Here is a 57,671-nt window from a genome sequence, read left to right as displayed (position 1 = left end):
GACTTTGAAGCCGCTTCGAGGGCAGTACTCATGGAGAGGACTGTCCACGGCATTCGGCTGACGCCTGCTGGTCACGTTGCGCTTCAGCACGCGATGCGCCTTTTCCAGGGGTTCGAGCTTTTTAGCAATGAGCTCAGCGAGTACTCGAATGGCTCTCGGGGACATGTTCGGCTGTGGGCGAACATGTCCGCCTTGGTTGAATTTCTGCCTTCTGCACTTGAGAGCTTCTTGCACCTTTACCCCGATACACGTGTCGAGGTCGAGGAGCAACTCAGCGGTGACATAGTCCGCGCGGTGGTGGAAGGGATGGCCGACGTAGGCATATTCGTCGAAGGCGCGCCGACGCACGGCCTGAATGTGCTTCCCTATCAGACCGACCGCCTAGTCGTACTTTGCTCAAAGACTCACCCTTTGGGCGAAGTAGACGAAATCGAATTCCGAAGCTGTCTTTCTTATGACTTCGTGGGCCTGAATCGCGGAAGCTCACTGCTCAACACCATCTCGACTGCGGCGCATGACATAGGCTTCCCTTTGCGGCTGCGCGTTCAAGTTCGAAGCTTTGATGCCATGTCCGAAATGATTGCTTCGAATCTGGGGATTGGCGTACTCCCCCTCGGAGCATGCTTTCGAAAGCTCGAGCCCCTGGGCTTGAAAGCTATCCGGCTCGTGGATAGCTGGGCAGAGCGAAGACTGCTGATTGCCACGAGCGCCTCCCGCGCCCTGTCGGGCTCAGCGGCCCTTCTCGTCGAGCATCTGGTTAAGACGCCTGGTTGAACGGCTAACTGGCGGTAAAGCCGCTGCTTCCCGACCGCCGCTTAATGCCCGCGCGACCTGCACGCTGCGCGAGGAGGATCTTCCGGGAGCCAGGAGGTAGCCCTCGCAAGCGCTCGGTGCGTTGAGCACTACAAAAAATAAAGTTATTCGCTGGATTGAGCGCAATAAAGACAAATAACCTGCCCAGCGAAAAACTTAAGCTGACACCTCGACCACCACCTCCTCGCCTTCCCCAACCGCGGCGATCCGCTCAGGTCACCGGCGCCGGATTGAACAGCACCAGGGCGTTCTTGATCTTCCAGTGCTCCGCCCACGACTTCTTGCCGCTCGCCACCGCAAGGATGGTGTGGAACAGCTCCCAGCCGATATCCTCGATGGTCGCCTCGCCGGTCGCGATGCGCCCAGCGTTGACATCCATCAGGTCGTGCCAGCGGCGGGCCAGGTCGTTGCGGGTGGACACCTTGATTACCGGCACTTCGGCCAGGCCGTAAGGCGTGCCGCGGCCCGTCGTGAACACGTGCATGTTGATGCCGGCGGCCAGCTGCAGCGTGCCGCAGACGAAATCGCCCGCGGGCGTCGCGGCATAGATCAGGCCCTTCTGCGTCACCTTCTCGCCGGGGCCACTGACGCCATGGATGGGGCCGGTACCGGACTTCACGATCGAACCCATCGCCTTCTCCACGATGTTCGACAGGCCGCCCTTCTTGTTGCCCGGCGTGGTATTGGCGCTGCGGTCCACCTCGCCCTTTTCGAGGTACTGGTCATACCAGGCCATCTGCTTTACCAGCGCCTCGGCCACCTCGGGCGTTGCCGCCCGTGCCGTGAGCTGGTCGATGCCGTCGCGCACTTCGGTCACTTCCGAGAACATCACGGTGGCGCCCGCGCGAACCAGCAGGTCGGTGGCAAAACCCACGGCCGGGTTCGCCGTCACGCCGGAGAAGGCATCGCTGCCGCCGCACTGCATGCCGACCACCAGGTCGGCGGCCGGGCAGGTTTCCCGCTTGCGGGCGTTCAGGCGCTCGAGGTGCCTTTCCGCCGTGGTCATGATCGAATCGATCATCGAGGCAAAACCGACGTGCTGTTCATCCTGCAGGCAGACCACGTCCGGCTCGCCTTCCTTCTGGATCGGAATGGTTCCCGCACCGATCAGCCGCGTGGGCTGCAGCTTTTCGCAGCCGAGGCTGACGATCATCACTTCGCCGCCGAAGTTGGGATTCAGCGCGATATTACGGATGGTGCGGATCGGGATGTTGGCATCCGGCGCGTCGATCGCCACGCCACAGCCATAGGTGTGCTCAAGGCCCACGACGTCGTCGACGTTCGGATACCTGGGCAGCAGTTCGTCCTTGATGCGCCGCACGGCGAATTCGACCACGCCCTCCACGCACTGCACCGTGGTGGTGATGGCGAGGATGTTGCGCGTGCCGACCGAGCCGTCCGCATTGCGGTAGCCCTCGAAGGTGTAGCCATCCAGCGGTGGCAGCTGCGCAGGCACCCGGGTGCAGACCGGCAGGCTGTCCAGCTCCGGCGCCGCGGGCATCCGGATGACGCGCTCGTTGACCCAGCTCCCCCGGGGCAGGTCCTTGAGCGCATAGCCGATGACCACGTTGTAGCGGATCACCGGATCGCCCTCGCGCAGGTCGGCCAGCGCGACCTTGTGGCCCTGGGGCACCGCCTCGACCAGCGTCAGGCCGCTGGAGAACGTCGCCCCGGCGGGCAGGCCGCCGTCGTTGGCCACGATGGCGACGTTGTCGTTCTCATGCATCGTGATGTACAGCGGACGCGCCGGCGCCTGTTGCGCTTGCGGCTGTGCGTGTTTCACTTCATTCATCTTTCCTTGCTCCGAAGCTCACGGGACCTGCAGCGTGCACGGCGCTTACGCCGGCTGCAGCTCGACCCGCTTGATGTCTTTCACGATAACCAGATAGCAGAACACTGTCACCAGCGCATTCACGCCGACGAACACCAGCGCGCCATTGAAGGAACCGGTCACGCTGAGGATGTAGCCGATCACCAGCGGCGTCACGATCCCCGCGATGTTGCCGAACATATTGAAGATACTGCCGGCCAGGCCGATAGCTTCCTTCGGCGCCGTATCCGCGATCACCGCCCATCCGAGCGCGCCGATGCCCTTGCCGAAGAAGGCCAGCGCCATCAGGCCGACCACCACCCATTCGTTGTCGACGTAGTTGCACGCAACCATTGTGATCGACATCAGCATGCCCAGCACGATCGGCGTCTTGCGCGCCAACGTGAGCGAATATCCGCGCTTGATCAGGACATCCGACAGTCGGCCACCGAGGATCCCGCCCAGGAAGCCGCAGATCGCGGGCAGCGAAACCACGAACCCCGCCTTCAGGATAGACATGCCGCGTGCCTGCACCAGGTAGACCGGGAACCACGTCAGGAAGAAATACGTCAGGACGTTGATGCAGTACTGGCCGAGATACACCCCGATCAGCATGCGGCTGCGTAGCAGTTGCCTGACCTGGCTCCAGTTGATGCCGGCATCCTTGCGCTGCGCCTGCGCTTCTTCGCCTTCGCCCATGTGGATAAGGCCGCCGCCCTGCTCGATGTATTCCAGCTCGGCACGGCTCACGCCGCGGTGCCTGGCAGGACTTTGCACGACCTTCAGCCACATGAAGGCGAGCAGCATGCCAAGCATGCCCATCCAGATATACACGTGATGCCATCCCATCGCGTGCGTCACCCAGGCCATCAGCGGCGTGAAGGCCACCGCGGCGAAGTACTGGGCCGAGTTGAAGATTGCCGACGCAGTGCCGCGCTCGGTGGTCGGGAACCAGCTGGCCACGACCTTGGCATTTGCCGGGAACGCCGGTGATTCGGCCAGGCCGACGGCAAAGCGCAAGGCGAACAAGGCCACCATCGCGGCGCCCACCGAGGAGAACGTGCCCAGGCTGCCCTGCAGCAAGGTAAACAGCGACCACAGGAAGATGCTGGCCGCATTGACGCGGCGCGCGCCAAAGCGGTCAAGCAGCCAGCCGCCCGGCACCTGGGCCATCACATAGGCCCAACTGAATGCGGAGAAGATGATGCCCATCTGGATGGCATCGAAGCCGAATGCTTCGCGCATGGCCGGGCCGGTGATGGAAAGCGTTGCCCGGTCCGCGTAGTTGATCGTCGTGACGATGAATATCAGGAGCAGGATTGCATATCGGGTCTTGCCTGTTTTGGAGGCGGCCACATCCTGGCGCGCTGTCGCGGTAACTGCCATGTCATCTCCAGAACCTGACAGTGGCGCGGCCCCATCAGTGTTACGTTGTCTGATGACATTCTATACCTTCGGCTTTTTACGGAGGCTCGGGATTTCCCTAGATAAGCTAGATAAATCCGGCGAATTTCGCCTAGTAAAGCGCCTTATATATCGCTTACTACCCGCTTTCCGCCCCATAAGTCGCCCTAGTTCCCTTCGCTCCCGTTGTAGGATGACCCATAACAAAATCAGGCAGATACGCTACGGCACCCCTAAGGCGCGGCAGGCCCGGTCTGGTCGGTGGATGGGGTGGCCACTGCGGGCGCGGCCTGCCCGGGATCAACTGCCCCCTTGGCACTGTCGGCGGACGGGTTGCCGGCTTGCTGTTGCCTGCCCCGCCCCCGGCCGCCGTGGCGCCCCGCGGACGCCGACTGGCTCTTCACTTCGCCCTGCCGCAGTTCCTGGTTGATGGAGTCGACCGAGCGAGGCGGCGGCGTCATGCGGGCGAAATTGCTCTGGATATTGCGCAACGCCTCGGCACTCTCGTCGGTGGCGGGTGCGCCCTGTCCAAAAGCGGCAGGGGCAATCATCAGGGCGGCGGCAGGTGCCAGCAGGCCCCGGAGGAGGATTCGAGGGTTCATGGTGCATCGATCTTTTTGCGATGCCCTGATTGTGGAGGCGCTATCGGATTTCGAAGTATTAATTGTGTTGCGGCAGATTACGTCCATGGTGAGGCAGCCGCCGCAGCATGATGCGGCCGGGGCTACGGAGGCGCTACGTCGCCGCGGCGCTATAGATGAAAGCCTCGCCCGATGTAGACGCCGGCAATACGGCCAGTGCCGCGCGATCCACACGCGCCTCCGCCCCGCCGCGCAGGAAGTCCTCGAATACCGCGCCGGCCAGTGGTCTTGCCAGCAGGAAGCCCTGCACCTCATCGCAACCCAGCGCCGCCAGCTTGCTCATCTGGGTGTCCGTCTCCACGCCCTCGGCAATCACATTCATATGCAACGCGTGGGACAGCGTGACGATGGCCGACAGCAGCGCTTCGCCCTCGGCCTCGTGCAGGTCCAGTTCCTGGGTGAAGTACCGGTCCACCTTGATCTGCCGGACCTGGAAGCGTTGCAGGTAGGCCAGGCTGGAATATCCCGTGCCGAAGTCATCGATCGCCATCTCGTACCCGCTGGCGTGGAACCTGCGGATGGTCTCGGCCGACTTCTCGGCATTCTGCATGGCAACGGACTCGGTGATCTCGAACATCATGTGTGCCGGCTCCACGCCGGCCGCGCGCACGATGGCGTCGATGCGCTCTACCAGGTCAGGCACGTTGAACTGCACCGGCGACAGGTTGATGGAAATCTGCACACGGGGCAGCCCCTGCGACTCCCATTGCGCAATCCAGCGGCAGACTTCGCGGATGACCCATTCGCCGATCTGGATGATCTGCCCGGAACGCTCGGCAATGGGAATGAACTCCAGCGGCGGGATATCGCCGATCTCCGGGTGATGCCAGCGGATCAGCGCCTCGGCCCCGGTCAGCGCCTGCCGGCCCATGCAGAACTTGGGCTGGAACACGATGCTCAGATGCCCCTCCTCCAGCGCCCGCTGCAGGTCGCGCTGCAGCGTCAGGGTGCGGATGGCATTGGCGTGCATGCCGGGTTCGAAGAAGCGGTAAGTGTTGCGGCCACCCTGCTTGGCGTCGTACATGGCGGCGTCCGCGCTATGCAGCAGCGCCTCGGTATCGGTGCCGTCGCGCGGGTACAAGGCAATGCCGATACTCGCGCTCACCCTGAGCCGCACGCCATGCAGGATCGCCTCCTGGCAAAGCATCCGCAACAGGCTGGCGGCAACGGTCGCCGCGTTGGCGGCCTCAGAAAGATCGCGCAGCAGGATCACGAACTCGTCACCGCCCACACGCGCCACCACATCGTTCCTGCGTACGCTGGCGTTGAGCCGTTCCGCACACGTCTTGAGCAGTTCATCGCCAACTGCATGCCCGAGCGAGTCGTTGATGGTCTTGAATCCGTCCAGGTCGACGAACAGCACGGCGAACACGCCCTCGCCGCGCCTGAAGGTACGGATTGCCTCGCCGACCTGCCCGGCCAGCAGCAGGCGGTTGGGCAGGTTGGTCAGCGCATCGTGCGTGCCCAGGTGCTGCAGCCGGTGATTGGCGCGGCGCAGGGAGTTCGCCAGGCTGCTGGCATGCCAGCCAAGGAACAACAGCGTACCCGTCAGCAGGACCAGCGAGGCTGCCGAGACGATCATGGCCAGCCAGTTGGGATCGAGCTTGTTGACCGACAGGCAGACGCTGCCGGGGGCGAAATCCGCCGCGCTCATGCCGGTGTAGTGCATGCCGGTGATCGCCAGCCCCATGACCAGCGCCGAGCCGAGCCGCTTGGGCACGATATGCTGCTCGTCCGAGGCGCCGCGCAGCGTGAATGCAATCCAAAGCGCTGCGCTGGAAGCCGCAATCGCAATGCCGACCGATGTTGCCACGATCCAGGCGCTGTAGCGCACCGGCGGCGACATCTCCATGGCCGCCATGCCAACGTAGTGCATCGCCGCGATGCCCAGACCCATGAGCGTGCCGCCCACGGCGATCCGCATCGCGGAAAGATGACCGCGCGTGACCAGCGCGAGGGCCAGGAAGGACACCACGCTGGCAATCAGCATCGATATCGCCGTCGTGGCCAGATCGTAGCCGAGCGGCACAGGCAGCGAAAAGGCCATCATGCCGATAAAGTGCATCGACCAGATGCCGATGCCCATCACCACCGCGCCGCCGACCAGCCAGGGCATCTGCTGCCAGCGCGACGACAACTGGAATATCCGGCTCGCCAGCTCCAGCGCGGTATACGAAGCCAGCGACGCCACGATCAGCGACAGAAATACCAGCAGCGGGTTGTACGTGCCATTCATGACGTGAACTCTCCCGAAAACCTTCTCGCGGCGCTCTTGCCAGGCGCTCAGGACGTGATGGTCCAACCGACATGATCGGCATGTCCTCGTCATTCTTTGAGAGGGGTTTTTCATTACCCCCAATGGGGGTGGGGAGCGCGTGGCACCACTGCAACCCCGCACAGGACCTCGCCTGAGGCCGGTAAGTGCCCGTATTTCCGCGCGCAACTGCCGGTCCTGATCGTCGCACCGCAACAACATCATCAAAACTGATGATGCGCAGGCGTTGGGCTCAAAGTGATGATTGCGGCGGGCGAACCTGCGACTCGCCCGCTCTTACTGCCCTTGCCCACCCGGCCAAGGGCATTTTTTTATGACTGAAAGACTCGCCTGCCCGCGAATACTGGCATTCCGTGGGAGCGCCGCGATTCTTCCATTGCCTGTACATATCGTGCAAAATGCGCTGGCCGAGGCCCGATGCGCAGAACGAATCCCGGAGGGCATGGGCCTTTTTTCCGACATCCGTACGCAGCGCTGAAGAAAGGGAGGCGCCATGAGGGCGATCGGAGTTGCTGCAATCGTTGGCACCTCGGTCGGGGGATGCGCAAGATCGCCATCCCTGAGCGTGCTCGGTGCCTATTTTCCCGACTGGATGTTTTGCATCATCGCAGGCGTTGCGCTTGCCATCGTCTGCTACGTGACCCTGGAGCGCGCCGGGTCCGGATACTGGCTGGGCCCTCCGGCAGTGGCTTATCCGGCACTCACTGCACTATTCTCCCTTGTTGTCTGGTTGATCCTGTTCCGGCACTGACCCTTTTCGGGGAAATCATGACGACAACGGACAGCAAGAAAAAGAAGACATGGCCGGCCATCGTACTGGTCGCTGTCACGCTGGCGCTGCTGATCCTGGTCATCTGGTTGCTGGACCGGTCGCCGCGCACCGACGATGCCTATGTCTATGCCGATGCCATCGACGTGGTGCCGGAAGTCAACGGCCGCATTGTCCAGCTCGCTGTGCGCGACAACCAAGCGGTAAAGCAGGGCGACCTGCTGTTCCAGATCGACCCGCGCCCGTACCAGGACGCCCTGACGCGGGCCAAGGCATCCCTGGTCGCACTGGACCAGCAGATCATGCTGCATCAGCGCACGGTGAATGCGCAGCAGTACAACGCCCAGTCCGTCCGGGCAGCCGTCGAGCGCGCGCGGGCTGCCGCCACCCAGGCGACGGACACACTGCGCCGCACCGAGCCGCTGCTGCCGCAAGGCTATGTGTCTGCGGAAGACGTCGACCGCGCACGTACCGCGCAGCGCGCCAGCCAGGCCGAACTCAATGCGACACAGCTGCAGGCGCAGCAGGCAGCGGCAGCGGTAACCGGGGTCGAGGCACTGGTTGCACAGCGCGCCGTGGTCCTGGCAGAAATCTCCCTGGCCGAACTGCACCTGGAGTTCGCCACCGTGCGCGCGCCCTTCGACGGACGGGTGGCGTCGCTGAAGACTTCGACCGGCCAGTTCGCTTCCGCGCTCAAACCGGTATTCACGCTGATCGATACCCGCAACTGGTATGTCGTGGCGAACTTCCGGGAAACGGAGCTGAAAGGCATCCGGGCCGGCACGCCGGCCACCGTCTACCTGATGAGCGACACCGGCCAGCGCTTTCGCGGCACGGTCGATTCGATCAGCTATGGCGTCGCGCCCGAAGAAGGCGGCCTGGCGCTGCCCGGCGGCCTGCCACGAATTCAGCGCACGCTTAACTGGGTGCACGTTTCGCAGCGCTTCCCGGTCAAGATCCGCATTGAAAATCCCAATCCGGAACTGTTCCGGGTCGGCACTTCCGCGGTCGCCATCCTGCATCCCGAGGATGGCAGAGCCAGCGCGCAGCGCTGAGGTCGCGGCATGAATCCGAGCACCTACCTGCCGGACAGCGTGCTGCGGGCGCAAGCATACCTGCGCAGCCAGCTTTCCCCGTATCCGGGACGCGTCAACATCATGCTGCGTTGCATGCTGACCAGCGCCATCGTGCTCGTCGTGTCGATGGCGCTGCAGGTGCCGGAGCTCCCGCTCTCGCTGCTCGTGGTGTTCTACGTCACGCAATCGAACGTCGTGGTCACCCGGCTGGTGGGCGTGATGTTCATGGTGGGATCGACGCTGGCCGTCGGCCTCTCGATCCTGGTCCTCAAACTGACGTTTGACTATCCCCTGCTGCGCATCGTGGCGGCCAGCGCGCTGTTCTTCGGCAGTGTTTATCTGATGCGCGTGCTCAAGATCGGCATCATCTTCTTCATCGTCGCCATTGTCGTCATTTACGTGCAGACCTTCGTCGACCGCACCGATCAGGCCGAACTGCTGATCCGGGCCGTCCTGTGGGTGTGGGTCGCCGTGAACTACCCGATTGCCCTGACGCTGCTGATCAACACGCTGCTGCTGCCGGCCGAACCACAGCAGCAGCTGAAAGCGGAAATCCACCGGCAGCTGGACGCGGTCGATATCCATCTGAGCCGCCTGATCGACGGTACACCGGTGGCCGAGCCGATCACGCCATTGGCAATCCAGCAGGGCGCCCTGACGCTGCAGAAGCTGCTGAAGTTCGCCACCATGCGGGATGCGCGCTACCGGCACGACATGGCGCATCAGCTGGCCTGCGTTGCCATCGTGTCGCGCCTGTATCGGGCAGCAGCCGAGTTGCCGGACGACATGCCGGGCCCCTCCGCGGCGCAGCTTGCCGCGCTGCGGCAACTGCGCACAAATTGCCAGGCGCTGGATGCAGCATTGGCTGCAGACAACCGATATCAGTACACGCCGCCCGCAGCACCCGCTCAGGGCGGCGCTGCGCCCTTGCCGGCAGCCGCAGAAGAAATGCAGCGGGCACTAGTGGCGCTGGCCGATGCCGATTCGGCCGCCGGCGCAGCCGCCAAGGCGCCGCCGGAACCACCGATGATGGCTCCGGATGCCCTGACCAACCCGGCATACGCGAGGTTCGCGCTCAAGACGCTGCTGGCCGTGCTGATCTGCTATGTCTTCTATACGGCCGCCGACTGGCAAGGGGCGCACACGATCATGCTGACCTGCCTGATCGTCGCCCTGCCCAGCCTGGGCGCGTCGATGCAGCGGGCGATGCTGCGTGTCGGCGGCGCACTCACCGGCAGCGCGCTGGCGCTATTCATGGTGGTGTTCGTCGTGCCGCGCCTGGAAAGTATCCAGGGACTGCTGTTGATGACACTGCCGGTCGTCGCGCTCGCCGCGTGGATCGCCGCCGGATCGGAGCGCGTCAGCTACGCGGGCATTCAGATCCTGTTCACGTTTTCCCTCGCCCTGCTCGGAAAATTCGGCCCCACCATCGATCTCACCGAAATCCGTGACCGCGTGGCCGGCATCCTGCTGGGCGTTGCCATTGCCACCCTGATCCAGATGTCGGTATGGCGGGAAGCCGAGGGCGATGTCCTCAGGCAGAAACTGGCCGGCATGCTGCGCGCGGTTGCCCGCCTGCTGCAACCGGCCGCCGCAGGCACCATGCCCGGGCACCTGACCTATGCGCAGCAAGAACTGCAGACCTGGGCCGTGCTGTCCGATTGCGAAGACACGCTGGCCCGCGTGACGCTCGAACCGAACTGGCAGGAAGGCGAGCATGCACTGCTTACGCTGCGCGCGCAGGCGGTGCTTGCGCAAGGACGCGAGATCATGCTGGCTGGCATCGCACTCCACAATGCGCTGGAGTCAGGCGAGATTCGTCCGGGCAGCGCCGATGACGACGCAATGCGCGCGTTTCAGGCGCAGGCCGCTGCGCTGCTCGGCCACTACGCCGATGCGCTGATTGCCAGCCCGCCCTCGGCGCAATCGCCTCGACCCGCCGAGCTCGCGGTGCCCGGTGATCGGCACTTCGCAGGACCTGTGCTGTCGGCCATGCACAACCTGGTTCGCCAGCTGTGTGGCCTGCCCGAGTGGCAAGCGGCGGCGGCACCCTCCTCAATGCTGCTTCGTGAGTCCCATGATGCCGGTTGACTGCAAGCCACCTTGCCGGCCTCATCGGCCCAATCGGACTTGCCGGCTCGCCGCCGGCCTGCTGGCCGCCGGGCTCCTGTGCGCGGCAGGCGGCTGCGCCCTGATTCACGAAAACGGTGTGCCGTCTGCGGAAGTCCCCCCTGAACAGATCCGCCTGGCCGACGATATCCGCCTGGCGCGCGATGGTTGGCCACAAGCGCGCTGGTGGACGCACTACGACGATCCCCAGCTCGCCGCCCTGATCGAGCGCGCGCTGGCGGAAGCACCGGGCATGGAGGTTGCGCGCAGGCGCGTTGCACAGGCGAAAACGGAAGTCGAGCTGGTCAAGTCAGGTACGGGCCTGCAGGCGGTGGCCATTGGCGCGATCGATCGCGAACACGTGTCCGCCCACGGATTCCTTGGGCCATTCGCGTTGAACGAGCCGGCCCTCGGGCTCGACGGCCCCTGGTACACGGAAGGCATTGTCGGCATCGGCGCCAGTCTCGACATTGACCTCTGGGGCCTGCAGCGCGCGCAGGTCGAGGCGTCTATCGGCCTGAGCAACGCGCGCCTAGCAGAAGCATACGCTGTCGAGCTGGAGCTTTCGACCGATGTGGCGCAGCTGTACTACGGCATCCAGACCTACTACCAGTTGATCGGATTGCTGGAGCAAGCGCGGGAGGTGGCCGCCTTCTCGGTACAGACGCACCAGGCTCGCGCAGCCCTCGGGCTGGAATCGCGCACCCTGACCGAGGAAGCGCAGGCGCAACTGCTGACGGTGGAGCGCCAGCTCGTGGCGGCACGCGGCACCGGAAGGCAGTTGCGCGAATCGCTGCGGGCGCTGATCGGGGCCGGGCCTGACGATATGCCGGAGATCCGGCCGGTCGCGCTGCCGCAGATCAGCACCGGCGTTCCCGATTCGCTGTCGTATGAACTGTTGGCGCGTCGTCCGGACCTGCAGGCGTTGCGTTGGGTGGTGCAGGCGTCGTTCAGCCGGATCGACGCGGCAAAGGCCGCCTTCTACCCACGCTTCGACATCCGGGCCTTCTTCGGCTTCAACGCCCTTCACCTGTCGGACCTTTTTATGCGCGCAAGCCAGCAGATCAACCTGATCCCAGGCCTCACACTGCCGATCTTCGATGGCGGGCGGCTGAACGCGAACCTGGGCGGCGCCCGCACGGCGAGCAATACGCTCATCGCGCAGTACAACCAGGCCGTGCTCAACGCGGTGCGCGACGTGGCCATTACCGGAACACGCCTGCAGGCCCTTGACGACGAGGCACAGCTGCAACGACGCAAGGTTCAGGCCGTTTCATTCGTTCGCGACAGTGCCGAAGCACGGTACCAGCGAGGACTCGGCAGCCGGTACCTGGCGATGGAAGCACGCCAGCCCCTCATTGCCGAACAGATTGCGCAGCTGACGGTGGATGGCCAGAAGATCAGCCAGGAGATCGCGCTGGCCAAAGCGCTGGGTGGTGGCTACCGCGCCGATCCGCCGGTTGAGCTGAAGCCGCGCTGAGGGATACCTGATGCTTGCATGATAAGGGGTGAGTCCTTGAACATTTCGGTCGTATCCGCACTGGCTGCGTTGGCCGGCACGTTTATCGGCGGCCTGACATCCGTATTCGGCGCCTGGCTGGCGCATCGCACCCAGGTCAGGGAACAGTGGCTGGCGCAGGACCACTTCCGCCGGGAAGACCTGTACAAGGCATTCATCGAGGAAGCGTCGCACTGCTACATGGACGCATTGCAACATCACGTGCCGGATATGCCGGCGCTCGTCAGCCTCTACGCGAAGATGAGCCAGATGCGCATACTGTCCTCGCCCGAGGTTGTGGCGAAAGCCGAGCAGGTCGGGCAGACCATTGTCGATGCCTACTTGTCCCCGGACAAGAGCTTCGTGGAACTGCGACCCATGATCGCCGATGGCTCGATTGAAATCCTGGGCCCGTTCAGCAAGGCCTGCCGCACGGAATTCGAGATCTCCCGCGTACGTCGGATCTGAGCGGGCAATCTGACAGGGTTACCGCGGCCGGATGCCAGCCCGGTGGGCGGCTGCCTGAACGCCATAGACCGCTGCCGCAGTCACCAGCCCGGTGATCAGCACCCCCAGCAGACCCAGCAGCACCGAAATGATCCGGCCCAGATCAGTGGTCGGGACCACGTCTCCGTACCCGATCGTCAATGCAGTAATGGCACAGAAGTAGGCCACGCGCCCCGCGGACGCCGGCGCTCCCGTGGCTGTCTCTACCGCCCCGCCGGCGTAGTGCATGGCGATCGATAGCACCACGAATACTGAAAACAGAATGAACAACAACCCACGCAGATGCGAGAGCACTCTCGCAAACTCGCCAATCGCATCGCGTGGCTGGATACGTGGTTTGGTGGCGGCACCGCCGGCGGGTTTATCCATGTTGCGCTCCTCCCGTGAATCCTCTTTTGAATTTTGATGATGAGAGCCTAGACTCAGTTTTCCTGACGCGCACGGGCAATCGCATGCCTGTGCTCGGTCAGATACTTCAAGTCTGCCAGCGGGGGCGCCCGTGACGCGGGACAGCATTTTTTCCGACCTGAATGTCGTTGACCTGGCAAGTTGAATCGCCGGCCCCGCCGCAACAACGATCCTCTCCGACTACGGCGTCGACGTGCAGAAGGAAGCCGCGGGACGCTCCGTGGACGCGCTCGCGTCGGAGCGCGACCAGTGCAGCCATTGCGGACGATCTGGCAGGAACGCTCGCAGCCGCCGGCGCCGAACGTATCCGGGGCCTGACCGGAGACAGCCTCAACGGCTTGGCATTCAGCCTGGAGCGCGCCGGCAGCATCCGCTGCATGCCAACGTGACAGCACGTTTGACTCACTGCACCCTGACGACCAAACTGTAAGCGCCACCTCGCACAAAAAGGCAGCCCCCCAGGGAGCCCGACATGCCCAAGGAAAAGGCCCGGCCCGACCTGTCTGATTCGGGCGGGCACAGGAAGTCCATATCCATCCTGGAAAGACGTTCCAGGCCCTCTTTCGAAGCGCATGTCCGGGAGACATGACCATGCAACACGGATGGCAACGCCAGGCCGCCCGCCGTCGCCCACTCGCCGGAGCGTCCCGCAGGGCAACAGGCTCTGTCAGCCCGCCGATGCCCCGGTGGCTGCATGACTACCGCAAGGAATGGGCGGCACCGGATGTGGTAGCCGGGCTGACCGCTGCCGCGGTGGTCATCCCCAAGGCGCTTGCCTATGCCACCATTGCCGGCCTGCCCGTCCAGGTTGGCCTGTATACAGTCTTTGCCCCAATGCTGATCTACGCCCTGCTCGGCAGTTCGCGTACGCTCAGCGTGAGCACAACCACGACGCTCGCGATCCTGGTCGCCGCCGCATTCGCGAGCCTTGGCCCACACCCCGCCCCATCGACGCTGATCGCGGCGTCGGCCACGCTGACGTTCCTGGTAGGCGCCATGCTCCTCGCGGCGCGGCTGCTGCGGCTTGGCTTCGTCGCCGACTTCATCTCCGAGCCCGTGCTGATCGGTTTCAAGGCCGGGATCGGCATTGTCATCGTGGTGGACCAGATCCCGAAGCTACTCGGCATTCATATTCAAAAGGGTTCGTTCTTCCATAACCTGCTGGCCATTGCGCAGGGTATTCCGCATGCGTCATTGGCGACTGCGGCCGTGGGCATCGCGATGGTCGGGATCCTGTTGTCAATGGAGCACTGGCTGCCGCGCGCGCCCGCGCCCCTCATTGCCGTTGCCGCCGGCATTGCCGGCGTTTCGCTGCTGAACCTCCCGGCCCACGGCGTGGCCATCGTCGGCAAGGTCCCGACCGGCCTGCCGCCGCTGACTCTGCCCGACCTGGAACTGATGCAGCAGCTATGGCCGGGAGCACTAGGCATTGCACTGATGAGCTTCACGGAAAGCATCGCCGCCGGCCGGGCGTTCGTACAAAGCGGCGAGCGGTCCCCCGCCGCGAACCGCGAACTGATGGCCACGGGCTTCGCGAACCTGGGAGGCGCATTCCTTGGCGCCATGGCTGCCGGCGGCGGGACCACGCAGACTGCCGTCAACAAGATGTCGGGCGCACGTTCGCAACTGGCCGGCCTTGTGACAGCACTGGCGGCGCTGGGGACAATGCTGGTGCTCGCGCCATTGGTGGGCCTGATGCCGGAAGCCACCCTTGCCGCCGTGGTCATCGTCTATTCCATCACGCTGATCAAGCCTGCCGAATTTCGCCTGATTCTCAGTGTGCGACGGACAGAATTCAGTTGGGCCGTGATTGCCATGGTCGGCGTTGTCGTGTTGGGCACGTTGCAGGGCATCGTGATCGCCATCATCGTGTCACTGCTGGCGCTGGCCTACCAGACCTCCGACCCGCCCCTCTATGTGCTGGTCCGCAAGCCGAACACCAACGTGTTCCGGCCACGGTCGGATGAGCATCCTGAAGATGAAACGATCCCCGGCCTGCTGATGGTGAGGCCGGAAGGACGCGTGTATTTTGCGAATGCGCGGCATATCGGCCATAAGCTCAGGCCGATGGTTGCCCAGGTCAGGCCAAAGGTGCTGGTGCTGGACCTGGCCGGCGTCTCGGACCTGGAGTACACCGCGCTTCATATGCTGATCGATGCGGAAAAGAAGCTGCGCGAGGAAGAAGAGGTCCTGCTCTGGCTCGTCGGCATGAATCCCGATGTGCTTGCCATGGTCCGCCACTCTCCGCTGGGGGAAACGCTGACGCGCGACCGGATGTTCTTCACCCTTGACCTGGCAGTCGCCAGATTTGAAGCGGACCACGTCAACGCCTCCTGATCTCGTGTCCCAAGGCACGTCCTGGAAGCCGGCCACACGGCGCTTTTTCGACTATGTTAAGAGGAGCTTCAGATTCATCTGGCGACCGGCAGGCGGCCGGCATGCCATACGCTACCGGGATGACTGCAGGGAGGTAGGCCAATGGCTGCGTCGGTGCCGATGGAACGTGCCCAGGCCGGAAAGCCGCACTGGCGTATCGAGAACGGCACAGCCATTCTTGAAGGGCTGTGGACGTTTCCTGCGCTGCACGGCCAGATTGCCGCCACCGAACAGGCACTTCACGCCGTGGCCGCATCGCGCTGGGACATCAGCGGCGTGGAGCGCTTCGACACCGTTGGCCTGCGTCTGCTTGTGCGCAGCTGGGATCGCGTGCTGCCGCAGCAGCTCGTCTGCAGCGACGCGCAGCGCGCACTGCTGGAACAGATCCTCGCGGTCGGCGATGCGCCGCCTTTGCCAAGGCGGCATATCCTCGTCGATACGCTGACGGCAATCGGTGAAGCCCTGCTCCATCCGTTCAGCCATGTCGGGGATTTTCTGCGCCTGCTGGGCGGCTATGTGCTCGCCTCGCTCGTCATCGTGCTCAGGCCCCGCCTGATGCCATGGCGCGAACTGTCGGTGGAAAGCTATCGGGCAGGTGTCACCGCATTGGGGATCACCGCGCTGGTCGGCTACCTGATCGGCATGGTGCTGAGCTACCTGTCTGCGCAGCAGTTGCTGCAGTACGGCGCGAACATCTTCATCGTCGACTTCCTCGGTATCGCCGTCCTGCGCGAGCTGGGGCCCCTGTTGTGCGCCATCCTGATCGCGGGCAGGTCGGGGTCGGCACTGACCGCCCGGATCGGCGCCATGAAGCTGAGCCAGGAGCTGGATGCCATGAGCGTGCACGGGATCTCGCATACGCTGCGGCTCTACTGGCCGATGATTTCCTCTCTGGCCCTTGCCGTGCCGCTGCTGACGCTCTGGACCACACTGTTCGCCCTGGCCGGCGGTGCGGTGGCCGCCAGGGGGCAACTGGATATCCCGTTCTCGCTGTTTATCGACCGCTTCCGGGATGTCGTACCGGTTCGGCAGCTCTATATCGGACTGGCCAAAGGCGTCATGTTCGGCTTCGCCATCGGCATGGTCGGTTGCCACTTTGGCGAACGCGTGAAGCCGGACAGCACCAGTGTCGGCACCTCGACCACGGCTTCCGTGGTGGCATCGATCACGCTGGTGATCGTGCTGGACGCGATCGTCGCCGTGGCACTTTCACTGACGGGCAAATGAACATGGCTGAGCCCGCACAACCGGCCTTGCCCGTGCGCATGACGGGAATCTGGACGACCTTCGGCAGCAAGGTCATCCACCAGGATGTCAGCCTGGAAGTCAGGCCGGGCGAGGTGGTAGCGCTGGTTGGCGGCTCCGGCAGTGGCAAGACCACGCTGCTGCGGCACATGATGGGCCTGACCGAGCCGGCCAAAGGCACCGTCGAAGTCTTCGGCGAACACATCCGGTCGTCCTACTTCCTGCGGCAGCGCTGGCTGCGCGAACGCTGGGGCGTGTTGTTCCAGTTCGGCGCCCTGTACAGCGCCCTGACGGTGCTCGAGAACATCATGGTGCCGCTGCATGAACGCGGCAACCTGTCCCGCGCAGAGATGATGGACATCGCCTATCTCAAGCTTGCCCAGTCGGGGTTGAAGCCGTCCGACGCGGACAAGCTGCCGTCTGAGTTGTCCGGCGGCATGATCAAGCGCGCCGCCCTGGCGCGCGCGATCGTGCTGGACCCGGAACTCCTTTTCCTGGACGAACCCACGTCCGGTCTCGATCCGGTGGCGGCCAGCGAGTTCGTCGAACTGATGCTGTCGCTGCGCCACCTGCTTGGGCTGGCGGCCATCGTCGTGACCCATGAGATTTTCCGGCTGGAACCGATGATCGATCGCGTGGCGGTGCTGGCCGACCAGCACGTGGTGGCCAACGGCACCCTGGAAGAGGTCCGCAAGGTCGATCATCCCTTTATCCACCAGTACTTCATGACTGGCGCGTCCTGACTGTCGCCAGGCCAATCCACGGGAGGCATCATGGAAAGCAAGACCTATGCGCTCTTCACCGGCATCTTCTTCGTCGTGCTGGTGGCGGCCGGCGCCGCGCTTGCCGTGTGGATGGCGCGCAGCCGCGACATCTATTCACAGGATCTCACGCTGATTTCCGAAGAATCCGTGAGCGGCCTCAACCGCGAAGCGCCCGTGCTTTACCGCGGCATTCCCGTTGGCAAAGTGGCCGATCTGCGGATCAATCCCAAGAACCAGAAGCAGGTCGTGATCACGGCGCGCCTGTCGCAGCCGTTGCGCCTGAGTACCGCGACCACCGCGAGGCTGGTCAGCCAGGGCATCACGGGCCTGTCGGATATCGAACTGCTGGACAGCGGGCGCGGTTCCCTGCTTGACCAGGACAACGCAACCATCCCGCTGGAGCAATCGTCGTTGCAACGCGTCGGCGCCTCCTTGCCCGAAGCTGTAGACGACTTGCGGCGGCTCACGCAGGCGCTGATCGAAATCGTCAACCCGGCCACGCGCGAAGACCTGCAGAACACCATGCACAATTTCAGCATCGCGTCCGGCGAACTTCCGGACTTGCTCAAGTCCGCCCGCACCAGTCTGGGCGGGGTGGACCGCCTGACGGGCGACCTGCGCGGCCTTACCTCGGACCTGAAGACCGAAGTGGCCGGCTTGCAGCGCGAAGCCACCGGCACGCTGTCCGGCTTCAAGGGCATGGCAAGCAGTTTTGACCGTTCCGCTGCGCGCGTGGACCGCAATATCCTTCCCCAGCTGGAGCAGACACTGCAAGGCGTCGATGAAATGACCAGCTCGCTCAATGAGGTCGCGGTCCAGCAGCGCGACGACCCGCAACGGATCATCTTCGGCAAGCATCCGTCCAGGCCCGGCCCGGGCGAAGTCGGATTCGGAGGCTGATCGTGCCGGCACATCTTCCCCGGACAGCCCTCGCATGCCTGATGCCGGGCGCGCTGGTTGTATGCCTGCTCGCGGCCTGCGCCTCGGCACCCACGCAACCGACCCGGTGGTCCATCGCCGGCGGGGAGCGTGCCGCGACCGCCGCCGGCAAGCTTCCGCCCGGCCTGCAGCTGCGCGTCACGGCCGCGCCCTGGATCAACCAGACCGGCTTCCTGTACTCGCTCGACTACAAGGCCGCCCAAGCAGTCGAAGCCTATGCACACAACCAGTGGATCGACCGACCGCCGGTGCTGATCGAAGACCTGATGATGCGCGCCTACGCCCAGGCGCGGTCCTCGCCACAGCCGGCACGTGGGGCCGGCGAACCGCGTCCGCTCGCGCTCAACCTGCGCGTGGTCGAGTTCGTCCAGCACTATGCCAGCGCCACCGAGAGCGAGGCGCGGGTAGCAGCGGTTGCAACGCTGAGCGAGTCGAACCCGCCGCAGGTACGCAGCGCGATGTTCCGGGCACAGGTACCGACACGCACGCCGGATGCAGCCGGCGGCGCGCAGGCATTCTCGGAGGCCAGCGATCAGCTGATCGAGCAGGTCTTTACCTGGGCGGCGGCGGCACCATAGGGCGCCGCCCGCCTCGCCCCACACTGGTTCCCGCTTACCTGCCCACGATGGTCAGGCAGGCAACCGCCTCTTCCACGCCGTGCAGGCCGCCGCCGTTCTCGGCAATGGCGATGCGGGCACCATCCACCTGGCGCGCACCGGCTTCCGCCCGCAACTGGGTGACCAGCTCGAAGATCTGCCCCAGCCCGGTCGCACCGATCGGGTGCCCTTTCGACTCGAGCCCGCCAGACGGATTGACGGGAATCCTGCCACCGATCGAAGTTTCCCCACGCTCCGCTACCCAGCCGCCCGCACCCGGCTCGCACAAGCCCATGGCCTCCACCTGGATCACCTCGCCAATGGCGCTCGCGTCATGCACTTCCGCGACCGAGACATCGGCCGGGCCAATGCCGGCGATCCGGTAGGCATCCGCCGAGCCCTTGCGCACGAGGTGCGCGCCAAGGTCGGCCGGCGCACGATCGCTGCCGCTCACCACCACCGAAGCCAGTACCCGGATCGCGCGGCTGCGGCTGCCGGTCAGCCGTGCCATGCCAGCCGCATTGCAGACAATGGCTGCCGCCGCACCATCGCTGATGGGCGAGCACATTGGCAGCGTCAGCGGGAAGGTAATGGGTGGCGCGCCAAGAACCTGCTCGATCGAGAAGGCTTCGCGGTACTGCGACAGGGGGTTGTGCACCGAATGGCCGTGGTTCTTGGCGGATACGGCGGCGAACTGCCGCTGTGTCGTGCCGAACTCGCGCATATGCATCCGGCCCATCGCCGCGTAGATGTCCATGAAGACGCTGTATGGCCTGGGCGAGCTGCTGCCCGGCGGCACTTCGACACCGTGCCCCATCGCCAGCAGGGCGGCGGTGCCGGCGGCTTTCTCATGGACATCCCAGGCGCCATCGAACACACTCAGCGTGCGTGCCTTGTCCGCCGAAAACATCTTCTCCGCACCGACAGCCAGGGCAATGTCCGCCGCCCCGGCCTTGACGTACTGGACGGCCAGGTGCAGTGCCGAACTGGCACTGGCGCATGCGTTCTCGATATTGAGCACGGGAATGCCCTGGATTCCCATGCTCCGCAGCGCAATTTCACCGCGGATCATGTCCTGGCCTTCCATATGCCCCTGCGTGCAATTGGCGAAGAATGCCGCCTGCAGCGCTCCTGCCTCGCATCCGGCATCTTTCAAGGCCATCGTGACCGCTTCGCGCGTCAGGTCCTTGATGCTCTTGTCCATCTGCTTGCCGAACGGCGTCATGCCAACGCCCACGATATACACCGTCTCACTCATGGTATGCCCCGTTTCGGGGGCGTCTCGCCGGTAGCCCGGCGCTAACGCCCCCTTGCATTCAAGTCTCAGAGGGAAGCCGCTTCCCAGGCGAGATAGCCCTGTTCCGCCTGGGCGCCGATCAGTTCCCGTGCACCGAACGCGGCGGCCGGAGAGGCAAAGCCCACGGCTTTCAGCTTGCCGGACAGGATGCGGCGAGCCGCTTCGGCATTGAAGACGCCGGTCTGCGCGTACGGCGAATTGCCCCGCAGCACGACGGACACCGACGCGGTATTGCCGCGGCCGTAGCACGACAGCACGCACCGGTTCACATCGGGGTCTTCGCGCGGCGGCTCCACGGTCGTCATGCCCAGCCCCCAGTCATTGGTGACCTGCTCGCGCTGCTCGTGCGGGAGCTTGCGGCACTCGGCTTCGAACTTCTGCAGCAGCCCGAGCACCGCCCCAAAGGCTTCCTGGTTCTTGAACGAAACCAGCGTGCGGACGTTGCGAACGCGGCTGTCGCCCTCATACCAGACCGGCTCGCCCCCGCCGCTCCACGGCAACGCGCTCAGGCTCACGTGCTCGCCCGGTACATGGACGGTGTAAGGCGTGGCATACGGCCACTCGACCAGTTCGCGGTTCTGGATGCGATATTGGGGGTTGGTGCACATGCGCAGGAACGACATGGTAGAGGCCACGCTGACCTGCGAATCCGCAAGGTACACCGACTCCAGCGTATCGATGCCCGGCGTTTCCAGGGCCAGTTCCGTCGCCAGCACACCTTCGGCCCACATATACGAGTTCGCGGGGCACAGCAGCAGGTCGCGCTGACGGAATTTCTCACCGAACTCCCGCTTCAGCTGGAACATCCAGTCCTGCTCGCCAGTGGTGTCCAGGTAGTGCGCGCCCGCCTGCAGCGCCGCCGTGACCACCGGCAGGCCCAGCTGCATGAATGGGCCGACCACGTTGATGACGAGCTTGCGCCCGGAAAACAGCGCGACGAGGTCCGCATGGTCGTGGCGCACGCCAACGCAGTGGTAGTCGTGCCCCTTCAGCTCAGACACCGCTGCCATCTGCGCCTCGACGCGCGCCTGGTCCCGGCCTGCGGCAATGAAGGGAATGCCGGCCACCGCCAGCTTCCAGGCGATCAGCTTTCCGGTGTAGCCACTGGCGCCATAGACGACAACTTGATATTGATCGGTAGCCATGCTTTGTCTCCTGCTGTTTGTGTGAATGCTTGTACGAATACTTGGTTGAGGGCCGGCCGGCGCAGCGCCGCGTCACGCCCGCATTTCGCGATAAAGCTGCTTGCCTTGTGCCTTGAAGGCCTCCAGCAGGAAGCGCTCCTGCGGCTTCTCCGATGCCGTCTTGGGAATCTCGGCCAGGACCTGCAGGTAGGACGGCACCATGCCTGCGTTCAGACGCTGCCTGCACCGCGAGAAGACAGCCTGCGGATCGATCTGCGTGCCGGCGACAGCCACGATGGCGGCCACCACGTCTTTCTCGCCAGGCGCGCCGGACGCGGCAGGCACGCCATAGACATAGACGTCCGCAACGTCGTCGCACTCGGCAATGACCTTCTCGATTTCGCCCGGCTGGATGAAGTCGCCGTTGTGGCGAATGCCGCCGCCGATGCGATAGTCGAAATAGAGCCAGCCTTGCGCGTCGCGATGCCCGATATCCCCCATGCGCAGCCATCCTCCCTGCGTCTTTCTTTCAGAAGCCTCGGGGTTGTGCAGGTAGACCACATCGGCCGGCGAGCCATTGGCCAGCTGGAAGATCAGCTCGCCTGGCTGGCCTGGCGCCACGTCGTGATCGTCCTCGTCGACCAGCCGCACGTTGAGGAACGGCGGTGGCTTGCCGATGCTGCCGGCCGGCCCCTCGCCCGTATTGATGGTCAGCCCGCCCTCCACCGCGCCATAGAACTCCACGATGCGCACGGCGAAGCGCCGCGCGAACGCATCCCAGATGGCGCCAGGCATGCCCGCGCTGATGACGAAGCGGACCGGGTTGTCGGCATCGTCGGCCCTGGGCGGCTCGCTGTAGATCGCCGTGGTCATGCCGCCGAGCAGCGTGAAGGTCGTGCAGCCGCACTTGCGCGCGATATCCCACAGGCGCGACTTGGTGAAGCGCCGGCTGAACACCGCGCGCATGCCAAGCTTGAGGCTCGCTGCAAGGGTCACAATCTGCGCGTTGCCATGCGTCAGGGAGAGGCCCGTATAGGGCCGGTCATCGCGGCTGTACCCGAACAGCGGTGCCCACCCTGCCGCGGCTCCGTAGCGGGCGTGCCGCATCACCACGCCCTTGGGGTCACCGGTGGTGCCAGAGGTGTACATGATCTGCATGGGCGCCATCGGATCCACGCTGCGGATCTCCGCCGCCGGTACCGGCCCGGACAGTACCTCGGAGACACGGCGGCTGCCTGTCCCCGGGGCTGGCACGTCAGGCTCGCCGGACTCCAGCACCCAGACCCATTCCAGCGACGGCACCTGGTCCCGGACCGCCTCCAGCGCCTGCATGGCGTAGTCAGCGCAGATGACTCCCTTGCAGCCCGAGTGGCGCAGCATGTAGGCGAGCTTGTCGCCGCGGGTGCGAGGATCAATCGGCACGAAGACCGTGCCGCTGATGGAGGCACCTACCATGGCTTCGACGAACTCGGGATGGTTTTGCATCAGCAACGCGAAGCGGTCGCCTGGCGCCATGCCCGCCTGGCCGAGTCCGGCCGCGATCCGGCAGCCGTTCTCCCAGAGCTGGCGGTAGGTGCGGACTTCCTCGGTCCCGCCAGCGCTCTCGAAAGTGAGGACGTCGCGGTCCGGTTCCGATTCCACCCGGTTGGCTACCAGGTTTGCCAGGATCAGTTCGTCGCGCGCGGCTTGTGCGGTACTTGACATCACAGCCGCTCCTCATCGATCAGGTAGAACCCGCCCTTGATGGCGAGGACCTCGTTGCAGCCGTCCTCGATGAGCGAAGCACGCGCATCGCGCAGGATCTTCTCGATCGGGTATTCGCGCGTGAGCCCGTTGCCGCCGAAGATCTGCAGGGCGTCGCTGGCAACTTCGAAGGCGTGCTGCGTCGACGTGACCTTCGCCATCATCCCGGCATGCAGCGCGGGAGGATCGTTGGTCAGGTTGTACTGCACCACGCGCTGGGCCAGCGCGCGCGAGCATTCGACCTTCCTCGCCAGGTGGAAGAGGCGGTGCGCGACAGACTGGTGACGGATGATCGGCACGCCCCCCTGCTTGCGCTCATGCGCATAGCCGAGCGCCAGTTCGTAGGCGGACCTGGCAGTGCCGGCAAACACCGTGGCCATGATGGAATTGGCGAAGGTGTGGATGGCATAGACAGCCTGCAGATAGTCATCGGGGCCGGCAAGCAGATAGTCCTTCGACAGGCGCACATCGTCGAAATAGATCTCGCCCTGGTTGAGCGCGCGCTGCCCGATCTTGTCCAGCGGCTTGCCGCGCGTGACGCCCGGTGCGTCCATTGGCACATAGACCACGCAGCCGCGCTGCGTGTCGGGGCCATCGCCGGAATCCGCCGCGCAGTAGAGGATGCAGACCTCCGCGATGGTTCCGTTCGATACCCAGGCGGACTTCTGCCCGTTGATGACCACACTGTCGCCATCCAGCGTCGCCACGCAGTTCGGCCGCCCGTACTTGCCCTGGGCGTGAAAGATCATGCGGTTCGCATCGAGCGAGTCGGACCCGTGATCGGGCTCGGTGATGCCCCAGCAGCCCAGCATCGTGTCCGGGAAGCGTTCCATCAGGAAGCGGTTGCCGAACGCGGCTGCCATGAAGGCGGGCAGCAGGCCCGCGCCGATCGAGATCGCCAGGCCGGCATCGCCCCAGCCCAGTTCCTCGAACAACACGCTCATGACCTGGGCCCGCTCGGCCGGCTCGAGTTCGAACATGGTAGCGATCGTGAAGCCGAGGTCGAGATACTGTTTGCGTGCTGCCCAGAACGGCGATTCGGGCGCGATCGCGGCGTCCGGTGTCATGCGGTCGAGCTGGATCCCGACTGGCCGCAGGACGTCCTCCGCAAAGCGGTGAACCGTCTGCTGGACCATGGCGGCCGTTTCGGACAATGCTGGCTGTGCGCCCAGCGGGCCGAGCTTTGGCTTGGGCGAGGCCGGCATTGCGGGTGCGACGGCGTCTGGTGTTGCCTTGGCATTCATGTCTTGTCTCCTTGGTCTGGCGTGGTGGCCGGTATCCCGTGGCGCCTGCGTGGGCGCTCGATCTCTGTGGCTGAAGATTAGGGCGGCGCCCCCGGGGCGACCATCACGCCGATCCGTGAATTTGCTTCCCCGCTGGTGTCACGGAAATCCGTGAATCGCGGGTGTAGAGCCGCTTGGCGCGCTGGCATCTGCCGCCCGGACGCGCTACGCTGGTGGCGATGTGACGCGTGCAACGGATCAGGCCCACACGGAGCTTCGCAACCCTATGATTCCTGGCGACCTGCCACCCGCCCCGGCGCTCAACGTGCTCAAGCTCGCCCCTCCGGCCGACGCCTCGCGTGGCGTGGAACGGAGTGCCATCGCCGACACCTGGGAGCATGCCCCGGCCACAGTCACGCTGGTCTGCGCACCCGCTGGCTTTGGCAAGACCACGGCAATGCGCCAGCTGCTCGGCGCAGCGCGGCAGCGGGGATTGCCGGTCGCGTGGCTGACTGTCGATGCCGCGGACAACGACCTCGGGCGGCTGGTGCCATACCTGCGGGCCGCCCTGGGCGCGGCGCTGCCGATGCCGCTCGACATGCCTGCGACCGATCCGGGGATCGATGCCTCACGTGGCATGGCGGGCGGATCCGCCCGCCAACTGCTCGACGCACTGTCCCGGGTGGATGCGCCGCTCGCGCTGTTTGTCGATGAGTTCGAACAGATCGCCGACCCGGCCGTGCTCTCGGTCTTCAGCGAACTGGCCTTCAGCCTCGCCCCCGGGCAACGCCTTGTGTTCGGGGCGCGCCACAAGCCCGCCCTCCCCCTCGGGCGCCTGCGCGTGCAGGGGCGGCTGCTGGAGGTCGATGCATCGATGCTGCGCTTCAACGCTGCCGAGATCCGGGACTACATGGTCGGATGCCGGGGCATCGCGATGGCCGATGCCCGACCTCGATGCCTTGCGGGCCAGCACTGAGGGATGGCCCGCCGCGCTGCAACTTGCCGCCACGGCCTTGAGCGGCCGCGCCGACTCCCGGGCCTGGTTGCGTCAGCTCTCCGGCGCCTCCGGCAACCTTGCCGAATACCTGGCCGAGGATGTGCTCTCGCGGCTGTCGGCGGAACATCGCCGCTTCGTGCTGCGCTCGTCGATCTTCGACGCCTTCTGCCCCCAGCTGTGCGATGCCGTGTTCGGCGAAGCGGACAGCGCCGAATGGATTGCCCTGAGCATCCGGGACAACCTCTTCCTGCTGCCGATGGAGGCGGACGGCGACTGGTATCGCTACCACCCGCTGTTCCGCCAGTTCCTGCGCGCGCAACTGGCGCGCACGTGCGGCCCCGGGATTTCCGGCCTGCATGCCAGGGCGGCAAGCTGGCTGGCAGCCACTGCGCGATATGGCCAGGCCGTCGCGCATGCCACCGAGGCGGGCGACACCGTGCTGGCCGCCGACATCCTCGAGCAATGCAGCATGGACTACGTGCGCGGCGGCCAGATGAGCCAGGTCGTGCAGTGGATGGAAGCGCTGCCGGGTGACGAGCTCGCGCGCCGTCCCGTGCTGCTGACCGCGGGCGCATATGCCGCGGTCTTCCTGCACCGGTATGCACGGGCCGAACAATGGCTCGGCGAGCTGGAATCCCACGGTTCGGCGCCCCACCGCGAGGATGTCGCCGTGCTGCGCGTCATGCTCTCGGCCTGGTCCGACTCGCTCGACGATGCCGTCCAGGCCGCACGCGAGGCGCTTGCCGGCCCCGAACAATCGTCTCCGTTCATCACAGGGCTGCTGCACAACGCAGTTGCCTATGGCGACATGCTGCTGGGCGAGTACGTGGCGGCGCGGCACACCCTGCTGCTGGCGCGGCGCGAGCTGGAATCGGTGGGCGCGCTCTACGGGCTGACATACAGCGCCTGCATCGAAGGCATGATCGATATGCTGCAGGGAAACGTGCGCGATGGCGTGGCGCGCTTCAGCGCGATCCTCAACCGTACGATTGCGGCAGGCCAGCGCTATACGAGTTCCGGACCGGTTGCGGGCGCGCTCCTGGCCGAAGCCCTCTATGAAACCGGCGAGATTGCCGCGGCGGAGGCATTGCTGGGCGAGTACTTCGGGCTGATCGGCGACACCTGCCTGCCGGACCACCTGATCGTCGCCTGCCGGATTGCATCGCGTATTGCAGCGCTGGCCGGCGACTCCCACAAGGCGCTTGGCTACCTCAACGGGCTGCAGGAGCTTGGCGATGCACGCGGCATCGCACGGCTGGGTGTGGCGGCCGCGATCGACAGGAGCCGGCTGGCCCTGCTCGCCGGCGACGTGGCCAATGCCCGGCATGCGCTAGCGGTCGCCACGTCCCGGTCAAAGCCATTCCATGTCTCACCATATGCGGAGGATATCGACGACATTGAGATCGCCGGATTCCGCCTCGCGCTGGCAGCCGGCGACAGTCGCGATGCCACGGCCCGCATGGAAGCTGCCGTGCGCCATGCGGAGCGCACCGGGCGCGCGCGGCGCGCGGCACGCTTGTCCTGGCTGCTGGCGCAGGCCGAGCTCGCCGCCGGAAGGCGGCAGGAAGCATCGACGTGGTCGGCGCAGGCCCTGCGGGCAGGACAGGCCTGGCAGGCGATCCGGCTCTTCGCCGACGAGCCATGGCAGCTCCAGCCGTTGCTGGCCCTCGTGAATTCGGAGCAGAGCGGTCTGGACCCCGCGTATCTGGAACGGCTCCTGCACGCTGCGAGCCCCCCGTCCCAGGCGGTCAGCCCGGCACGCAACGAACAGGACGGACTGCTCAGTCCACGTGAACTGCAGATCATCCGGCGGCTGGCCGACGGGCATTCAAACAAGGAGCTGGCCCGCCTGCTGTTCGTCTCCGAGAACACCATCGAGACCCACCTGCGGCGGATCAACGGCAAGCTGGGCACTGGCAACCGCATGCAGGCCGTGGCGCAGGCCAGGGTGCTCGGACTCCTGTAGGGCAGGAACGGCCGGCCGCCACCGCCGCGGCCCGGCGTCGTTCCTGCCTATTGCACCGCAGCACAACGTACCGGGACCGAGGCCCCATTTCCGAGTTTGTTGGGCGTATCATTTGCCGGCGGGGCCCTACGCCGGCAGCCCTACTCATTGCCACCGCGCTTGCCCCCGCCCGCTGTCGTGAGCAGTTCCAATGCCTGACCGGGGAACGGATGGCCATTGAGAAGCTACCCCTCCTGCTTGCCACGAAGCTGATTCCGCCGCGCATGCCGGCCGGACTGATCGATCGGCCGCGCCTGCTCGATCTGATGGACGCGGCCACAGCCCGGCGCCTCACCGTGATCAAGGCGCCCGCCGGGTTCGGCAAGACCTCGCTGGCAACCGCGTGGCTCACGCGATTGCGTTCGGGTGGCGCCCGCACGGCCTGGCTGTCGCTGGATGGCGGCGACGATGAGCCGGCCCGCTTCCTCCATCATCTGGCGAAGGCGCTGCGCCAGGCGTGCAGCAGCGTGGGCGCATCGGCCATCGGTCTCACGGCGGAAACCTCCCTTGTTCCGGCGCAAACCGTCATTGCGCCCCTGATCAATGAGCTCGCCGAGATCGAGGACGAGATTTACCTGTTCCTGGACGACTATCACCTGATCCACCTCCCGGCGATCCATGAGGCCGTGGCGTTCATGCTCGCGCATGCACCGTCGAATCTTCATCTGATCATCGGCACGCGCTCCGACCCGCCCCTGCCGCTAGCGCGCCTCAGGGCACAGAACGAACTGCTGGAGATCGAAGCGCCGATGCTGCGCTTCAGCCTCGACGAGACGCAGCGCTTCCTGGAGCACGAATGCGCCGGCAAACTCCCGGAGCCCGACGTCAGCAAACTGCATGCAACGACAGAGGGCTGGGCCGCCGCGCTGCGTATCTCCGCATCGACGCTGCTGCGGGAAAAGCCCGGTGGCAGTGGCTGGGAAATCGTCGTGCCGTCCGGCACGGCGCGCCCGATTGCTGCCTACATCGAGGACATGCTCTGGCGGCTGCCCGACGAGATGGTGCGGTTCATGCTGAGTACGTCCATTCTCGATGCCCTGACCGCACCGCTGTGCCAGGCGGTAACCGGACTCGACGCCAGCCAGTCCATGCTCGAACGCATTGCGACGCGGCAGTTGTTGCTGGAACCCATGGACGCGCACGGCCACTGGTTCCGCTACCACCACCTGCTGCGGGAGTATCTGCGCCAACGGCTTGAATCCGGCGCGCAGGAAGAGCTTGCGGCACTGCACCTGCGCGCCTGCCAATGGTATGCGGCGCGGCAGCTCTGGACCGACGCGGTGCGCCATGCGATCGCCGCGAACGACAGCGACGAGGCCATCAGGCTGATCGGCAACTGCGCCATGGCACTGGTCAGGAAGGGCGACCTGCTCACCTTGCTGGGCTGGCAACGCCAGTTTCCCGCCGACCTGATGCGAAGCCAGAACGAGGTCCGGCTGGCGATCGCCTGGGGCATGGCCCTGGCCATGCGGTTCGATGAATCTTCGGCCATGCTGACCTCCATCGAGGACGACATGACGGCGGGAACGCTGCCCGAGCGCGAACACATCCGCTGGGAATGCCAGGCGGTACGCGCTGTCGCCGCCGCGCTGCAGGACGATCCCCGGGGTGCGCTGGCCATTGCGCAGGCCTGCCTCGAACGGCCTGCCAGCCATGCCTGGACCACCAACGTAGTTTCGAACGTCGTCCGCTTTGCCCATTGGAAGGCTGGCGATCTCGACAGCTTCTACGCAACACCCTGGATTCCCTATTCGGACGAGGACGACCAGCGCAATGTGTTCTCGTCCGTGTATTACTTCTGCCTGCTTGGACTGGCCGAGCTGCAGCAGATGCATTTCGCGCAGGCCGAGCGGCATTTCATGAAATCCATGCGCCTGGCCGAGCACCATGTCGGACCGCAGTCCACCTCCGCCGCAGTGTGCGCGCCCCTGATGGCGCAGATACGCTACGAACAGGACCGGCTCGACGAGGCGGAAGCGCTGATTGCCGACCGTTTCCCGATCATCAATGCCGCGGTGCTGCTCGACAGCGTGATGGTCGCCTACCTGGTGCTTGTGCGCATCGCCGTCGCACGTTCCGAAACCGACAAGGCCTACGCCTTGCTCGACCAGGCAGAGAGCCTTGGCTACTCGCGCCGGTGGAACCGGCTGATTGCGACCGCCCTGATCGAACGCATCCGGCTCCTGCTTGCGGAAGGCAGCGTCGGCGAAGCCGCGGCGTGCGTCGCGCGGCTCGACGAGCTTGCGCAGCCTTCGGCCGCCCTTCAGTGGTCCAACGCGAGGCAGATCGAAAATTATCGCGCGCTGGGGGGCGCGTACCTGGCGATGGCGCAGGACCGCATGGAGGATGCCGCGGCATTGCTGAACACACTGCTGGAGAACGCCGGGCGCAAGCATCGCGACTACCTGGCGCTGCGCCTGCGCTGCACGCTCGCCATTGCTTACCTGCGTGCCAATGAACGCGAGAAGGCCGTGTGCGTGTTCCGCGAAATTCTGGAAGCCGCTGCCGCCGCTGGCGTGTTCCGGACCATTCTCGACCAGGGCGCGGAGACAGGTGCGCTGCTGCGCGCGGTTCGGGAGGACACGCCCTCCACATCGCAGAGCAAGGCACTGCTCGCTTACATCGAGCGCCTGCTGGAAGGCTGGCGTGCGCGCTATCAGCCCGAGGACAGCGCCGGCGCCGAGGCGGCACGTGAATCGCTGAGCGGCCGCGAACGCAACATTCTCGGCCTGATCGCCGAAGGGCAATCGAACAAGGAAATCGCCCGCACGCTTGGCATCGGGCCGGAAACGGTGAAGTCCCACGTCAAGAGCATCTTCATCAAGCTGTCTGTCGACAAGCGCGCCCACGCGGTTGCACGCGCGCAATCCCTCGGCCTCGTTCGCCCACATTGATGCGGCTCTGACGCCGCACCCGCCCCCGCTCCACCGCTTCGTGGCGCTCGTCTGCGCGTTTTCCCTACCCCCATCGACGCTCCCCTTTTCGGGGGATGGTTGCGTTGCTGCACCGCAGCGACGATAGACCCAAGCACAAAACCCCACAGATTCCGTATCTCAGGAGAACAGAATGCAGGACCAGGTGATGGGAATGACACCCTCGGCATATGCGTATCCGCTGCTGATCAAGCAGTTGCTGAATACGCCGCTTTCCCACGCAGCCGATCAGGAGATCGTCTATCGCGGCAAGCACCGCCAGACCTACGCCACCCTGCGCGAGCGCATCGGGCGGCTGGCCAACGGCCTGAGCCGGCTCGGCACCACACACGGCACCACCGTGGCCGTGATGGACTGGGACAGCCACCGCTACCTCGAATGCTATTTCGCGGTGCCGATGATGGGTGCCGTGCTGCAGACCGTGAACGTGCGCCTTTCGCCGGAGGAGATCCTTTACACGATCAACCATGCCGGCGCGGAAGTGCTGCTCGTGCACTCGGACTTTCTGCCCGTGGTCGAGTCGATCCGGGACAAGCTCGAAACCGTCCGGGTCTTCGTCAGCATCGACGATGAGGGCGGCGAACTCCCGGCGCACTCGATCCCCTTTTCCGCCGAGTACGAGACGCTGCTCACCGCGAGCCCGAGCGAGTACGACTTCCCCGACTTCGACGAAAACACCCGGGCCACCACGTTCTATACGACCGGCACCACCGGGTTGCCGAAGGGCGTCTATTTCTCGCATCGGCAGCTGGTGTTGCACACCATCACGCTGATGGCCGCGCTGGCCAGCCCGGAAGCCGGCCAGCGCTTCCACCGCGGCGACGTCTACATGCCGCTCACGCCGATGTTCCACGTCCACGCGTGGGGCATGCCCTACGTGGCCACGGTGCTCGGCGTGAAGCAGGTCTACCCGGGCCGCTACGCACCGGACCAGATCATGCGGCTGGTGCGCGATGAAGGCGTGACGTTCTCGCATTGCGTCGGCACCATCCTGCACATGCTGCTGGGATGCGCCGAAGGAAAGTCTGTCGACCTGACCCGCTGGAAAATGGTGATCGGTGGCGGCGCCCTGCCCCACGGCCTGGCACGCGCCGCACTCGAGCGCGGCATCGATGTGTTCAGCGGCTACGGCATGTCGGAGACGGGCCCGCTGCTGACCCTGGCGCAGCTCGCTCCCGATGCGAGCCCGCGCGACACCGACGAGGAAGTCCGCCTGCGCTGCAAGACCGGCGTGCCGGTGCCGCTGGTCGACCTGCGCATCGTCGACGCGGACATGGATGACCTGCCGCACGACGGCAAGGCATGCGGCGAGATCGTGGTGCGGGCGCCGTGGCTGACCCAGGGCTACCTGAAGAATCCGCAGGCTTCCGAACAGCTCTGGGAAGGCGGCTACCTGCATACGCAGGACATCGCCAGCATCGACCCGGATGGCTACGTGCAGATCACGGACCGCATCAAGGACGTGATCAAGTCCGGCGGCGAATGGGTGTCGTCGCTCGAGATCGAAAGCCTGATCTCCAGGCACCCCGCCGTCGCCGAGGTCGCGGTCATCGGCATCAAGGACGAGAAATGGGGCGAACGGCCGGCAGCGCTGGTCGTGCTCAAGCCCGACGCGGCCCTGGCCAGCGAGGATGACATCAAGCGGCACGTGCTCACCTACAGCGAGTCGGGCCATATCTCGAAGTATGCCTTGCCGCAGATCGTCAGGATCGTCCCCGCGCTGGAGAAGACCAGCATCGGCAAGCTGAACAAAAAGCTGATGCGCGAGCAGTTCGCCTGAGCTTTCTCCAACGATTTCAAGGAAACACGATCATGAGCATTCCTGGATACAGCATGGCCACGCTCGGCAAATTTGTCGGCCGGGAACTGGGCGTTTCGGACTGGGTACTTGTCGACCAGGCACGCATCGACGCCTTCGCGCAATGCACTGGCGACAAGCAATGGATCCATGTTGACGTGGGGCGCGCAAAACGCGAAAGCCCGTTCGGCGGAACCATCGCGCACGGCTACCTGACGCTCTCGTTGCTGGCGTCGCTGGCCATCGAGATCGGGCTGATTCCGAAGGACGCGTCCTCCGGGCTGAACTACGGACTGGACAAGGTGCGCTTCATGGCGCCGGTGAAAACCGGTTCCCGGGTGCGCAGCCGCGTGACCCTGCTGTCCGTCGAGGACAAGGGCAACGGGCGCTACATGGTGAAGATGGCGAATGAACTGCAGATCGACGGCGAAAGCAAGCCGGCGCTGCTCGCGGAAACACTGGCGCTGCTGGTGGCATGACACATCGGCTGGCACCAGGGCAAGACACGAGGCATGAGGAGACAACAATGACGGCAATAATCGAAACGCGCGACAGCACCGGCACAGCGGACGCAAGCGCGACCCAGGACAAGCCACGCTCGCGCGGGCCCAACCCGTTTATCGGCGTGCGCCCGGGCGACATCATGGCCACCGCGCAACAGATCGGCATGCAGGCCGTGCGGCATCCGGTGCAATGGCTGGAGCAGGAAGCCGCACTGGCACGCGAGCTGATGTCGGTGCTGGCCGGCAAATCGACGACTGCGCCGCAGAAGGGTGACCGGCGGTTCTCGGACCCGGCCTGGCAGGACAATCCGCTGTACCGCATGTCGATGCAAGGCTACCTGGCGTGGTGCAATGCGCTGTCTGGCTTCGTCGAGCGCTCGGCCCTGGATGACAAGAGCAAGGAGCGCGCCCAATTCGTGCTCTCGTTGATGACCGACGCGCTGTCGCCGACCAATACGCTCCTCGGCAACCCAGCCGCGCTGAGGAAGATCATCGAGTCCGGTGGCGCCAGCCTGATCTCCGGCCTGCGCAATATCGTCACCGATGCGCTGACGAACCAGGGCATGCCGTCCCAGGTGGACAAGAGCGCGTTCGAGGTCGGCAGGAATCTCGGCACCTCGCCGGGTTCGGTGGTGTTCCGCAACGAGGTGCTCGAACTGATCCAGTACACGCCGTCCACGCCCAACGTGTATGCGCGCCCGCAGCTGATCGTGCCGCCGCAGATCAACAAGTTCTATATCTTCGACTTGTCCGAAGGCAAGAGCATTGTCGACTACATGCTCCGGAACCAGTTCCAGGTGTTTGTCGTGAGCTGGCGCAATCCGGCGATCGAGCATCGCGACTGGGATCTCGACACTTATGTCAGCGCGCTGATCGAAGCCATCGCCGCGATCCGCGACATCACGGGCAGCGATGATGTGAACCTGCATGGGGCCTGCTCCGGTGCCATGACGATGGCGGCGCTGCTCGGCCACCTGGAGGCCCACAAGGAGAAGCTCGTGAACGCGTCCACGCTGATGGTGGCCGTGCTCGACAGTACCGCCGATTCGCAGATCGGTCTGTTTGCCACGCCGGAAAGCATTTCGGCGGCCAAGCAGGCCAGCATCCTGAAGGGCGTGCTGGAGGGCGAGGACATGGGGCGCGTATTCGCCTGGATGCGGCCCAATGACCTGGTGTGGAACTACTGGGTCAACAACTACCTGCTGGGCAACGCGCCGCCGGTGTTCGACATCCTGTACTGGAACAACGACACCACGCGCCTGCCGGCGAAGTTCCATGGCCAGTTGCTCGACATCTTTGCCGGCAACCTGTTCGCCAAGCCTGGCGCGCTGACCGTGCTCGGCACGCCGATCGACCTGTCCGAGGTGTCGTGCGACAAGTACGTGGTGGCCGGCATTACGGATCACATCACGCCATGGAAGGGTGTCTACAACACCGCCCGCACCTTTGGCGGCAATACCCGCTTCGTGCTGAGCTCGAGCGGCCATATCCAGAGCCTGATCAACCCGCCCGGCAACCCGAAGGCGAAGTACTTCCTCAACCCGGAACTGCCGGAGAGCCCCGACGACTGGCTCCTGAGCGCCAGGCCCGAAGCGGACTCCTGGTGGGACAACTGGCGCCAGTGGCTGGCCGAGCGTTCCGGCGAGCTGCGCCCGGCGCCGGCAAAGGCCGGCAACAAGCGCCATCCGCCGCTTGCCGCCGCGCCAGGAACTTATTTCGCCGAGTGACGCGGCCGGGCTGGCCTGCACGACTCAAGTTTTCACAGCCGCTCTATCCGGAGATCTTCATCATGGAATCCACCACACCGAACAACCTGTTCACCCAGTACACCAGCATGATCAGGCAGTTCAGGCTGCCGGGCCTCGACGCCAGCGCGATCATGGAGTCGCGCCGCAAGGATATCGAAGCGCTGTTGGCTGCCAACGGCACAGCACTTTCCGGCATCCAGTCGCTCGGCCAGAAGCAGGCCGATTTCCTGCGCGCGGCCATGGCAGACGTGCAAACGCTGATCGCACAACGTACGACCCCGGGTGCGAAGGCATCCGAGAGCAGCGGCGAACTGCTTCAGCAGGGCTTGCGCAAGGCCGTGACGAACACGCAGGATCTGGTCGATACTGCCTGGAAGACCCAGGCGGACTGCTTCGCGGTGATCAGCAAGCGCGTGGCCGAGAACGTCGAGGAATTCAAGGCGCGCCTGCAGCCCGGCAAGTGACCCGGCGGCCGGCACGCCGAACGCCGGCCCTTCTGAACGCGGTACCCCACACGGAAAGCCACCCGAATGCGTGAACCAGAAATCAGCCCCGAGGCGGCCAGCGCCTTGCAGATCCAGACCATCGACCTGGATGGCCAGGCGCTGCGTGTGGGCATCCGCCCCGGCAGCGACGCGTCGCCGCCGTTGCTGGTTTTCAATGGCATCGGCGCCAATCTTGAGCTGGTCGAGCCCTTCGCCGAGGCGCTCGGGGACGTCCGCGTCATTATTTTCGATGTGCCCGGCGTCGGCGGCTCGCCGGTGCCGCTGGTGCCCTATCGCTTCTCGAACCTCGCCGTGATGGCTGACAAGCTGCTCACGCGGCTCGGCCATCACGGACCGGTCGATGTCCTGGGCGTATCGTGGGGCGGTGCGCTCGCTCAGCAGTTTGCGCACCTGTATCCGACGCGATGCCGCCGGCTCATCCTGGCCGCGACATCGCCCGGCGTGATCATGGTGCCGGGCAAGCTCTCGGTCCTGTCGAAACTGGTCATGCCGCGCCGCTATACGGACCCGGCCTACCTGGCGAAGATCGGCGCGGAGATCTACGGAGGCGCCTATCGCACCAATGCTCACCTGTTGACCGAGCACGCCCGGCATATCCAGCCACCGCGGGGGCGGGGCTACGTCTACCAGCTGCTGGCCGCATGGGGGTGGAGCAGCCTGCCCTGGCTCGGTACACTACGCCAGTGCACGCTGGTCATGCACGGCAATGACGACCCCATCGTGCCGCTCACCAACGCCAGGATACTGGCCGCGCGCATTCCCAAGGCGAAGCTTCACGTCATCGATGACGGCCACCTGTTTCTGATTGCACGCGCAGGAGATGTTGCACCCGTGATCCGGAAATTCCTTCGACAGGCATCGTGTTGAGCGATCTGACCGGCAACAGGGCCGGCAGGCGCATGGCTGCGGCCAGTGCGCCTGAACTGCTGAAGCAGCAGCGGCTGACCCGCATGCGGGCCACCGCAACGGGCCTGCTCGCCTGCATGATCGGCCTGCTGGTCGTCAGCATCATCTTCCAGCGCGACTATCCGGCGCTGGCATGGCTGCGCGCCTTCGCCGAGGCGGGCACCGTGGGCGCCATCGCCGACTGGTACGCCGTGGTGGCGCTGTTCCGGCATCCGTTCGGCATTCCGGTCCCGCACACGGCAGTCATTCCGCGGAACCAGGCGCGGATTGCCAGTGGCCTGGGCAGCTTCGTTGAACAGAACTTCCTGACGCCCGAGATCGTCGTCGACAGGCTCCGCGGCCAGAACACGGCCGGAGCCGTGGCCGCCTGGCTGGCCCGGCCGGAAAACAGCAGGATCATCGCCAACTCCGTCGCTGACTCGGTTCCCGCCCTGCTGCGCAGCTTCGACGGCAAGGAAGCCGCGCGCTTCTTCGAACGCACGGTGGTGCCGCAACTGCGCACGCTCGACGTGTCCCGCCTGGCCGGCAATGTCCTGACGATCCTGACCGAAGGCGATCGCCATCAGCCGCTGCTGGACCACGGGCTGCGGGCGCTGGAGCGCTGGCTCGTCGCCAACTCGGATATGGTCAAGGCAAAGTTCGGCGAGGCATCGAGGTACACGCCTGCCCTGCTCGATGCCTATATCGTCAACAAGTTCGTGGAAGGCATCATTGCCCTGCTGCATGAAGTCGTCGCGAATCCGGATCACGAGCTGCGCCAGCAGTTCGACGCCGCCGTGCAGGAACTGATCGGCAAGCTGCAGGCCTCCGACGACTATCGGCGTGTCGGCAAGGCATGGATGCGGGACTGCATCCGGTATCTCAGGCGGGAGGACTACTACCGGATCCTCTGGGAACGCGCGCGAACGCGCCTGAGCGCCGATATCGGCAGCGAACGGTCCCTGATCCGCGACACGATGGCCGCCGCGCTGGCTTCCATCGGCAAATCCGTTTCGGAGGATCCGGGCATCCAGCAAAAGCTCAATGCATGGTGGCTGGATCTCGTGCGCACCATGATGCTGCGCTACGGGCGCCAGATTTCCGCGCTGATCACCGAAGTCGTGCAGAGCTGGAACGCCGATGAAGTCAGCCGGAAGATCGAGGCCGAGATCGGGCCCGATCTCCAGTACATACGCATCAACGGCACCTTCGTCGGTGGCGCTGTCGGCGTGCTTCTCCATGCGGGGGCGGTGCTGCTGGCCTAGTCAGGCGCGGCGAGGGCTTCGGCTTTGACCAGCCGGCATGCATGCCTGAAAGCGCTCATTCCACTGATGCGGCCCTTGCCAATTCCCGGATACTGTATATATTTACAGTAACTGTATGGATGAACAGTGGGAGCTGCACATGGAACATCTGATCCGGGTTCAGAACGACTATGACCGCCAGGTTCTGGCGTGGTTGCGCGGGCGTATCGGCGACGCCGCCCTGCAGGCTGCCGCGACGCGGCTGGCCGGGGCGCGCAAGCCATACCTGTCCACCATTTGCCGCAGCCTGGGCATCCGGCCGCCCACTCGCCGGGAATTTGCCGAGGAATCGGCACGCGCGCACCGCGCTGTCGGCGAGCGCTACCTGGCCCGGATCCGCGAGATTCTCGGCCAGGCCTCCCCGGCCCCTCACGCCTGAGCCACCCGGCTGCCGTATCATGAAGCCCCGTCACCGTCACACGGCGACGGGGCTTTCCCTTGATCACTCCCAGTGCCTCACTGACTATCATCATGACAAGCCTTGCAGCCAGCACCCGGCATGCGGGCAGAACAATCAACCGGACACTGACATGAGCAAGATCGGATTCATCGGACTGGGCGTGATGGGCACGCCGATGGCGCAGCACCTGCTGAACGGCGGCCACACCCTCTTCGCGCACACGCGCAGCGGCGTGCCGCAGGCCCTGCAGGATGCCGGCATCCAGGCATGCGCCAGCGCCGCCGAGGTCGCCAGGCAGTCGGAGGTTGTCATCCTGATGCTGCCAGACACGCCCGACGTGGAACGCGTGCTGTTTGGCGAGAACGGTGTCGCGGCCGGGCTGGCCAGGGGCGCGACGGTGATCGACATGAGCTCGATCTCGCCCATCGAGACGCGCGAGTTCGCCCGCCGTATCGAGGCAGCGGGCGGCGAGTACATCGACGCGCCGGTCTCCGGCGGGGAAGTCGGCGCCAAGGCGGGCACGCTGTCGATCATGGCCGGCGGCAAGCAGGCGGTCTTCGATCGTGTGCTGCCGCTGCTGCAGCTGATGGGCAAGAACATCACGCTGGTGGGCGCGGTGGGCGACGGGCAGGTGGCCAAGGTTGCCAACCAGGTGATCGTCGCGCTGACCATCGAGGCCGTCAGCGAGGCGCTGGTGCTGGCCGCCCGCGCCGGCGCCGATCCGGCACGCGTGCGCGAGGCGCTGATGGGCGGCTTTGCCAGTTCGCGCATCCTGGAGGTCCATGGCGAGCGCATGATCAAGCGCACGTTCGACCCGGGCTTCCGCATCGCACTGCACCAGAAGGACCTGGACCTGGCGCTGTCGACCGCGCGCAAGCTGGGCATGAGCCTGCCGAACACGGCGTCGTGCCAGCAGCTGTTCAATGTCTGCGACGGGCTCGGCGGCGCGGGCTGGGATCACTCGGGCCTGGTGAAGGCCATCGAGCATCTGTCGTCCTTTGCCATCGGCGACACGCCGAAGCCGGCCGCCTGAAGACAAAGCGCGGCTGCCCATGTTGCGTGCGCGCATTGCCTTGCTGACGGCGCTGACAATGCTCGCCTTTGCCGGCAATTCGCTCTTGTGCCGGCTGGCGTTAAAGGGCACCGCCATCGACGCGGCAAGCTTCACGCTCGCCAGGGTCGCGTCGGCCGCTGGCGTGCTGTGGGTAATCGGGCTGGCAAGGCGCAGGCTTCGCAGCCCTGGCATGCAGCGCGGCACCGGCGGGAGCTGGTATTCGGCGCTGGCGCTGTTCGCCTATGCGGCCGCGTTCTCCTATGCCTATATCCGCCTGCCGGCCGGCACCGGCGCCCTGCTGCTGTTCGGCGCGGTGCAGGCAACCATGATCGGCTACGGCCTGTACGCGGGCGAACGCCTGCAGGGGCAGCAGTGGCTGGGGCTGATGCTGGCGCTGGCCGGGCTGGTGTGGCTGGTGCTGCCCGGACTTGCGGCGCCGCCGCTGGTCTCTTCGCTGCTCATGATCGCGGCCGGCATCGCCTGGGGCGTGTATTCCCTGCGCGGCAAAGGGGCGTCTGATGCCACCATGACCACCGCCGGCAATTTCCTGCGGGCCGTGCCATTTGCGATTGCGCTCAGTCTGCTGATGCTGTCGCAGCGCTCTCCGGACAGTGCCGGACTCGGCTACGCGCTGCTGTCCGGCGCGCTGACGTCCGGGATTGGCTATGTGATCTGGTATGCCGTGGTGCAGCATCTGAAAGCCGCCACCGCCGCGAGCGTGCAACTGAGCGTGCCGGTCATCACCGCGGCGGGCGGCATCGTGCTGCTGGGCGAATCACTGACCTTGCGGCTGGTGGCCAGCTCCGCCGCGGTGCTTGGCGGCATTGCGCTGGTGATTGCCGGAAAGGCGCGGTAACAGGCCTTTATCCGGCTGAAATGACTGACTGTGCGCAATCCGGCCGATCGCGCGAATTTGCGAAGCGCCCGACTCCTATAATCGGTGCAACGAGAGGTATGGCATCGGGTCCGAGGCGACCGGGCAAGTCGGTCCGACACCGCTCTAGCAAGCTCTACTGGAGGGCTCTGACATGGTGTCCCTGCGAGTACGACACTGCCTCTGCATCGCACTGGCGCTCGGCATCTGGCCGCCGTTGGCCTGGTCCGCGTGCCCGGATTGCCAATATGAGAAGTGCGGCATGTTCGGGGTCGGATGCAAGTGTGTGCCAAGACCCGGTTGCACGATCCCCGCGCCAATTACCGGGATCACACCGAAAAGCAGTTCCCCGGATTCTGCGCCTGCCGACACGCCGGTGCCGCCACCGCCGCAGGTTCAACAGCCGCCTGACCAGCCTGGTCACGAAAACTCCATGCCTCCCGCCAAAGCTGCAGCGAAGGGGGCCTCGCCCGACGGCGGTTCCGTCGCATCATATGTCTGCACCGGAAATGGTCCGCATCGCACGGTGACGGTCTCCTCAACCGGAAGGCGATGTGAAGCTGTCTACAGGACCGGAGGCGGTGCCCCGCAGGTCATCTGGCGCTCCAGCAATGACCCGGGAATTTGCGCTTCCAAGGCGGCTGCATTCGTCGCGCGCCTCAGAAGCTCGAACATCAGGTGCACTGCCCGCTAGCGTGCGCCGGAGCAGCGCATCCGCCCGCCGCCCCGATGGCACGCCTTAGCGCTTGTCGTACTCGTCGTGCCGGCGCCACCACACGCCGCTCTCGTTGCGCCCCCTTGGGGCGCGGTCGAGCCACTGGTACATGCCCCAGAGTCCATCCAGCCCGCGCGCATAGGTGGAATAGGTGTGATAGACCACGCCGTCCTCGAGCACGAACGCACTCATGCCCGGCCGGTCGCGCGTGTATGTGGGCGCGTCGGTGCCGCAGGCAGCCGCGAACTGGGCGACCGGCTCCGGGACCTGTGCCTGTTCCATCGCGTGGCCGCCACGCTGGTAGTTGTATTCGACGCTGCCCTCGCGCTGTTGCGCCTCGGTAATCGAGACATTGAAGTCGAAATTGAAGTCGCTGTCGAGCGAGGACGCCCAGGGGAACGTCCAGCCCATCCGCCGCTTGTATGCCTGCAGCTTCGCGAGCGGCGCGCGCGACACCGCCAGGAGCATGACGTCGTGGTTCGCCAGGTGGATGGCAAAGCCGTCGAAGCCATCGGCGATCGCCGAGCAGGACGGGCACCCCGCCTTGTAATCGGGGCCGAACATGAAGTGGTAGACAAGCAGTTGCGAGCGGCCCCCGAAAAGGTCCGCCAGCGAGGCACTTCCTTCATCGGTCTCGAAGCGGTAGTCCTTGTCGACGCGGACCCACGGCAGCGCCTGGCGTTGCCGTGCCAGCTCGTCGCTGCGCCGCGTCAGTTCTTTTTCCGCCTTGAGCAGATCGAGCCGCGCCGCCAGCCATTCTTCACGTGTTCCGGTGCTATGTGTGGTCATCGTTCGTCCCTCCATTGGGTGGGTAACTCATGTGCTAGATTAGGCCCCGGCTTCGAACGGTGGGAGTGACAAGTGTGGCGGGATTCGGATGGACTCACTCATTACAGCTGCGGCACGCGCACTCGCCGCGGGTGATCCGCTTGGCGCACTGAACCGGGTCGCCTTGCGCGAAGACGCGCCAGCGCTCGCACTTCGCGGCATCGCGATGGCGCAGCTCGGCGATCTTGTCCGGGCGAAGGCACTGGTGCGAAGCGCGGCGCGTGCCTTCGGCCCGAAAGAGGCCGTGGCCCGCGCGCGGTGCGTCGTTGCCGAGGCCGAGATTGCGCTCGTCTCGCGCGAGCTCGGCTGGCCTGCGAAGGCGCTCGACGCAGCACGAGCCACGCTGGAAGCGCATGGCGACCAGGTCAACGCTGCCTATGCCCGCTATCTCGAAATCCGGCGCCTCCTGTTGATCGGCCACCTCGACGAGGCCGAACGTACGCTCGCCACGCTCGATCCCGCGCCCCTCCCGCCCGCATCGAGGGCCGCTCACGAGCTGGTCGTTGCGGGCATCGCGATGCGACGCCTGCAGACAAAGACCGCGCGCGCGGCGCTCGCCCGGGCCGGGCAGGCCGCGCACCACGCAGCGATCCCCGCGCTGACCGCAGAGGTCGCAAGCGCCGCCCTTGCCCTGAATACGCCGGCAGCGCGCCTGATCACGCGTGGCGAGGAGCGAAGCCTCCAGCTTGATGAAGTGGAAGCGTTGCTGGCGTCGAAGTCGCTCGTGGTGGACGCGTGCCGTTATGCCGTGCGTGAAGGACGCACCGTGGTCTCGCTCGCCAGGCGTCCCGTGTTGTTCGCACTTGCCCGTGCGCTGGGCGAGGCGTGGCCCGCGGACGTGGCGAGGGATACGCTCATCGCGTGCGCTTTCCGGGCAAGGCACGCCGACGAATCGCATCGCGCGCGCTTGCGGGTCGAAATCGGGCGGCTTCGCTCGATGCTTGGCACGCTGGCCGACGTCAGTGCGACCGGGCGCGGGTTCACGCTGGTGCCGCGCGGTGCGCGCGACGTGGTGGTGCTGGCGCGCCCGGTCGAAGAGAAGCATGCGGCGGTACTCGCCTTCCTTTCCGATGGCGAGTCGTGGGCGAGCTCGGCCCTGGCGCTGGCACTTGGCGCCAGCCAGCGCACCGTGCAGCGCGCACTCGATTCGCTGGCGTCCGCGGGCAAGGTCCAGTGGGTCGGGCACGGGCGGGCGCGTCGCTGGATGACCCCGCCTGTGCCGGGATTCGCGACAACCTTGTTACTCCCCGCTCCGCTATTGGTTGATTAGGATGCAATCCACCATTGATTGAACAGGATGCCACCATGAAACGATCAGCCGCAGAAATCCTCCGCGAATATGGCCCCTTCCCGGGCGTCGACAACGTGCATGGGCTCACCTATGACGGCCAGCAAGTCTGGTTTGCAACCGGAGACAAACTGAACGCCCTCGACCCGGCAAGCGGGCGGGTTTTGCGCTCGATCGACGTTGCCGCCCACGCCGGCACGGCTTTCGACGGCCAGCACCTGTTCCAGATCGCCGAGGCTCGCATCCAGAAGATCGACCCGAAGACCGGCCGCGTGCTCGCCACGATCCCGGCGCCCGGCGGCGGCGGTGATTCGGGGCTCGCGTGGGCCGAAGGGACGCTCTGGGTAGGCGAGTATCAGGCACGCAAAATTCATCAGATCGACCCCGAAACCGGGGCGATTCTTCGCACCATCGAGTCCAACCGCTTCGTCACCGGCGTGAGCTGGGTCGACGGCGAGCTATGGCACGGCACCTGGGAAGCCGACCAGAGCGAACTGCGGCGGATCGATCCCCGCACGGGAGCCGTCATCGAGAAGCTGGAGATGCCGCCGGGCGTTGGCGTGTCCGGGCTCGAGTCCGATGGCGGCGATCAGTTCTTCTGCGGAGGCGGTAGCAGCGGCAAGGTGAGAGCCGTTCGCCGCCCCGGGCGAGGCACCGCGACCGGCGGCGACGCCGGGATCTCCGCCGAAGCTAAAGGCAAGTAATCAACGTGGCCGATGGGCGAGGTTTGCTCTCGCCCGTATTGCCCGCAACGAACCTCTCAGGGTCGAAGGGCGAATCCGTACAGCGCGACCGCATTCGCCCATCGCAGCGCATCGCCCAGCGTTCCGCCTTGTGCCGGCCCCGCGCCCGCCCAGCTGCAGAGCGCCCTGCATTCGTCCGCCCGGACAGGCGATTCATGGTTGGTCCACGGCCAGTCGCTGCCCCACAGCAGCTTGTCCTCGCCAACCACGTCGCGCCACCTTTGCGCCAGGATCGGCCAGCTTTGCGGATCGACGAGCCGGTACGGCGCACTGATCTTTACCCATACCAGACGGCGCTCGCGCGTCGCCCTGACAACGTCGAAGACGGGGTCCGCGACACCCGCTGCGCCCGGCCTGCCGAAGTGGTCCAGCACGACCGGAACTTCATGATCGCCCAGTGCGGCGTCAAGCTGGGACAACACGGCACTGCCGTCGCCATTGCTGGTATGGAGCTCCACGTGCCAGCCAAGCGCCGCAATTCTTGAGAAGAGCCTGCGCCATGGCACCGTGGCAATGCGCTGCCAATGCGGATCGCCGTACAGGTTCAGGCGGATGCCCCGCACGCCGGCGGCCTGCAACAGGGCCAGTTCATGGTCGGGAACGTCCGGATCCACCACCGCGACGCCTTTCAGGCGCCCTGGCATGGCACGCAACGCGGCAACCAGCGCGGCGTTGTCCGTACCAAGAAAGCTGGTCTGCACCACCACGCCATAGGGGTCCCCCAGCCGCGCGAGAAGCTTGTGCCATTCCTGCAATTCCGCTGCATAGGGCGGCCGATAGCGGGCCGACGGCGAGGCCGGCCCGGCATCGAAGACATGGAAGTGGCAGTCCACCAACGGCAATGCGCCTTTACTCATGAGTCAGCCCTTCTGCGGCGCGGGTAATCCCGAATATGGAATTCCGGCCCTCGTCAGTATTCTAGTCCTCTAGAGGACACAAATTTAGCACGAGCTCCGGATGCGAGACAACGATTTGTTCCAGATGACAGCTGTCGCCGCTGGCGTGAGTCGCTATGGGCAGATTGCGGCCCAATTGCAGGCAAAGATCGTATCAGGCGAGTGGCCGCCCGGAGACGCGATACCGGCGGAAGGCACCCTTGCGAAGGAGTTTGGCATTGCGCTGGGAACAATCCGCCAGGCCATTGCCGTGCTGGTGCAGGAAGGCCTGCTGGAACGCGTGCAGGGAAAGGGAACCTTCGTCCGCAAGGGGCTGACCGGGGCAAGCCTGATGCGGTTCTTCCGCTTCGGCCGGGAGGGCAATGACGAGCGGGTGGTTCCGCGCTCGGAGATCCTCTCCTGCCGCGCGGTGCGGCTGGACAAGGCGATGGCCGCCAGGTTCGGCCTGCCGGCCGGCGCACGCGGCCTGGCCATTGCCCGCCGCCGCTGGCTGGACGACAAACCCCGGCTCCTCGAATCCATCTGGCTGCCGCTGCCACGCTGCGAGGCACTGCAGCAGATCCCTGTTGCGGAATGGGGCGACCTGCTCTATCCGCTGCTTGGCCGCCGGTGCGGCATCACGGTTCACCGCGCCGTCGACGAGGTGACGTTCCGCACGCTGGCAGCGGACGAGGCCGGCCTGCTCGAACTGCCCGACGCGCATCCGTGCGCCGTCGTGACACGACACGCATTCGACCTGCGGGGCAGCTGCATCGAGTACCGGCTGACAAGGGGAGATGCCTTCGCCTTTCGCTATACCGCGGACATTCGATAAGCCGTTCCGCACCCAAGGAGACAGATTCATGCATTCACCCAAGGTGATGGCCGTCGCGATCGGCGCCACCGTCCTGCTGCAATCCTCGCTGGTGCAGGCTGCCGACGCTTCCCCGGCGTGGCCGACTCGCCCCATCACGATCGTGGTCACGTATCCCCCCGGCGGCGGCGCCGATCTCATGGCGCGACTGATTGCGCCCGGCCTTGGCCGCGAACTCGGCCAGACGGTCATCGTGGAAAACCGGCCCGGCGCCGGCGGACAGATCGGGGCCGCGTATGTCGCGAAGGCAGCGCCGGACGGATACACCCTGATGGTGGATGCCTCATCCTATGCCGTGAATCCGAGCCTCTATCCACGGCTGCCCTACGATCCGGGCAAGGCCTTCAGGCCGGTCAGCGTGCTGGCGCGCTATCCCAATGTACTGGTGGCCACGGCGAGCTTCCCCGCGAGCAAGGTCAGCGACGTGCTTGCCATGGCGAAGCAGAAGCCCGGATCGATCGCGTTCGCCTCCTCCGGCAACGGGTCCGCCCAGCATCTGGCAGGCGTGCTGTTCGAGCAGCGAGCCGGCGTGGATCTGCTGCACGTGCCGTACAAGGGCGGTGGCCCCGCCATGACCGATGTCATTGCCGGGCAGGTGCCGCTGTTCTTTGCCAACGTCGCATCGAGCCTGCAGCACATCAAGGCCGGCAAGCTCAAGCCGCTGGCGGTGACCAGCCCCACCCGCACCAGCGCACTGCCCGGCGTGCCCACCATGCAGGAAGCCGGCGTGGCCGGCTACGAAGTCTACGAATGGAATGCCGCGTTCCTGCCGGCGGCGACGCCGGAACCCATTGCCAGCAAGCTCTCGGACGCCCTGCAGAAGGTCATGACCAGCCCTGAGATCCGGCAGCGCGTGACCGAACTGGGTGGCGAGGTGGTAGCCGCGCCGCCCGCCGAAGCCCGTCACTTCATCGAAGCACAGACAAAACTCTGGGCCAGGGTCATCAAGGACGGCAACGTCAAGCCTGAATGACGACCGTTACGCCCGCATCGACATCAACACAATGCCTTCCGGAGACCTGCATGACCAAGATTGATCCCATCCGCCGCCATCTGCTCAAGTCCACTGCTGCGCTGGGTGCCTGCGCACTGGCACCATCGCTGGCCAGCGCCCAGGCGTGGCCGAGCAAGCCGATCCGCCTGGTGGTGCCTTTTGCGCCGGGTGGCAGCTCGGAAATCGTCGCCCGCTCGACCGCGGCGGAGCTGACCAGGCTGCTCGGCGTGTCGGTATTCGTGGAGAACAAGCCTGGCGGGGCAGGCAATATCGCGATGGGTGAAGTCGCGCGTGCGGACGACAATCACACGCTGATCCTTGGCCATATCGGAACGCTGGCAGTCAATCCCTACATCTTTCCGAAGCTGCCCTACGACCCCAACAAGGACTTCCGCGCGATTTCCCTGCTGTCCAAGGTGCCCAGCCTGTATGTCGTCCACCCCGACGTGCCGGCGAAGAACCTCAAGGAATTCGTGGCGCTTGCCAGGAGCAAGCCCGGAAAGCTGAACTATGGCTCCGCGGGCAACGGCAGTGCCGGCCATCTGGCTTTCGAGTACCTCAAGGCCGCCACTGGCACCTACATTACGCATGTGCCGTATCGCGGCAGCGGTCCGCAGATCACCGACCTGCTGTCCGGCAGGCTGGATGCTGCCGCTGTCGGCGCGCCGGCCATCATCCAGTTCATCAAGGCGGGCAAGGTGCGCTGCATCGCGACGGGCACTGCGCAGCGCATCCCGCAGTTGCCGGACGTGCCCACCGTGGCCGAACAAGGCTATGCCGGCTTCGAAATGACGCAATGGTACGGCCTGCTCGCCCCGGCATCGCTGCCGCAAGCTGCGACCGACAGGCTCGCGGACGCCACGGCGAAAGCCATGAAGAGTCCGGCGTCGGTCGAGCGCCTGAGCGCCGATGCCGCGCTTGTCGTTGGCAATACGCCGGCGGAGTTCACCCGCTTCATCGCGCAGGAGCAGCAGCGGTGGAAGCCCATCATTGCACGGGCTTCCATCAAGCCAGATTGATCTTCCTGGCGGATCAGCGGAACCCGCCGCCATGGAACACCAGCGGCACGCCTGCGGACGAGCGGTAGTAAACCACCTCGGCGATAAACAGCACGTGGTCGCCCACCACGCGCACGGACCGGTGGCGGCAGATGAAGTACGCCAGCGCACCCGCAATCAAGGTCGTGCCGCACGGCCCCGCGCGACACTCAGTGCCGGCAAAGCGGTCGATGCCGCCGGTGGCAAACCGCCGGCACACGGCTTCCTGCGTGCTTGCCAGCACGTTGATGGCGTGGCACGGCGCCGCGCAAAACGACGGAAGGCTGGCTGAGGTCCGCGCAAGACTCCACACCATCAGCGGCGGTGCGAGCGACACCGAGGCAAGCGAACTGATGGTGACGCCAACCGGCTTCCCCTCGACGCCGCCCGCCGTGACCACGGTGACACCGGTCGCAAACTGCCCGAGCGCATCACGGAACGCGCGCTGCCCCGGCGGCGTGCCGCCATCCGCATCGACGGTGCCGTAAGCGCTCTCGTCATACTCGCTGTCGTTGCTGGCTTCGGTCGCAAACGACAGGGATGCCAGCGCCGGCATCATTGCGCGGCGGGCCGCACGTCTCCGGGCGGCGCGTCGATATCCAGTCCGAGTGCCATGCGGCCGGCATATTCCAGCTGCGCACCGGCCTGCAAGGGATGGAAGCGCGCACCCTGCGCATCGCGGAAGCGCCGCTCCAGCCCGGCATCGCGATAGAAACCGGCACCGCCGGCGAGCTCCAATGCCGTATCCACGGTGGCCAGCACCGCGCGGGCGGCCAGCGCGCGGCCGCTCATGATGCGGTTGGTGGTGACGGCGCCCGGCGCCTGGCTGGCCGCTGCGGCGAACATGGCGTCGAGCGCGAGGCGCGCGGCCTCCACTTCGTTCTCGATGCTGCCAGCGAGTTCAACCGCGTGCGCGGACAGGCGGCGCTTCCTGGCCAGCGCCAGCGCGATATCGCGAGCCGACTCTGCAATGCCGACATAGACCGAGTAGATCAGCGGCAAGGCAATCATCGCCACCGTATGCATCATCGGATGCCAGACGCCTTGCGGGCGGCGCGCGGCGATCGAGGTGTCGGGCACCAGCACGCCATCGAGCTGCACGTCGTGCGAGCCCGTGCCGCGCATGCCCAGCGTGCGCCAGGTCGGGAGGATGCGCACACCCGGGGTCTTCATCGGCACGGCGAAGTGCAGCACCGTGGGGCCTGCCTGCGGGTCCTCGTACACGGCCGTGGTCATGAACAGGTCGGCTACCGGCGCACCGCTGGCGAAGACTTTGCGGGCGTCGATACGGAAGCCGCCATCCACACGGGTCGCCGTACCGCTGCCATGCAGCCAGTCGGAGCCGCCGCTGCCCAGCAACACGATCTGCTCGGCAGCCACGCGCTTGAGCAGGCCGTCGACGGGTGCCTTCTGGTTGCGCCAGCGCCAGGTTGCAGTGGCCACCGGGTGCGTGTGCATGGCGAACGCCAGCGCGGTGGATCCGCAATACTTGCCTAGCTCGCGCAGTACCGCGCCAAGCTCTTCGTGCGACAACCCCGCACCGCCGAGTTCCTGCGGCACCGCCGCGGCAAAGAACCGCTGCGCTCGCAGGTCCGCATAGTTCGCGTTGACGAACTGCTCCTGTGCGTCGATCTCGGGCGCGCGCACATCAAACACGCGCCCCAGCGAAGCCGCCTGAGCGAGCCAGTCAGCCTGCGCACCCGCGCTGGCATCCGGTGCGGTAATCATTTCCATGGCCTGGTCTCCTGTCGATACACAGAGGGTGGCCCCGCCGTTGTCCGGCATGGGGCACGGTGCTAGTATCGATGCCCGGTCCTCCACGTTGATTGATCGGGCGTCCGGCTTTCTTGTGCGAGACGCCGGATTTGGGGAGAAGTGACCATGGATGCTCTGTCCGATCTCCTGCGGGCTGTGCAACTCAGCGGCGCAGTCTTCCTCAACGGTGACTTCAAGGCACCCTGGTGCCTGATCACCGAAGCGGACAGCGGACTGCGCACCGCCTTCCTGCCACGCACCGACCGCGTCGTTTCCTATCACCTCATCACCGAAGGTGCGTGCTGGGCACGGCTGGTCGACGGCAGCGGACCCGGCCTGCGTGTCGAGACCGGCGAGTTGCTGGTCGTGCCCCAGGGCGAGGCACATGTGCTGGGAAGCGATCTCCGCCTGCAGCCCATCCCCTCCGCACCGCTGGTTTCAGACATGCTGGAGAAGAGTCCGGGCGAAGTCATGCACCTTTCCTATGGCGGCCGCGGTGACACCACGCGCATGGTCTGCGGCTTTCTCGGCTTTGACGACACCATGGGCAATCCGCTGCTGACCTCGCTCCCGCGCTTGTTCAAGGTGGGACTGGGCAGCGGCATTGAATCGGCATGGCTGGCAACGGCCCTCGCCTTCGCCACCTCCGAAGCCGCGGAACCGCGCGCCGGTACGGCCACGGTGCTGGCCAAGTTGTCGGAGCTGCTGTTCGTGCAGGCTGTGCGACGGTGCATCGATATGCTGCCGGAGAACGAGCGCGGCTGGCTGGCCGCGCTGCGCGACCGCTATGTCGGACGCGCGCTGGCGCACATGCATGCCCGGCCCGCGTATCCGTGGACCGTGGACGAACTCGCGGGCAATGTGGGCTTGTCACGCTCGGCGCTGGCGCAACGCTTCACCGACCTGCTCGGCCAGCCACCCATGCAGTACCTGGCGCACTGGCGCCTGCGCACCGCCGCCGTCGCATTGCGCAACGGCAGCCGTTCGGTGGGCGAGATTGCGTGCGCCGTCGGCTACGACTCCGAAGCCGCCTTCTGCCGCGCGTTCAAGCGCGAATTCGGCCTGCCGCCGGCCAGCTGGCGCAGGCATCGGCTGGGCGATCCTGAAGCCGCCGGCACGGGCACAGAACCGGCTATGGCTCAAAGAAGCCCATGAAAAAGGGGCCCGCATGGGCCCCTGGCTTGCCGCAACGCCGGCGGCGCCCTGACCGCGCCGCCCGTTGCTACATCTTCTGCTTGGTACTCTCGGCCGCGCCTTGCACCTTCTCGCCGCCGCGCTCGATATCCTTGCCTGCGCCTGCCATGGTATTGCAGCCGGTGACGAGCAACACGCCAGCGAGGGTACACAGTGCCCATAGCTTTCTCATGACGATCTCCTTGCTTCGTGTGGATGCGGCAAGCGCCGCAACGAAATCTTCGGGAAAAGTTCCGGGGCCCGAATCGACGCTTTGATCGTAGCAAGCGGGGCGCGCATGACGCGTCGGCAATCGTCCTACAAAGCTGTCAGCCGAACGAGCGGCATTTCGTCGGTATCCGGGCGACAACGGGCACAGCCGCCTTAGGAACGGCTTCCGCGTAGCGCCTGCGAGACAGTTTGCCCGCCGTTTGCGCGGAGAGCGCCGCAATCGCCACCCCTGCAACGAAATTGCCTGCCAGTCCCTATGTCTTGCATACACTTTATTCGTGTTGCAGGCATCGTCCGCCGGAGGTCCGGAAGTTCCGCAATACATCGTTGCCTGGAATGCGTTGAGTCAGGTCAACGGATTGGCGAAGTCTTCGAAAAGGATTCGGGGCACTGACCAGGCACTGACCATACTGAATGCAGGCAAGGGCCGCGCAATTGCCCTTCAGTCATCCACCTTCAGTCAGCAGACAAACGAGACCTCGGGAATCCACTATGCCGTTCCGCCTCAGGCTACACCCCACCGACATCTACCCCGATCCGATCGAGGCAAAGCTCAGCGAGCTGCGCGAGATTGCGGCGGAAGTGCAGCGCGCGCATGAGCGCAAATGGCGCCGGCACGGAACGCTGCTGCCAGTCAGCCACGAGCATGCGTACGCCAGGTATCCGCTTGGCAACCCGGATACCCGGCACTAGTCTGCGCAGCGTTGGAAAGCAGTACCGCCGCACCGAATGTGAACAAGTGTCATACGGTGTTGGCAAGGCAATTCTGCTGCGGAAGAATGGGCATCACTTTGCGGCTGCTTACTATGGCGGACGCAGCCATCGGCCCAACTTCCTGATGCAGCAGCCATGAATCGAACCACCCGGGATTGCGTAGTACAGCTGGTAACCTGCCTGAGGGTAAAGGGCCCGATGCGCCGCGGCGAGCTGGCCGCCGCCACCCGCCTGACGGCCCCCGAGCTCACCCGGGCCCTGAAGTCGGCACGGCAGATGGGCGTAGTCCATCACCAGCCTCAGCCCGACGGCATCCCTCTCGCCGAAATTCCGCTTGCCCTTACCGGACGTCCGTTGCCGCCTGCGCGGCGCGCGCCGCTGCGCAGCGGCGATACCGCCCTGCGGTTCCAGCCGCTGCTGGATGTGTGGGGCATCACGCGGCCGTCGTCGCGCGCAAAAGCAACTGCGTCGAGCCAGAGCCCGAAGACTGCACTGGATCGCTAGCAGATCAGCGGCAGATTCCCGCCTTTGCGAACGTCTTTGCCCGGCGCATGTGGCCCGACGCATCCGACCTCACCGACATCTCGCTCATCGAGCACGGCCACTTCCGGCCGCCGAATCAACAGCAGCGTCGGGTCAGACGCGCCTCAGAGGCTGTGGCATGGGTTCGTGCAGTCAAACCCTTGCCGGTTGCGCTCCAGGTCCATCGGATGAAGTGGGAAGTGACTATTGCAAAGGCTGTAAAGCGAGCACATCCAAACCTCGGTCAGCAACGAGACCGCCGCCCATGAAAATAAGACGATGACCGACGATCCAAGATTTTGATCAATCTTTTGGTTAGTTAATGCCAGCCGCTGAACGGCACGAATGTTGCGCCCTGCCTCTACTGGATAAGCATCCGGAGAGCCAGAAATGGCGCAACATGGCATGGCCGGCTTCCGGCAACGCGCAGACCATCCTGACCGCCAGGGCGGCGGGCGGCCCGGTTCGGACCCGATCCTCCTGCCCTGGCGCAACTGCTGGTGGGTAGAGCCGTGCAACCGCTTCGCCATGCTGGTCGACGGCGAAGCCTATTTCAGCGCACTGCGCCGGGCGCTGGCCCGCGCGCAGCGCTCGATATTCATCTTCGGCTGGGATATCGACAGCCGCATGGTGCTCGTGCCCGAGGGAGCGGACGACGGCTACCCACCCGGCCTGCGCGGCTTTCTCAATGCGCTTGTCAGCCAGCGCCCGGCCCTGCGCATCTATGTCCTGAGCTGGGACTATGCGATGGTCTTTGCGCTCGAACGAGAATGGCTGCCCTCGGCAACTTCGCACTGGCAGGCGCATCGGCGCCTGTCGTTCCGGCTCGACGGCAATCATCCGCCCGGCGCCTCGCACCACCAGAAAGTGGTGGTGATCGACCACCGGCTCGCCTTTGCCGGCGGCATGGACCTGACCCGCGCCCGCTGGGACAACAGCCTGCACAGCGCCATCGAGCCGCTGCGCCATGACCCCGACGGCAAGGCCTATCCGCCTGTGCACGACGTGCAATGCGCGGTCGACGGCGCTGCCGCCGCGGCACTGGGCGAACTGGCCGCCTCACGCTGGCTCCATGCCACCGGCCGCAAGCCGCGCGCAACAGCAACGGTAGCGTCAGACCCGTGGCCGCCCGAGATGGTGCCGGACGTCACCGACGTGCCGGTCGGCATTGCCCGCACCATCCCGGCTGTCGATGACACGCCCGCCGTCAGCGAGATCCGCGCGCTGCACCTGGACGCCATCGCCGCAGCCCGCCAGAGCCTCTACCTCGAGAACCAGTACTTCAGCTCGGGCCTGATCGCCGATGCGCTCGCCGCCTGGCTTGCCCAGGACACCGGCCCCGATATCGCGCTGGTATCGCGGCGCTCCGAAAGCGGCTGGCTGGAAGAACACAGCATGGGCGTGCTGCGCGCCCGGCTGTACCGCCAGTTGCGCGGCGCCGATTCACGCAACCGGTTCCGTCTCTACTGCCCGCATGTGCCGCAACTGGGCGGCGACTGTGTCAATGTCCACAGCAAGGTCATGTTCGTGGACGACAGCCTGCTTACCGTCGGCTCGGCCAACCTCAGCAACCGCTCGATGGGCCTGGATACCGAATGCAACCTGGTCATCGAGTCGCGCGGCAGCGACCGCATCGAGGCATCTATCCGGGCGATGCGCGCGCGCCTTCTCAGCGAGCATCTGGACGTATCGCCAACCGCGATCGACGCGGCACTGGCGCAGACCGGCAGCCTGCACGCGGCCATCCGGTCGCTACATCGGCCCGGCGGACGCACGCTGGAAGAATTCGTGCCGGAACTGCCGGACGAGGTGGATGCGGCGGCGCCCGCGGCCGGGCTACTGGATCCGATCGAACCGATCGATACCGGCCAGGTCGTTGCCGAACTCGTCAGCCATGAGGCTCGCCCGCGCGTGGCGGGACGGATCGGCATGCTGGTGCTGCTGGCCATCGCACTGGCGTGCCTGGCCTTCGCGTGGCGCTATACCCCGCCGCGCGAATGGGCCGACTTCCGCGCCCTGCTCTCGCTGGTCGAGCGCGTGGACGACATGCCGCTGGCGCCGCTCGCGATGATGGGTGCCTATCTGGCCGGTGCGCTGCTGATGGTGCCGGTCACCGTGCTGATCGTGGTGACTGTGGTTGTCTTCGGCCCGCTCTATGGCGGGACGCTGGCCCTGTGCGGCGCCGTCCTGAGCGCGGCGGCCGGCCACACCGCGGGCCGCCTGCTGGGCCGCGATGCGGTGCGCCGCTTCGGCGGGCATCGGCTGAACCGGCTCAGCCAGCAGGTCGGCACGCATGGCGTGCTCGCCATGGTGGTACTGCGGCTGGTGCCGCTGGCGCCCTTTACGCTGGTCAACCTGGTGGTGGGCGCTTCGCGCATCAGTCTGCGCGACTGCCTGCTCGGGACGGCCATCGGCATGCTGCCCGGCATCGTCCTCTCGGCGTCGCTGGTGGACCGGATCGCGGCGGCGGCGCGCAATCCGGGCTTGGCGACCTTTGCGCTGCTTGGCCTCGTCCTGCTGCTGCCGGTGGCAGCGTTGTTAACGCTCAGGCGCAGGCAGCGCCGCCGAAGCCATGCTGCCGTCCAGTCCTAGCGCCTGCGCCGGTAACTGGCAGTCATGAACTCGTTCCACTCGCCGTTCTCGCCCTGCATGCAGGAGGTCAGCACACGATGGTTGTCGTCCTTGAAAGTGATGACGTCCCGGTAGTTCGCCATCCTGCCGCTGCCGCTGCAATCGGGGCCTTCGGCACGCAGCGTCAGCTGCTTTCCGCTGGCATCGAGGTCGCCTTCATAGATCCACAGGTGGGTCATCATCGAGCCGATGAAAGTGCCGACAAAATGCTTGCGCGCCGGGTCGTAGCCCAGCGTCATCACCGTGGTGGACGGGCCGCAGCCCGGCATGTCGCCCTCGATCACGCATTGCACCCAGACATCCCCCACGGCGCTCACGCGTTCCATCAGCTGCCACTTTTGCGGCGCCTGGCCGGGTTCCATGGAAGCTTCGCCTTCCGAGATCCATTCCCCCAGCAGTCGTTGCAGCCAGCGGTGCTCCTTGTGTGCTTCGGTCTTCATTCGGCGTCTCCTGTCGATCACGCAATGGTTGACCCCAGCCTCGCACCCCGCCTTTGTGGATGCTGTACACAAAGCCTAGCAAATGAAATGGACAACGTCCACATTTAATCGCCAGCGAGGACGTTGCAGTGCGGCGGCAGCCGGAGAAAACCGGCTGCTGACGGAAGATACGCCCTATTCGACGCGATAGAAATCGATTGACTGCCCGGCATTCACCGCGCGCTGGAGCCAGTCCGGATATTCGCCGGTGCCGTCCCAGCTCTGGCCCAGTGCGTTGCGGTAGAGCACGCTGCCGTTGGTCGCCCGGGGCGCCGCGCCGCCCTTGACGGCTGGCGCGGCGGCAGGCGCCGGCTTGTCAAAACACCCGGCCGCGACCAGATCGTCGAGCGTCAGGGCATAGCGATCCATTTGCTCGCGGACCCAGGCGGCCGCGGCCAGTTTGGCTGAATCAGACTCAGACATGACTTTCGAGAGAGGCCCGCTGCGAATGCGGCAGGCAATGGAAAACCGGCGCGATGAAAACCGGCGGCCGGTCCGTTTGCCAAGATTCTACAGCGTTTGCCGGGCGCACCGGCCGGCAGCGTCTTGCCGAGGGGTGGCAGATGCGTCTTCCCTTCGCCTGCGCATTGCCGCAGGTCCAGCGTCCCGCCCCCCCGGATATGCCGCACACGAAATCCTAAAGCCTGCGCCCACGCTGCCGTTAACTAGGCGCTGGCCGGCGAAATATAACCAGACAGGCAAACGGCCCAGGCTCCGCCCTGGCATGCCCGAGACGTTGCCTTTCAGCCAGTACAAGGCGGCAGGAAAGCCGCCGTACTTCGGAGTGGAAACGGGAGGAAACATGGGGAACCTGGGGATTCGCGTACGTCTGGGCGCCGCCTTTGGCGTGATGCTGCTGCTGATGGTATCGGTGATCGCGGTGGCGCTGCCGCGGCTGCACGGCGCGAGTGACGCCGCGGCATCAGACTTTGCTCGCGATCTGATCATGGCGTTGGGCGTCGCGGCACTGTTCGTCGCGGTGGCGGCAACCTGGGGCCTTGCGCGCAGCATCGAGGCGCCGCTGGCGGAAGCTGTCTACATTGCCGAAACCGTGGCCGCGGGCGACCTGAGCCAGGAGTTCGAAACCGAGCGCGGCGGCGAATTCGGCCGACTGCTGGGCGGCATGGGCGAAATGGAAGACATGCTCACCGACCTGGTGACGCGCATCAAGACCGCCACTGATTCCATCAGCGAAGCGTCTTGCCAGATCGCCGCCGGCAACACTGACCTGTCGCAGCGCACGGAGGAGCAGGCGGCGGCGCTGGAGGAGACGGCATCGAGCATGAGCGAGCTGACGTCGATGGTCAGGCAGAACACCGAGCGTGCCCGCGCCGCCAACGGCCTGGCGGAATCGGCATCGGGCATCGCCGCGCGCGGCGGGGAAGTGGTAGGCAGCGTGGTGGTCACGATGTCAGCGATCAGCGCGAGCTCGCGCAAGATCACGGACATCATCGAAGTGATCGAGGGCATCGCCTTCCAGACCAACATCCTGGCCCTGAATGCTGCCGTGGAGGCCGCGCGCGCCGGCGAACAGGGCCGGGGCTTTGCCGTGGTGGCCGGCGAAGTCCGCACGCTCGCACAACGCAGCGCGGCGGCTGCCAAGGAAATCAAGCTGCTGATCGACGATTCGGTACAGCATGTGGACAGCGGCTCCGCCCTGGTGGGACAAGCCGGCGAGACGATGCAGGAAATCGTCCAGGCCGTCGGCCGCGTGACCAGCCTGCTGGGCGAAATCGCCGAGGCCTCGGAGCAGCAGAGCGCTGGCATCGCGCAAGTCGACGAGGCAGTGGCGCAGATGGACACCGTGACGCAGCAGAATGCGGGGCTGGTGGAGCAAGCCGCGGCTGCATCGAACGCGTTGGCGGGCCAGGCGATCGAACTGCAACGCGTGGTCGGCGAGTTCAAGCTGGACGCCGCGCCGGAGCCCGCCACACCGCAGGCCCGTGGCGCATTCCGCCCGCAGGCCGTCGTAGCCTGACGGCCTTGCGCTGATAACGGAACAGGGAGAGACCCCGGACTGCGGATGACAGCTTTGTCATGCCGCAGTCATGTTGCCGTGACGGATGCCTTCGTAGACTGCATGCACGGTCGGTCATCCAGACCGCCATGCAACCGGAGATCCCAGTCATGCAAACGATCAAGCAAGCCCTGCTGGCCACCGCCATGGCCGCCACCCTGGCCGGCCTGGCCGGCGCCGCCAACGCCGCGCCACGCACGCCCGACCCGTTCAGCGATGGCGCGCACAGCGCAACCGGCACGCGCAGCGCGTTCACCGACGGCAGCCACAGCGTGACCGACAAGCGCGACCCGTTCACCGACGGGGCTTAGCGTCACTTCGCACCTGGAGCCGAAAGCCGCCGCCTGGGGTCGCCCCGGCAGCGCCGCGGCTCCCGATGCGCCGGGAGCGAGCGCACTGCCCGGGCCCGCCCTTTTGAATCTGCCCGGCGCTATCGCTTCCTTCCACCCGCCTTTATGTCATGACGTGAGCGGTCTTCATGCTTCACGCCAGGCTTCCCCGACACTTCCCAACGCGGGGCCTTCGACAGGGCCGAGACATTGAAGATCGCCCGAAGCGATTTCAGCTCTGCCTTGTGCAGCGTTGCAAGACGGACCAGGCAGCCCTCTCCGCGCGGGCGAAGATGAACTTCCACGCAGCGATGGTCGTGCGCGCTTTGCCGGCGCTCTACCAGTCCGGCTTCCTCGCAGCGGGAAACCAACGCGACAACACCATTTAGCGCTGCCTGCAGGCGTGCCGCCAGCTCCCCCGACCGTCGCCCAGTCCCGCCCCGGAAATCCCTTGATGTGCAGGAGCAGAAGGTATTGCAATGGCGTGATGCCTTCGACTCTTATCGCCTCTTCGGAGAAACGCAGGAAGCGATGAAGCTGGTGACGAAACTCCGACAGCTCCTCGAAACTTCGTTTTGTTACAGCGCGAGAGCTTGCTGAGGTCATGGTGTGAACGGATGCCTGGCTCGGACATGTCCTCCTAGTTTATGCATCCGAAGCAAAAATTTGGTTCTTCGTCGATTTGCGGGGCTGGGGTTGGTGATGTGCCTGAGGGTGGTGGCTGCGGTTTGGCGTTGTCGATGGTCGACGGCCCCAGGTTTCGCCCCTGAAGGGGCGACCTACTTATATGAACGCGCCCCGGTTTGCAAGGTAAGACGAACATGCTGGCTTGAGCAGGACTG

The 57,671-nt window shown here is 65.5% G+C and carries 50 protein-coding genes and 1 pseudogene (1 of these 51 running past the window's edge); 34 read left to right on the top strand and 17 right to left on the bottom strand.

The window, feature by feature from the left end; all coding sequences use genetic code 11:
• Positions 1-774, top strand: partial view of a LysR family transcriptional regulator gene (locus RM96_RS08645; protein ID WP_039009746.1) — the 3' portion only. Its footprint begins 141 nt before the window's first position; only the last 774 of its 915 coding nucleotides appear in the window; the start codon falls outside the window, past its left edge; it ends in the stop codon at positions 772-774.
• A gap of 250 nt (positions 775-1,024) precedes the next feature.
• Here RM96_RS08645 and garD read toward each other — a convergent pair whose 3' ends face one another.
• The 4 genes from garD to RM96_RS08625 all read right to left on the bottom strand — a co-directional run bounded on the left by garD (position 1,025) and on the right by RM96_RS08625 (position 6,904).
• Positions 1,025-2,605 (bottom strand): galactarate dehydratase, encoded by a 1,581-nt coding sequence (garD, locus tag RM96_RS08640; RefSeq protein ID WP_039009743.1) that lies wholly within the window; start codon positions 2,603-2,605, stop codon positions 1,025-1,027.
• Positions 2,606-2,650: 45 nt separating this feature from the next.
• Entirely contained in the window at positions 2,651-4,009 is a 1,359-nt protein-coding gene (locus RM96_RS08635; RefSeq protein WP_039009742.1) for an MFS transporter, read from the bottom strand.
• A gap of 251 nt (positions 4,010-4,260) precedes the next feature.
• Positions 4,261-4,629, bottom strand: coding sequence for a hypothetical protein (locus tag RM96_RS39895; RefSeq protein ID WP_039009740.1), 369 nt, complete (start codon positions 4,627-4,629; stop codon positions 4,261-4,263).
• Positions 4,630-4,762: 133 nt separating this feature from the next.
• Positions 4,763-6,904, bottom strand: coding sequence for a putative bifunctional diguanylate cyclase/phosphodiesterase (locus RM96_RS08625; RefSeq protein ID WP_052279397.1), 2,142 nt, complete (start codon positions 6,902-6,904; stop codon positions 4,763-4,765).
• A 532-nt stretch (positions 6,905-7,436) separates the two neighbouring features.
• Between RM96_RS08625 and RM96_RS40510 the strand changes: the two genes are divergently transcribed.
• The 5 genes from RM96_RS40510 to RM96_RS08600 are packed head-to-tail and all read left to right on the top strand — an operon-like array spanning position 7,437 to position 12,863.
• Complete coding sequence (locus RM96_RS40510) at positions 7,437-7,694, top strand: YtcA family lipoprotein (protein WP_039009738.1); 258 nt, start codon at positions 7,437-7,439, stop codon at positions 7,692-7,694.
• Positions 7,695-7,711: 17 nt separating this feature from the next.
• Entirely contained in the window at positions 7,712-8,767 is a 1,056-nt protein-coding gene (gene mdtN / locus RM96_RS08615) for a multidrug transporter subunit MdtN (RefSeq protein WP_039009736.1), read from the top strand.
• A gap of 9 nt (positions 8,768-8,776) precedes the next feature.
• On the top strand, positions 8,777-10,879 hold the full coding sequence (locus tag RM96_RS08610; protein ID WP_039009734.1) for an FUSC family protein: 2,103 nt from the start codon (positions 8,777-8,779) through the stop codon (positions 10,877-10,879).
• Positions 10,866-12,377, top strand: coding sequence for an MdtP family multidrug efflux transporter outer membrane subunit (locus RM96_RS08605; protein WP_443112246.1), 1,512 nt, complete (start codon positions 10,866-10,868; stop codon positions 12,375-12,377). The genes RM96_RS08610 and RM96_RS08605 overlap by 14 nt, the downstream gene beginning before the upstream one ends.
• 36 nt (positions 12,378-12,413) lie before the next feature.
• The gene (locus RM96_RS08600) at positions 12,414-12,863 is read left to right on the top strand and encodes a hypothetical protein (RefSeq protein ID WP_238587167.1); all 450 of its coding nucleotides are present in this window, start codon (positions 12,414-12,416) and stop codon (positions 12,861-12,863) included.
• Positions 12,864-12,881: 18 nt separating this feature from the next.
• Here RM96_RS08600 and RM96_RS08595 read toward each other — a convergent pair whose 3' ends face one another.
• Positions 12,882-13,271 (bottom strand): potassium channel family protein, encoded by a 390-nt coding sequence (locus RM96_RS08595; protein ID WP_052279396.1) that lies wholly within the window; start codon positions 13,269-13,271, stop codon positions 12,882-12,884.
• 717 nt (positions 13,272-13,988) lie between these two features.
• On the opposite strand from RM96_RS08595, the gene RM96_RS08590 reads away from it, so the two are divergent.
• The 5 genes from RM96_RS08590 to RM96_RS08570 all read left to right on the top strand — a co-directional run bounded on the left by RM96_RS08590 (position 13,989) and on the right by RM96_RS08570 (position 19,212).
• Complete coding sequence (locus RM96_RS08590) at positions 13,989-15,647, top strand: SulP family inorganic anion transporter (protein WP_052279395.1); 1,659 nt, start codon at positions 13,989-13,991, stop codon at positions 15,645-15,647.
• A gap of 141 nt (positions 15,648-15,788) precedes the next feature.
• Positions 15,789-16,913 (top strand): ABC transporter permease, encoded by a 1,125-nt coding sequence (locus RM96_RS08585; protein ID WP_052279394.1) that lies wholly within the window; start codon positions 15,789-15,791, stop codon positions 16,911-16,913.
• Between the two features lie 2 nt (positions 16,914-16,915).
• Positions 16,916-17,674, top strand: a complete 759-nt coding sequence (locus RM96_RS08580; RefSeq protein ID WP_039009730.1) for an ABC transporter ATP-binding protein — start codon at positions 16,916-16,918, stop codon at positions 17,672-17,674.
• A gap of 30 nt (positions 17,675-17,704) precedes the next feature.
• On the top strand, positions 17,705-18,595 hold the full coding sequence (locus RM96_RS08575) for an MlaD family protein (protein ID WP_039009728.1): 891 nt from the start codon (positions 17,705-17,707) through the stop codon (positions 18,593-18,595).
• Positions 18,596-18,597: 2 nt separating this feature from the next.
• Positions 18,598-19,212 carry an ABC-type transport auxiliary lipoprotein family protein gene (locus tag RM96_RS08570; RefSeq protein WP_152624067.1) on the top strand — a complete coding sequence of 205 codons (615 nt, stop codon included), beginning with the start codon at positions 18,598-18,600 and terminating at the stop codon, positions 19,210-19,212.
• Between the two features lie 34 nt (positions 19,213-19,246).
• Here the strand turns inward: RM96_RS08570 and RM96_RS08565 are convergent, their stop codons facing one another.
• From RM96_RS08565 to RM96_RS08550, 4 genes are all read right to left on the bottom strand, one after another.
• The gene (locus RM96_RS08565) at positions 19,247-20,488 is read right to left on the bottom strand and encodes a thiolase family protein (protein ID WP_039009724.1); all 1,242 of its coding nucleotides are present in this window, start codon (positions 20,486-20,488) and stop codon (positions 19,247-19,249) included.
• A 65-nt stretch (positions 20,489-20,553) separates the two neighbouring features.
• Positions 20,554-21,672, bottom strand: a complete 1,119-nt coding sequence (locus tag RM96_RS08560) for a saccharopine dehydrogenase family protein (protein WP_039009722.1) — start codon at positions 21,670-21,672, stop codon at positions 20,554-20,556.
• Between the two features lie 72 nt (positions 21,673-21,744).
• Positions 21,745-23,355: an AMP-binding protein gene (locus RM96_RS08555; RefSeq protein ID WP_039009720.1), complete on the bottom strand. Its 1,611-nt coding sequence runs from the start codon at positions 23,353-23,355 to the stop codon at positions 21,745-21,747.
• Positions 23,355-24,638: an acyl-CoA dehydrogenase family protein gene (locus RM96_RS08550; protein ID WP_052279393.1), complete on the bottom strand. Its 1,284-nt coding sequence runs from the start codon at positions 24,636-24,638 to the stop codon at positions 23,355-23,357. The genes RM96_RS08555 and RM96_RS08550 overlap by 1 nt, the downstream gene beginning before the upstream one ends.
• Before the next feature lie 265 nt (positions 24,639-24,903).
• On the opposite strand from RM96_RS08550, the gene RM96_RS38525 reads away from it, so the two are divergent.
• From RM96_RS38525 to RM96_RS08490, 12 genes are all read left to right on the top strand, one after another.
• Positions 24,904-25,593 carry an ATP-binding protein gene (locus RM96_RS38525; protein ID WP_039009718.1) on the top strand — a complete coding sequence of 230 codons (690 nt, stop codon included), beginning with the start codon at positions 24,904-24,906 and terminating at the stop codon, positions 25,591-25,593.
• Positions 25,559-27,580 carry a LuxR C-terminal-related transcriptional regulator gene (locus tag RM96_RS08540; RefSeq protein WP_039009716.1) on the top strand — a complete coding sequence of 674 codons (2,022 nt, stop codon included), beginning with the start codon at positions 25,559-25,561 and terminating at the stop codon, positions 27,578-27,580. Before RM96_RS38525 ends, RM96_RS08540 begins: the two co-directional genes overlap by 35 nt.
• A 209-nt stretch (positions 27,581-27,789) precedes the next feature.
• Positions 27,790-30,513, top strand: a complete 2,724-nt coding sequence (locus RM96_RS08535; RefSeq protein ID WP_039009714.1) for a LuxR C-terminal-related transcriptional regulator — start codon at positions 27,790-27,792, stop codon at positions 30,511-30,513.
• A 193-nt stretch (positions 30,514-30,706) separates the two neighbouring features.
• On the top strand, positions 30,707-32,332 hold the full coding sequence (locus RM96_RS08530) for a fatty acid--CoA ligase (RefSeq protein WP_238587165.1): 1,626 nt from the start codon (positions 30,707-30,709) through the stop codon (positions 32,330-32,332).
• A gap of 32 nt (positions 32,333-32,364) precedes the next feature.
• Positions 32,365-32,829: a MaoC family dehydratase gene (locus RM96_RS08525; protein ID WP_039009709.1), complete on the top strand. Its 465-nt coding sequence runs from the start codon at positions 32,365-32,367 to the stop codon at positions 32,827-32,829.
• Between the two features lie 47 nt (positions 32,830-32,876).
• Positions 32,877-34,580: an alpha/beta fold hydrolase gene (locus RM96_RS08520; protein WP_039009707.1), complete on the top strand. Its 1,704-nt coding sequence runs from the start codon at positions 32,877-32,879 to the stop codon at positions 34,578-34,580.
• 62 nt (positions 34,581-34,642) lie between these two features.
• Positions 34,643-35,065 (top strand): phasin family protein, encoded by a 423-nt coding sequence (locus RM96_RS08515; RefSeq protein ID WP_039009905.1) that lies wholly within the window; start codon positions 34,643-34,645, stop codon positions 35,063-35,065.
• A 66-nt stretch (positions 35,066-35,131) separates the two neighbouring features.
• A complete protein-coding gene (gene phaZ, locus RM96_RS08510; RefSeq protein WP_039009705.1) occupies positions 35,132-35,974 on the top strand; it encodes a poly(3-hydroxyalkanoate) depolymerase in 843 nt (280 codons plus the stop codon).
• Positions 35,971-37,257 (top strand): DUF445 domain-containing protein, encoded by a 1,287-nt coding sequence (locus tag RM96_RS08505; protein ID WP_238587163.1) that lies wholly within the window; start codon positions 35,971-35,973, stop codon positions 37,255-37,257. Before phaZ ends, RM96_RS08505 begins: the two co-directional genes overlap by 4 nt.
• A 139-nt stretch (positions 37,258-37,396) precedes the next feature.
• Positions 37,397-37,675 carry a hypothetical protein gene (locus tag RM96_RS08500; protein ID WP_039009899.1) on the top strand — a complete coding sequence of 93 codons (279 nt, stop codon included), beginning with the start codon at positions 37,397-37,399 and terminating at the stop codon, positions 37,673-37,675.
• A gap of 151 nt (positions 37,676-37,826) precedes the next feature.
• Positions 37,827-38,729, top strand: a complete 903-nt coding sequence (locus RM96_RS08495) for a 2-hydroxy-3-oxopropionate reductase (RefSeq protein ID WP_039009702.1) — start codon at positions 37,827-37,829, stop codon at positions 38,727-38,729.
• A 19-nt stretch (positions 38,730-38,748) separates the two neighbouring features.
• On the top strand, positions 38,749-39,606 hold the full coding sequence (locus RM96_RS08490; protein WP_039009700.1) for a DMT family transporter: 858 nt from the start codon (positions 38,749-38,751) through the stop codon (positions 39,604-39,606).
• A gap of 757 nt (positions 39,607-40,363) precedes the next feature.
• Here the strand turns inward: RM96_RS08490 and RM96_RS08485 are convergent.
• On the bottom strand, positions 40,364-41,128 hold the full coding sequence (locus RM96_RS08485; RefSeq protein ID WP_039009698.1) for a DUF899 domain-containing protein: 765 nt from the start codon (positions 41,126-41,128) through the stop codon (positions 40,364-40,366).
• 88 nt (positions 41,129-41,216) lie between these two features.
• Between RM96_RS08485 and RM96_RS08480 the strand changes: the two genes are divergently transcribed.
• Both RM96_RS08480 and RM96_RS08475 read left to right on the top strand, forming a co-directional pair.
• Positions 41,217-42,437 (top strand): hypothetical protein, encoded by a 1,221-nt coding sequence (locus RM96_RS08480; RefSeq protein WP_039009696.1) that lies wholly within the window; start codon positions 41,217-41,219, stop codon positions 42,435-42,437.
• Between the two features lie 35 nt (positions 42,438-42,472).
• Positions 42,473-43,159 (top strand): Vgb family protein, encoded by a 687-nt coding sequence (locus RM96_RS08475; protein ID WP_039009897.1) that lies wholly within the window; start codon positions 42,473-42,475, stop codon positions 43,157-43,159.
• 56 nt (positions 43,160-43,215) lie between these two features.
• On the opposite strand, the gene RM96_RS08470 is transcribed toward RM96_RS08475, so the two are convergent.
• A complete protein-coding gene (locus tag RM96_RS08470) occupies positions 43,216-44,055 on the bottom strand; it encodes an amidohydrolase family protein (RefSeq protein ID WP_039009694.1) in 840 nt (279 codons plus the stop codon).
• 100 nt (positions 44,056-44,155) lie between these two features.
• Between RM96_RS08470 and RM96_RS08465 the strand changes: the two genes are divergently transcribed.
• Genes RM96_RS08465 through RM96_RS08455 form a run of 3 tightly spaced genes read left to right on the top strand, consistent with a single transcriptional unit; the run spans position 44,156 to position 46,960 of the window.
• Positions 44,156-44,908 carry a GntR family transcriptional regulator gene (locus tag RM96_RS08465; protein WP_039009691.1) on the top strand — a complete coding sequence of 251 codons (753 nt, stop codon included), beginning with the start codon at positions 44,156-44,158 and terminating at the stop codon, positions 44,906-44,908.
• 28 nt (positions 44,909-44,936) lie between these two features.
• Positions 44,937-45,920, top strand: a complete 984-nt coding sequence (locus tag RM96_RS08460) for a tripartite tricarboxylate transporter substrate binding protein (RefSeq protein WP_039009688.1) — start codon at positions 44,937-44,939, stop codon at positions 45,918-45,920.
• Positions 45,921-45,970: 50 nt separating this feature from the next.
• On the top strand, positions 45,971-46,960 hold the full coding sequence (locus RM96_RS08455) for a Bug family tripartite tricarboxylate transporter substrate binding protein (protein WP_039009686.1): 990 nt from the start codon (positions 45,971-45,973) through the stop codon (positions 46,958-46,960).
• A 13-nt stretch (positions 46,961-46,973) separates the two neighbouring features.
• Here RM96_RS08455 and RM96_RS08450 read toward each other — a convergent pair whose 3' ends face one another.
• Complete coding sequence (locus RM96_RS08450) at positions 46,974-47,537, bottom strand: flavin reductase family protein (RefSeq protein WP_193752415.1); 564 nt, start codon at positions 47,535-47,537, stop codon at positions 46,974-46,976.
• A complete protein-coding gene (locus tag RM96_RS08445; RefSeq protein WP_039009683.1) occupies positions 47,534-48,712 on the bottom strand; it encodes an acyl-CoA dehydrogenase family protein in 1,179 nt (392 codons plus the stop codon). Before RM96_RS08445 ends, RM96_RS08450 begins: the two co-directional genes overlap by 4 nt.
• Positions 48,713-48,859: 147 nt before the next feature.
• Between RM96_RS08445 and RM96_RS08440 the strand changes: the two genes are divergently transcribed.
• A complete protein-coding gene (locus RM96_RS08440; protein WP_039009681.1) occupies positions 48,860-49,888 on the top strand; it encodes an AraC family transcriptional regulator in 1,029 nt (342 codons plus the stop codon).
• Between the two features lie 67 nt (positions 49,889-49,955).
• Here the strand turns inward: RM96_RS08440 and RM96_RS08435 are convergent, their stop codons facing one another.
• Positions 49,956-50,099 (bottom strand): entericidin A/B family lipoprotein, encoded by a 144-nt coding sequence (locus RM96_RS08435; RefSeq protein WP_039009679.1) that lies wholly within the window; start codon positions 50,097-50,099, stop codon positions 49,956-49,958.
• A gap of 530 nt (positions 50,100-50,629) precedes the next feature.
• Here RM96_RS08435 and RM96_RS08430 point away from each other — a divergent pair.
• From RM96_RS08430 to RM96_RS08420, 3 genes are all read left to right on the top strand, one after another.
• A complete protein-coding gene (locus RM96_RS08430) occupies positions 50,630-50,830 on the top strand; it encodes a hypothetical protein (protein WP_039009676.1) in 201 nt (66 codons plus the stop codon).
• Positions 50,831-50,986: 156 nt separating this feature from the next.
• On the top strand, positions 50,987-51,355 hold the full coding sequence (locus tag RM96_RS08425) for a hypothetical protein (protein ID WP_039009674.1): 369 nt from the start codon (positions 50,987-50,989) through the stop codon (positions 51,353-51,355).
• 408 nt (positions 51,356-51,763) lie between these two features.
• The gene (locus tag RM96_RS08420; protein ID WP_238587162.1) at positions 51,764-53,965 is read left to right on the top strand and encodes a VTT domain-containing protein; all 2,202 of its coding nucleotides are present in this window, start codon (positions 51,764-51,766) and stop codon (positions 53,963-53,965) included.
• Here RM96_RS08420 and RM96_RS08415 read toward each other — a convergent pair.
• On the bottom strand, positions 53,962-54,444 hold the full coding sequence (locus RM96_RS08415) for a DUF1579 domain-containing protein (protein ID WP_039009671.1): 483 nt from the start codon (positions 54,442-54,444) through the stop codon (positions 53,962-53,964). The two genes, RM96_RS08420 and RM96_RS08415, sit on opposite strands and share 4 nt — an antisense overlap.
• A 174-nt stretch (positions 54,445-54,618) precedes the next feature.
• Complete coding sequence (locus tag RM96_RS08410; RefSeq protein ID WP_039009669.1) at positions 54,619-54,906, bottom strand: H-NS family nucleoid-associated regulatory protein; 288 nt, start codon at positions 54,904-54,906, stop codon at positions 54,619-54,621.
• A gap of 379 nt (positions 54,907-55,285) precedes the next feature.
• On the opposite strand from RM96_RS08410, the gene RM96_RS08405 reads away from it, so the two are divergent.
• Positions 55,286-56,461: a methyl-accepting chemotaxis protein gene (locus tag RM96_RS08405; RefSeq protein ID WP_039009667.1), complete on the top strand. Its 1,176-nt coding sequence runs from the start codon at positions 55,286-55,288 to the stop codon at positions 56,459-56,461.
• A gap of 149 nt (positions 56,462-56,610) precedes the next feature.
• Positions 56,611-56,811 (top strand): hypothetical protein, encoded by a 201-nt coding sequence (locus RM96_RS08400; RefSeq protein ID WP_039009666.1) that lies wholly within the window; start codon positions 56,611-56,613, stop codon positions 56,809-56,811.
• Positions 56,812-57,035: 224 nt separating this feature from the next.
• Here the strand turns inward: RM96_RS08400 and RM96_RS39885 are convergent.
• Positions 57,036-57,435: pseudogene (locus RM96_RS39885) on the bottom strand (MarR family winged helix-turn-helix transcriptional regulator); the annotation flags it as partial.
• Between the last annotated feature and the right edge of the window lie 236 nt (positions 57,436-57,671).

It is taken from the genome of Cupriavidus sp. IDO (assembly GCF_000812465.1).
GTDB lineage: Bacteria > Pseudomonadota > Gammaproteobacteria > Burkholderiales > Burkholderiaceae > Cupriavidus.
This window is presented reverse-complemented; position numbering and strand designations above follow the sequence as displayed.

Coding starts and splice junctions, on each gene's coding strand:
- garD (WP_039009743.1), bottom strand. CDS start 2,605: ATGAATGAAGTGAAACACGCACAGCCGCAAGCGCAACAGGCGCCGGCG.
- RM96_RS08635 (WP_039009742.1), bottom strand. CDS start 4,009: ATGGCAGTTACCGCGACAGCGCGCCAGGATGTGGCCGCCTCCAAAACA.
- RM96_RS39895 (WP_039009740.1), bottom strand. CDS start 4,629: ATGAACCCTCGAATCCTCCTCCGGGGCCTGCTGGCACCTGCCGCCGCC.
- RM96_RS08625 (WP_052279397.1), bottom strand. CDS start 6,904: ATGAATGGCACGTACAACCCGCTGCTGGTATTTCTGTCGCTGATCGTG.
- RM96_RS40510 (WP_039009738.1), top strand. CDS start 7,437: ATGAGGGCGATCGGAGTTGCTGCAATCGTTGGCACCTCGGTCGGGGGA.
- mdtN (WP_039009736.1), top strand. CDS start 7,712: ATGACGACAACGGACAGCAAGAAAAAGAAGACATGGCCGGCCATCGTA.
- RM96_RS08610 (WP_039009734.1), top strand. CDS start 8,777: ATGAATCCGAGCACCTACCTGCCGGACAGCGTGCTGCGGGCGCAAGCA.
- RM96_RS08605 (WP_443112246.1), top strand. CDS start 10,866: ATGATGCCGGTTGACTGCAAGCCACCTTGCCGGCCTCATCGGCCCAAT.
- RM96_RS08595 (WP_052279396.1), bottom strand. CDS start 13,271: ATGGATAAACCCGCCGGCGGTGCCGCCACCAAACCACGTATCCAGCCA.
- RM96_RS08590 (WP_052279395.1), top strand. CDS start 13,989: ATGCCCCGGTGGCTGCATGACTACCGCAAGGAATGGGCGGCACCGGAT.
- RM96_RS08585 (WP_052279394.1), top strand. CDS start 15,789: ATGGCTGCGTCGGTGCCGATGGAACGTGCCCAGGCCGGAAAGCCGCAC.
- RM96_RS08580 (WP_039009730.1), top strand. CDS start 16,916: ATGGCTGAGCCCGCACAACCGGCCTTGCCCGTGCGCATGACGGGAATC.
- RM96_RS08575 (WP_039009728.1), top strand. CDS start 17,705: ATGGAAAGCAAGACCTATGCGCTCTTCACCGGCATCTTCTTCGTCGTG.
- RM96_RS08565 (WP_039009724.1), bottom strand. CDS start 20,488: ATGAGTGAGACGGTGTATATCGTGGGCGTTGGCATGACGCCGTTCGGC.
- RM96_RS08560 (WP_039009722.1), bottom strand. CDS start 21,672: ATGGCTACCGATCAATATCAAGTTGTCGTCTATGGCGCCAGTGGCTAC.
- RM96_RS08555 (WP_039009720.1), bottom strand. CDS start 23,355: ATGTCAAGTACCGCACAAGCCGCGCGCGACGAACTGATCCTGGCAAAC.
- RM96_RS08550 (WP_052279393.1), bottom strand. CDS start 24,638: ATGAATGCCAAGGCAACACCAGACGCCGTCGCACCCGCAATGCCGGCC.
- RM96_RS38525 (WP_039009718.1), top strand. CDS start 24,904: ATGATTCCTGGCGACCTGCCACCCGCCCCGGCGCTCAACGTGCTCAAG.
- RM96_RS08540 (WP_039009716.1), top strand. CDS start 25,559: ATGCCCGACCTCGATGCCTTGCGGGCCAGCACTGAGGGATGGCCCGCC.
- RM96_RS08535 (WP_039009714.1), top strand. CDS start 27,790: ATGGCCATTGAGAAGCTACCCCTCCTGCTTGCCACGAAGCTGATTCCG.
- RM96_RS08530 (WP_238587165.1), top strand. CDS start 30,707: ATGACACCCTCGGCATATGCGTATCCGCTGCTGATCAAGCAGTTGCTG.
- RM96_RS08525 (WP_039009709.1), top strand. CDS start 32,365: ATGAGCATTCCTGGATACAGCATGGCCACGCTCGGCAAATTTGTCGGC.
- RM96_RS08520 (WP_039009707.1), top strand. CDS start 32,877: ATGACGGCAATAATCGAAACGCGCGACAGCACCGGCACAGCGGACGCA.
- RM96_RS08515 (WP_039009905.1), top strand. CDS start 34,643: ATGGAATCCACCACACCGAACAACCTGTTCACCCAGTACACCAGCATG.
- phaZ (WP_039009705.1), top strand. CDS start 35,132: ATGCGTGAACCAGAAATCAGCCCCGAGGCGGCCAGCGCCTTGCAGATC.
- RM96_RS08500 (WP_039009899.1), top strand. CDS start 37,397: ATGGAACATCTGATCCGGGTTCAGAACGACTATGACCGCCAGGTTCTG.
- RM96_RS08495 (WP_039009702.1), top strand. CDS start 37,827: ATGAGCAAGATCGGATTCATCGGACTGGGCGTGATGGGCACGCCGATG.
- RM96_RS08490 (WP_039009700.1), top strand. CDS start 38,749: ATGTTGCGTGCGCGCATTGCCTTGCTGACGGCGCTGACAATGCTCGCC.
- RM96_RS08485 (WP_039009698.1), bottom strand. CDS start 41,128: ATGACCACACATAGCACCGGAACACGTGAAGAATGGCTGGCGGCGCGG.
- RM96_RS08480 (WP_039009696.1), top strand. CDS start 41,217: ATGGACTCACTCATTACAGCTGCGGCACGCGCACTCGCCGCGGGTGAT.
- RM96_RS08475 (WP_039009897.1), top strand. CDS start 42,473: ATGAAACGATCAGCCGCAGAAATCCTCCGCGAATATGGCCCCTTCCCG.
- RM96_RS08470 (WP_039009694.1), bottom strand. CDS start 44,055: ATGAGTAAAGGCGCATTGCCGTTGGTGGACTGCCACTTCCATGTCTTC.
- RM96_RS08465 (WP_039009691.1), top strand. CDS start 44,156: ATGCGAGACAACGATTTGTTCCAGATGACAGCTGTCGCCGCTGGCGTG.
- RM96_RS08460 (WP_039009688.1), top strand. CDS start 44,937: ATGCATTCACCCAAGGTGATGGCCGTCGCGATCGGCGCCACCGTCCTG.
- RM96_RS08455 (WP_039009686.1), top strand. CDS start 45,971: ATGACCAAGATTGATCCCATCCGCCGCCATCTGCTCAAGTCCACTGCT.
- RM96_RS08450 (WP_193752415.1), bottom strand. CDS start 47,537: ATGATGCCGGCGCTGGCATCCCTGTCGTTTGCGACCGAAGCCAGCAAC.
- RM96_RS08445 (WP_039009683.1), bottom strand. CDS start 48,712: ATGGAAATGATTACCGCACCGGATGCCAGCGCGGGTGCGCAGGCTGAC.
- RM96_RS08440 (WP_039009681.1), top strand. CDS start 48,860: ATGGATGCTCTGTCCGATCTCCTGCGGGCTGTGCAACTCAGCGGCGCA.
- RM96_RS08435 (WP_039009679.1), bottom strand. CDS start 50,099: ATGAGAAAGCTATGGGCACTGTGTACCCTCGCTGGCGTGTTGCTCGTC.
- RM96_RS08430 (WP_039009676.1), top strand. CDS start 50,630: ATGCCGTTCCGCCTCAGGCTACACCCCACCGACATCTACCCCGATCCG.
- RM96_RS08425 (WP_039009674.1), top strand. CDS start 50,987: ATGAATCGAACCACCCGGGATTGCGTAGTACAGCTGGTAACCTGCCTG.
- RM96_RS08420 (WP_238587162.1), top strand. CDS start 51,764: ATGGCGCAACATGGCATGGCCGGCTTCCGGCAACGCGCAGACCATCCT.
- RM96_RS08415 (WP_039009671.1), bottom strand. CDS start 54,444: ATGAAGACCGAAGCACACAAGGAGCACCGCTGGCTGCAACGACTGCTG.
- RM96_RS08410 (WP_039009669.1), bottom strand. CDS start 54,906: ATGTCTGAGTCTGATTCAGCCAAACTGGCCGCGGCCGCCTGGGTCCGC.
- RM96_RS08405 (WP_039009667.1), top strand. CDS start 55,286: ATGGGGAACCTGGGGATTCGCGTACGTCTGGGCGCCGCCTTTGGCGTG.
- RM96_RS08400 (WP_039009666.1), top strand. CDS start 56,611: ATGCAAACGATCAAGCAAGCCCTGCTGGCCACCGCCATGGCCGCCACC.